Genomic DNA, 48599 nt, shown 5'->3' on the forward strand with positions numbered 1-48599 from the left:
CTACGGAGAACGGATTCGGCTCTGACTCGTCGGTAAATCACACTTCAGCGCCGGTTAGCTGAGACTGATTTGTGAGGTACTGATTCTGGAGTAAGATCACGTCTACGAGTCATTGGGGCATCCTCGCCGTCGATACGTTTGCTACACGCTTCTCGAGGACACGCAGTGGACGCTGACCGATCTGTCGACGAAAATCGCTGCATGGGAGAACGACATCCCCGAACACGCGGTTACGAGCGACCAACGGGAACGGGTGTACGTCTCACTTTATCATGCTCATGTTCCCAAGTTAATTGATGAGGGCATTGTCGCCTTCGACGACGTAACTGAGATGATTACGCCCGTCGAAAACGCCGACCAAGTCTTGGCAGCACTCAACGGTATGGGGGCTAGTCTCGACAGTGCTCAAGAAACGCACGCACGAGGTGACATGAATGACGGCAAGCGATAACGGCGGAACCGGGAGTGGCGATGACCCAACGCTCGACCACGACACTCGCTGGCGGCAAGTTGCACAGCGGCACTACGAACCCGAGCGAGACGGCGGCCTCACGACACCAATCGTGTTCGCTCTCGCCGAAGCCGAGGACGTCTCTCCGAGCGAGATGAAATCCCCGCCATTGTACGAGTCTGTTGACGTGGCCGGGATTGAACAGACGTTTTTCGGCTTGAATGATGACGTGAAACCTCGGCAGGGAATCGGAAGCGTTGAATTTCGCTACACCGAGTATCTCGTAAAAGTCAGAAGCGACGGCTGGATCCAGGTCTACGAATCGTCTGAACCCGAGCGGGTGTGAACTGCGATCTGCTGATCGTGGTGTCACCCCATCTACAGTCACTGACACCCAGGACTACGCTGGAATGCACTGAACTTCTGTTCGATTATCACCTGCTGTTTCGTTCATATGTCGTCGATGGTAGAGTTCGCTATCCACCCGTGCATTGACGAGTAGCGGGGATACGATCGCCCGCCGCGGCGCGCTCAGGAGACAGTCAGCACGGGAACGGTCGATCGGCGAACGATGCGAGCCGTCGTGCTCCCCAGCAGGGGGCCGGAGCCGACCGTTTGTCCGCGCGTACCCATGGCAACGAGGCTGGCATCGATCGTCGACGCGTACTCGAGCAGTTCCTCGGCGGGCGGTCCGCGTCGCACGTCAGTCCGTACGTCGAGGCCGCGGTCGTGGGCCATCTCCGCGATCGCCTCCGTCGCGTTCCGGCCGCCCTCCTTCAGTAACCCGACGATACTCCGGGGTGCGTCCTCGAGATCGTACGTGGTCGAATCGACGACGTAGACCGCGCAAACCTCGGCGTCGTACGTCTCGGCGACATCGAGGGCGGTCTCGGCGGCGCGTTCTGCGTGATCGCTCCCGTCGGTCGGGACGACGATCCGATCGTACGAGACGGCCGCCGCGGGGGTCGGCTCACCGTCCTCGGGGAGACGCACTGACAGCACCGGCACGTCGGCCCGCGTGAGCACGCGCTCGGTGGTGCTCCCGAGACGGACTCGATCGGCCCCGGTCCGGCCGTGGGTCCCCATCACGACGAGGTCGACGTCGTGGTTAGCGGTGTACGAGAGGACCTCGCGATAGGGGACGCCTTCGCGCACTTCGCGCGCGGCGTCGAGGCCGCGTTCTTCGGCCCGGTCTGTGACGCGGATAGTGGCCTCGCGTCCTCTGGCTTCCGAACGATCGCGGACCGTCGTTCGCTCGTCGTCGGGGAGTTCGGTCGGAGCGCTCCCGGCTTCGACGACGTAGAGGGCGTGGACGGCCGAGCCGTAGGTTTCTCCCAGTTCGATCGCGTGGCCGATCGTCGCGTCGGCTCCAGCACTGTCGTCCGTCGGAACGAGGATCGTATCGAACATACCGCTCCGTTCGATGCGGAACCTCATCAAGTGGTGTGTCCATTCTTGGCCATTGAACCCGCCATCATAATGACCGTGTAAACAGTACGTACAACCCGACGATATGAACGAGCGAATTCTCGTTTCCTACGACGGGAGCGATCACGCGGAAGCCGCACTTCGATTCGCGTTCGAGACGTACCCTGATGCGACGATCGTGGTGTTCCACGTCGTCGAACCGTTCGCCGAGCACACCGACGCCGGGGTCGAGAACGTCCGCCGGTGGCAGGGTCGCGCTCGCGAGTACGCGGAAGCGATCTTCGAAGATGCAGAGGCCGTGGCCGAGGCGTACGATCGATCGGTCGAGACGGATTGGGAGTACGGTCGGCCACGACACGTGATCGTACGGTACGTCGACGATCACGACATCGATCAGGTCGTGATGGGGAGTCGCGGGCGGGACGGGATTGATCGACTCCTGCTCGGCAGCATCGCGGAGACCGTTGTTCGACGAGCGCCGGTTCCCGTCACGGTTGTCGGGGACGCGAAACTGGACGAGTAGCCGGTGCGAGCGAGCACCGTCTCACCGTTCCCGACCATCGGCTGATCGACACCGGTAGTACTACTCTTCGGTGCCGAGCAGCGGTTCGTAGGACGACTCGCCCTCGCCCGTCTCGTCCTGATCGACGAAGACAACCTTGTAGGTGGGCACGTCGTCTCCGTCGTCTTCTTCCTACGAGGCCAGAACACCGAAGACTACCTGAACGACTCCTCGTCAGTGCCGACGAAGGACCCAGCCGTTTCGCTGTGTCGCGGAAAGACATCAGTAACAGAACCTTGGGGACTATCCCCGATCCGGTAATATACTGTTTCCGCCGTTTTCAATTACAGACATACGTCTGTAATGGTTCACATAGGAAGACGACGCATGTGGGAAATACAGATCTAAATTAGGTGAAACGGACGAAACAATTGATTATGCTACTCATACGTAGAATCTGCCGTGACTATGCTGTGACTCGACTGATACGTCGACGGAAACAGGAATCGAACCCCAGCGGGGCTACGAGTCAGCCTCGAGCGCACCTCTCGCACGCTGTGCAGTGTCACGTAACAGCGCCACGTCGTCGGTGAAAACCTCGACCGCGACGGTTCCGTCGAACCCCGCGAGATGATCCGTGACGATGTCGTAGTCGATCTCGCCGGCCCCGATCGGAAGATGGGTGTCACCCCGGCTACGTGCGTCGTGGACGTGGAGGTGCGAGACGAGGTCGCCGTCGCTTGAGAGGAAGCGATCGATCGCGTCGTTGCCGTCTTCCATGTAGGCGTGACCGACGTCGAAACAGACGCTCGTCCCGGTCTCGCGGGCGAGGTCGCCGAGCACTGACAGCGGGAGCCCCTGTTTCTGGTGGCCGACGTTCTCAACGACGAGTTCCACGCCGGCATCGGCGGCTGTTGTCCCGATCGCTTCGAGTTGATCGGCGAAGAGCGGCCGGAGGTCCGTGTCGTGTGGGTTCCGTGCCGTCCCGTGGAGAACGGCCTTTTGCGCGCCAGCTGAGCCGGCCCACTCGAGCAGCCGCGTTAGGTAGTCGACGATCGCATCGTTAATCTCGGCGACCGGTGTGACGACGACCTGTTTAAACGGGAGGTGAACGCAGAGGTCGGCGTCCGCGTCGTCGAGGAGTCGGTCGAGACGGTTCGAGTCAATCGAGCCCGGGTCTTGTCCTTCGACGATTGATAGCTCGGCTAGATCGAAGCCGTCGATCGTCTCGTTCATTCGCTCGAGCGAGTCGCCGACGGTGAGGCCGATGTCCATACGCTAGTGTCTCGCGCCGGGAAGATAACCTCACTGGGAAACGCCTCCTGATCGGCACCACCCGCGGTATCACTCTATTTCGAGCTGTCGAGCACGACGAGTAGCAACCGAGCGATCGCACCAGTGACAGCGTCTCTCGCGTCCGATGAGGTGACGGGCATTACTGGCGCGATCGTTCGGGCCAACGGTGGCCGCAAACAGGTTCTGTTCGACCGGTTTCCCGACATGGAGGGCATGAGTGGTGGGATTCGAGTTCTCGTGAGTACACGGGGTCCCTGACCGGGCGGGTCAGCAGGATCACCGGCGGCATGGAGCGGTCGCTGGGACCGTTAAACCGCCCCCGGTTCTCCTCGAATCAGCGTCACCGTTTGCGGCGAGTCCCGCGTGACTCGTTCCGCGACGGAGCCAGTCACCAGTCTGGCGGCAAGCGACCGGCCATGGCTCCCCATGATAATCTGGTCGTACCCTTCGCCGTCAGCGTAGTCGACGATTTCGGCGGCCGGCGTCCCGTAAACGGTCGCCGTCTCGACATCGCCGCCGCGCTCTGCGGCGACCGCAGCGGCCGACTCGAGAATCTCCTCGGCGCTCGACTCGTGGGCTGTGCGGATTTTGTCGAGGTACGTTCCCTCGACGTCCGCGCGATCGTGATCCAACGGGAGATCGATGACGTTCAGCAGGGTGTGGGACGCGTCCGGAAACGCTTCGACGGCGTACGCGACTGCGGCTTCGGCCTGCTCGGAGCCGTCGACCGCGACGAGGATGCGGCCCGGAAGGTCGCGGTCGCGGATTGCCGGGGGCGTTTCGGGAACGATCGTCGTCGAAACGGGGGATCGGCGTACCACGGCTTCGCTGACGCGACCGAGGAACGGGCTGCGGATCGGCGACCGGCCGTGGCTCCCCAGGACGAGGTGATCGATGTCGTCCTCCGACGCCACCGACAGGATCTCGCTGTGCGGTCGGCCGGTTCGAAGCTCCGTCTTGATCTCGTGTCCGTGGTCGTCGGCCAGATCGATCGCCCGTTCGAGGAACTGCTCGCCGCGCGCCTCGGCGCGTTTCTCGGGCGTATCGGAGTCGCCGACGCTCGCGTAGTTGTCGTGGGACGGATCGACGACGTGTAACGCGGTGAGCGTCGCATTCGGAAACGACGCGAAACAGTACTCGAGGCCGGCGTAAGATTGCTCGGCCCCGTCGATCGGAACGAGGACGTGTCGTGACATGGTAGTTGAGAAATCCCTGTCCAATCGTAGGTCGGCGGAGACCTTAAAAACCGTTGCTGATGGTTGTCCGATAGGTTCAACAGCCGTCGGCGGCCGTCCGGCGTCCTCACCGGACGACCGTCACCGGCATCGCCGCCCGCCGAACCACCGTTTCGGCGACGCTTCCGAGTAGCACCCGCGAGACGCCGGACCGTCCGTGGCTTCCGATCACGACCAGGTCGACATCGTGGTCGTCGCCGTACCGGACGATCGTCCGAGCGGGACGACCGCGTTCGACGGCTGTCTCGAGAACGGTCGACGAATCGGTTCCCGCCTCCTCGAGTCGTTCACGGGCCCGATCACAGAGTTCTTCGCCGCGCTCGAGTGCGCGATCGAACGCGGCTCCGTCGTAGTATCCTCCCTCGACGCCGGTGTAGACGGCGTTGGAGGGATCGGCGACGTGTAACACGGTGATCCGTTCGCCTTCGTATTGATCGAGTGCGTGTTCGAACGCTGCCCACGACGGCTCCGATCCATCGAGGGGGACGAGTATGTGCTTGGTCATAGTGTACTGTACAACGTACAAACCTAAAATATTCTCCGTATTTTCCGCCGGGACGATCAATCGCACCATTCGCTCGACAACGGCGGGTATTCCGGTGGATGATGGCCCGCAACGGTGACGGATTGCTTCGACACCAACGACGGCCGGGTGTTTTGCCCGCCGTGAGAGGATTTTTTGCCGCCCACGTGGTTGACGGTCACATGGACGGACTTCGATGGGTTCAACTACCCGAAGACGACCGAGACGAATTCCTCGGAACCGGCGGCACCGGCGTGCTCTCGTTCGCGACGGACGACGACGAACCGCCGGCGTCACTGCCGGTGTCGTACGGCTACGTTCCCGATGTGGAACACTTTTACTTCCGACTCTCGTTTCCGCCGGGAAGCGACAAAGATGCAGTTGTCGACAATCCAGTGTCGTTCGTCGTCCACGACGAAACGGACGACGGCTGGCGAAGCGTCGTTTCGACGGGACAACTCGAAGAATTGACCGAAATGCCGGTAGAATCCGCCGCGGTTCAGCGGATGTGGGCGGTTACCATTCCAACGGTGGAGATATTTGATCGCCCGCGATCGGAGATTCCGTTCCACGACTTTCGGCTCGTACCGGAGTCGATAACGGGACGGATGGAGGCAGAGTGATATCCTGCCATCGGAATCTATCAAACGCCTACTAGTCATCTATCAGATATCGCAGATCCATTCCATGGTATGTCGGCAATGGAGTACTCGATCACCGTTTGCGGTCCAGTTAGTCGGTGATCACGTCAAGCAATACCTGGAGTTGACTGGCAACGGGGGGCTCACGAAGAACTCGCCGATCGTCGCCCTCGATCCGTAGCGGGATATGGCCAACGTCCGGCCCGACGACGGCGGAGGCCGCTATTCCTCAAGGAGCCAGCCAAAGCGTTTCTCCCAGAACTCCTCGCCTGGCGGTTTTTTCGTGCGACCGCGGGTCTTTTCGTCGCGGATCTGTCGCTCGAGCACGTCTCGGGCTTCGTTGATCGCGTGTCTCGCGCCGTACCCCTCTCCGGACGCGATGAACAGTCCACTGTCGGTGTAGAGGCGAACGCGGGCGAGCAGGAGCGATCGACCGCGCCGCGTTTCGTCGTGCTCTTGCAAATGGATCTTCGCGTCGAGGACGTTCATCCCGTGATCCCGGTCGTCGAACTTCTCGACCATCGCGACGATGTCGTCGTAGGAGAGGTCGTCGATCAGGTTGGCGCCGTAGAGTTGCACGCCGCGGTTGCCGCCGGCTTCCCACGTGAGCGAGTCGAGGACGTCGGTCTTCGTCACGATGCCGAGGGGCGATCCATTGTCGGTCACCACCAGGGAGGAGCCGTCGATCTCGAACATCGCTTCGACGGCCGTCTCGAGCGTTTCGGACGGCGATACGGTCCGAACCGGCGATGCCATAACGTCTCGGATCGGCAGATCGAGTACGCGCTCGAGTTCGCCCTCTCGTGCGCCGAATCCGCCGCGGCGTGCGCGGGCCGTACTCGAGGAAATCTCGCCGCCGAAGGGGTCCACGCCGCCGGCGTCGCCGCCCTGGCTCTGAACCTCGGCCCGGACCGTCAGGTCGGTGACGTCGTAGAGGCTCAGGATGCCGACCGCCGCCCCGTCTTCGACGACGGGCAGATGCGTGATACGGTGCTCCCGGAAGGTGTTCAGTGCCTCACCGAGTTGCGACTCCGGCGCGAGCGAGATGAGGTCCGTCGAGGCGGCTTCGGAAACGGTCGCCGCATCGAGATACGGCTGTACCGCCTCGAGGATGCCGTCGACGGTGACGACGCCGCGCAACTCGCCGTCCTCGAAGACGGGCAACAGCTGGGAGTCACTGTCGATCATCAACTGTGCGACTTTGCGGACGTCCTCGTCGGGGGCCAGCCGAGGGACGTGCCAGACCAGCGAGCCGAGTTTTTCGTTCGGCTGGCGGTGCGACGTGGCCAGTTGTCTGCGGGTGACGACGCCCTCGAACTCGTCGCCGTGAACGACGACGCCTCTGACGTCGGCGTCCGCGAACGTGCCGACGAGTTTCGAGACGGTGGTGTCCGGAGCGAACTCGATGTACTCTTCCGAAATGAGTGGTTCGATATTCATGATTTGTGTTGGTATTGTTTGGTCGTTCGGGTGGTACGGCTACCGCAACTCGGTCGTACTCGATCGTTCGTCGGATGGTACGAAATACTCGGCGGGTATTCCCGAGTTCTGGTACGACCCGTTCGGCCACGGCGAACTGCAGACACCGGGCCCCGGTCGCATTGTAAGTCCCATTACGACTCGAGATACGCCATTGCATCTTCGTCGGATACTTGCCCAAAGTCTGCATAGAACTGCCCGACACCGCTGAATCCTGGTGGCGTCTCGAGACAAACGACCGCGTCGACCTGCGCCTCGAGATCGGCAATCGTGTCCGGCGGACCGACCGGCACCGCGAGGACAATCCGGGTTGCATCGGACTGTTGGAGTTGGGAGAGGCAGGCTCTAACGGTCGACCCCGTCGCGACGCCGTCATCGACGACGACCACCGTCTTGTCGGTTAATTCGGGCGCCGATCGACCGCCACGGTAGCGTGCCGCTTTCTGCCGGGCGTTCTCGGCTTCGGTCTCACGCCGTTCCTGAAAGTACCCCTCGTCGGTCCGCGTTCCGCTAATCGCCCGTTCGTTTCGCCAGACGCTGCCGTCGCTCGCCACGGCGCCGACGGCGTACTCCGGATTCCCCGGTGCGCCGATCTTCTTCGCGACGACGACGTCCAGTGGCGCCTCGAGCGCGTCCGCGACTGCACGGCCGAGCGGGAGGCCGCCGCGTGGAATCGCGAGAACGAGCTCGGCGTGGATCCCCCGCTCGAGCAGGGCCTCGCCGAGCCGTTCCCCGGCGTCGGTTCTATCGGCAAACTGTCGTGTGCTAGCCATCGTCCTAGACGAATCCACGAGACGAGAGACCATATAACGGACCGTCGAGCGCAACGCTCCCCACCATCACGGTCGTCGACGGAGTCGTACTAGTATGGGCCACGATATCAACACTGAGAGCATCGTCTCTATCCCGGTCGACGACGGCGATATCGAACTCGAGGGAGCGCTCGAGATGCCGACGGATGCACCGGGGATCGTCGTCTTCGCCCACGGCAGCGGCTCGAGTCGGAAGAGCCCGCGGAACAACTACGTCGCAAGCGTGATCCGCGACCGTGGACTCGGGACGTTGCTGTTCGATCTTCTGACTGAGGCTGAAGACCAGCGACGCGAGAACCGGTTCGACATCCCGTTGCTCACGGATCGGCTCGTCGCGGTGACCGAGTGGGTGTGGACTCGCGAGACGACACCGGCTGCCAGCGTTGGCTACTTCGGCTCGAGTACGGGTGCTGCGGCCGCACTCCGGGCAGCCGCACGCCTCGGGAGCGATGTCGATGCCGTCGTCTCTCGCGGCGGACGCGTCGACATGGCCGAGGACGTGCTCGGCGAGGTTCGGGCATTGACGTTGTTCATCGTCGGCGGCGAAGACACACAGGTACTCGAGTATAACCGTGAGGCGCGCGCACAACTCGACTGCGAGAACGACCTCCACGTCGTCGAGGGCGCGGGCCACCTGTTCGAGGACGAGGGCGAACTCGAGGAGGTCGCCGACGTGGCGGCTGACTGGTTCGCCGACACGGTAGCGTGATATCGTCGGCTAACGAAACGGTTCAGTGCCCGAGGCGGTACTCGAGCGCACGCTGGACCCCCTAGATTGACACCCCTGCTCGAGGAGTGAACGAGTGCAATGAACTTCGACGAGTTCACCGGCGACATACAGCACCGACTCGAGTTCCCCGACACCGGCCGAACGGTACGGACGATTCGGGCGACGCTCATGACACTTGGCGAGCGGATTCCCGAAGGCGCGGCCGAAGACCTCGCGGCGTCGCTGCCCATAGAAATCAAGTGGTATCTGACCGGAGCAGTTCAGGAACACGGCCAGCGGTTCGACTGGCAGGAGTTCATCTCGCGGGTCAGCGACCGCGAAGGCGACCGAACCGACTTCTCGGAGGCCGCCTACCACTCCCGGATCGTCGTCGATTTCGTGGAATCACAGGTGCCGCCGTCGGACTTCCAGCAGCTTCGGGATCAGCTGCCCGAAAGCGCGGACGACGAGAACTGGGGCAAGCTGTTCGAGGTGGTCGACAGCGGCGGCTGGGGCGACGCGCAAGAGGCCCAGACCGGCGGCGGTCCGCAGCCTGAGACTGAGGAGTGAGTCGCTCGAGGACGGGTATCACGTTCAATCCAAGACGAGAGACACGATGTACGACACCATCCTCGTTCCGACCGACGGCAGCCCCGGCGCCGAGCCGGCGATCGAGAACGCGCTCGACCTCGCACGACGGTACGATGCGTCCGTCCACGCGCTCAGCGTGATCGACGTCGCCGAACTCATGGAACTGGACTATCTCGGCGATCGGACTGACTTCGAGCGGACGATCGAACCCCTCGAGGACGCGGCCAAAGACGCGGTCCAAACGGTCGTGGCGCAAGCTCGAGAGAGGGACGCCGATCTCGAGGTCGTCACCGTCGTCCGTCAGGGAATACCCTTCGAGGTGATTCTCGAGTACGCCGATCGCATCGATGCGGACCTGATCGTGATGGGAACCCACGGTCGCCGCGGGCTGTCACGATTCCTCCTCGGGAGCACGACCGAGCGAATCGTGCGGGCTTCGCCTGTCCCTGTGCTAACCGTCCGGTTTCCCGAGGATTCCGAGGGGTCCGAGTGACTGTCGGCGTTCGGTTGCCCTGAAACCTGCCTACTCCCACTGCACAGCGGTCCGTGCCAGACCACTCATCGATCGTCACGTCACCACTCCCGTCATTCCCCGCCGCGTCCGCCCGCCGAGAGACGGTGGCCGATCGCGTCCGCACCGACGAGCGCGTCGCGCACGTCCGCAGGTACCACCGGGAATGGTTCGTTGTGGATCGTCTCCTCCTCGGCACAGGCGGCTTCCGCCACGACCTCAAGGTCCTCGATCGAGGGATCCTCGAGCCCGATTTCGGCGAGCGTCGTCGGTAGCCCGACAGAAACTGCGAAGCCGGCAACGTCCTCGACGAATGCGTCGTCGCGTCCCTCGAGGACGAGCTGTGCGATCGTCCCGATAGTCACCTTCTCGCCGTGGGTTGCATCGTGGGTCGCCTCGAGCTGCGTGAGGCCGTTGTGGATCGCGTGCGCGGCGGCGAGTCCGCCGCTTTCGAAGCCAAGACCGCTGAGCAGGGTGTTGGCCTCGACGACGGCTTCGACGCTGTCGGTGACGGCGTCACGCTCGACGGCGTCGACCGCCGATCGGCCGTGTTCTCGCAACGTCGTGTACGCGAGTCTGGCGATCTGCTGGGCCGTTCGCGTCGAGCGCGTCCCGAAGATCGTCGTCGCCCCCGATCGGTGGGCCGCCTCGGCCTCGAACCAGGTCGCCAGCGCGTCGCCGATCCCACCGCGGAACAGCCGCGTCGGCGCCTCGGCGACGATTTCGGTGTCGACGAGGACGAGTTCGGGATGCCGCTCGTAGACGTGAAACTCGACGAACTCGCCGTCTTCGGTGTAGATGACGGCGACGGAACTCGTCGGCGCATCGGTCGAGGCGATCGTCGGCAGCGAAACGAGCGCCCCGCCGGTGTGCTCGCGGGCGGCCCGTGCGGTGTCGATAGCCTTGCCGCCGCCCATACCGACGATCACGTCGGCGCCGTACTCCTCGTGGACGCCGGCAATGCGCTCGATTTCGGCCTCGGAGCACTCGCCGTTGAACTCCTCGAGCGTGACGTCGAATCCACCCGCCTTGAGTCCGTCCCGGACGCGATCGCCGACGAGATCGAGGACGAATTCGTCCCCGAGAACGACGGCGCTGTCTCCGAGATCAGCGGCGTGGTCGCCGAGTTCGTCGGTAGTGTTTCGACCCTGTACGTATCCTGCTGGAGATCTAAATACCTGTGTCACGCGTTCTCCTCGAGACTGGCGTCTCGAATCCGCTCGGAGCGCTACCACAGGTACGACTAAATAAGCAGGCGGTTTGTCAGATTTCGAATGGAAGGGCGATTCGATCCAGGAACGAAGCCCCGTCGGAGACGTTGCTACTGATCGCGAACGGGGACTCTCAGGGCCGACCAAACGGACAGACTCCGCTCGCAAATCGACACCTCGAGGTCGGTCGCCGAGAGGGGTCGATTTGCGAGCGACTCGCCGTCGCGCCTCCTCTCGAGGACTGACGACCCCAATCATCTTCGTCCGTCCGGGTCACCGCCCACCGCGCTGGTGCTATCGTCTCACTTCCGGAACTGGTCTGGGCTTCCATCCGCCCCCGGCGGGTAACTCATCAGTGGCTTTCCCCTCGTCGATGTCGACGGCCACCCGTCTGCCGACCTTCAACACCGGAGACGGAAGCAGCCGAGCTAACGGCTATCAGCGGCAATAGTACAGAAACGGTGTTACGGAGATTGAGCTGTAGAAACGTTAGAACTCTTTACTCGGATACTTCTATCGCGTGTAACGGACCATCCCGACGCGATATTTGTCGAGGAATTACAAGCTACCCTGTGAAATGTGGAGGGAAAGAGGTCGACACAACGGCTAGTAGCTGCAATAGCGTATAATATAGCCTCACACGGACCGAACTAGCCGATCGGTACGACGTTCGGCGACGAACGATCCACAACTGATCAATCGACTCGATATCGGCAAGCCGCTTGAGCATGCTGTCACTGATACTCAGTGATCTAGTAGAAAGGAGAAAACCTCGGAAAAAGATGAAAAAGCTCGAGCAAAAGTACGATGTCGAATACTCAGTCCTGTGTTGTCGGCGGTTGCTCAAAGAACAGAGATTGAGTTACCAGAAACCACGCCGAACAGTCGCTGAACCTGAAGCTGAGGGACAAGATCTGTTCCGCGAGGTACTAAAAAACGGCGGGGAATGAACGCCACAGTAGTCTGTATCGATTATACCAAAACCCGTTCACGTGGCCATTTATCGAATAATCAGGCAAGGGCGACTGGAGGTATCTGTTAGGCGCGATCGCCAGAGGCAGCAATTGCTTTTTTGCCGATTTGAAGAGTATGTTACCGTCGTCCACGCAATTGATATCACTTTCACGACATATAAAAGAGGCCGATGTGAATTGATTATTGTGCCGAGTTACCTCCCGTATTTTGATGTCTGTCATCACGGAACAAGCGGCTCGTGACGGCCTCGTCTTCGTAACATCGCCAGGGTATTTGCCGGCGCTAAACCCTGTTGAAGAGTGTTGGAGCTAACTTCAGGCGCGCTCACCAATCGCTTCTTGACTCATACAACGACCCACACCAACAACTGATACCGCTCTTGCTCAGCTTCCCGCCCCAATATATGAGCAATTATTTCTAATGCTATCGTCATACGGCCCTGTTCAATAGAGCCAACTATAGCCCCCACTGAAGGCTCAGACACAATCAGTTCCACGCCAACTATGGGATTGGTGTGGACCATTTCAGTCGTGACTATAGCGGCTCAATTGTAAATCGTCTGTTGGAACCATCGATAGATATGCAACTGACGCATCCGGATGATTCCTCATTTAATACGTTGGAATATACTCTCACCAACAGATAACAATAGTACGACTGTAAATCAGGCCGTCCTATCTGGCTCGGAATTCAGCTCTGTTGAAAACAGATCCCATTCTATGGGTACGGAACGCAAGGAAGCTCTCTCAGAATACAATTTGTAGGATCGAAAGCCACATCGATGGGTGAATCCGTGTTCTACCGTACCGAACACTCCGTGTCAGGAGTATCTGACGTCGATGCTGATGGCGTTGGCCGTGTTGACGATGGTTTTCGGCAGTTCATTACCGAACAGCTGATCATCGATTCGGCTTGTTGGTCCTGAAACGCTCACGGCTGCATATTCGTCCTCGGAAAGCTTGATCGGTGCTGCAATGCACCGGAGGCCCGCAAGCCGTTCTTCGTCATCCAGTGCATATCCCCGGGATCGAATCTCTTCCAGTTCGGTAAACAGCTCCTCACGGTCTGTAATCGTGTTCTCAGTCAATGCTGGAAGCCCGTGCTGGTCAAGAATCTCTTCGACTCGCTCTCGAGGCAGGTTTGCGAGGATCGCCTTTCCGAGCGCGGTGCAGTGGAGGTATTCCCGGTCCAAGGTGTACGGATCGAGATAGAGCGAGTTGTCGCCGCGAGAGACGATCACGAATACTCCTCGTCCATTTTCTTCGACCAGTAGCTTCGCAAATTCGCCCGTCTCTTGGGCGAGTTCGTGCACGTTTGCTCGAGCGCTGTCGTAAATTTCCAGTCGGTGTTTGGCGTGCTCACCGATGTGGATGAATCGCAGGGCAACCCGGTACTCGTTCCCGTCTTTGATAACGTATCCGAGCTTACAGAGGGTGTGTAGATGATTGTGGATCGTACTTGCTGGTAACTCGAGTTTGTTCGCGAGTTCCGTTACGCCTGCGGTTTCGAGCCGCTTGAGCTCCTCTATGATCCTGAACGAGGTTTCAACAGCCTGGATCGGCGTATCTGAGTCACGCGTTGTCACAGTAGTTGTAGAAGGAGCGTACAGTCGTATAAGTGTTTTTTCAAACCTGTGATGGGATTCACCAGAGTTGAATTTCGAATCAGCTACTGTGATTTCCCGAGAGGTGATGGTACCTCGGTACACGAAGTAAGCCACCCAAACTCGTAAATAAAGGGGTATACCTTCTAAAAACAAAATTACGGGGCGCGTTACCGGCTTTACGAGGCGTCGTTCGTACTCGCTCGAATGGCGTCTTCGATGATCTCGAGGCCGATTTCGGCCTGTTCGTGCGTGAGGACGAGGGGCGGAAGCAGTCGCAGGATATTGCCGTGACGGCCTGCCGTCCAGACGAGGACGCCGTGTTCGTAACAGTACTGCTGAATAGCATCGACGGCGTTGCCATCAGGCGCGCCGCTCCTGTCGACAAATTCGGCACCGATGAAAAGCCCTTTTCCTCGAACCGATGCGAGAGCGGGATTGGTCTCGCCGATTTCAGTAAGCCGTGAGCGAATGACGTCGCCCAACTCACGAGCGTGAGCTAACAGGTCATGGGATTCGATGTATTCGATTGCCCGAGCACCGGCGCGCATCCCGACGACGTGACCGCGGTAGGTCCCGGCGTGACCACCTGGTTCCCACGTATCGAGGTCCTCGTGATAGATGGTGGCCGACAGGGGGAATCCGATGCCTCCAAGCGCTTTCGCCGAGGTAATTGCGTCCGGTGTGACATCGTACCACTCGCTGGCCCACCATTTCCCGGTTCGGCCGAAACCACTCTGGATCTCGTCGAAGATAAGCGGAAGTTCGTTCTCGTCTGCGATTGTCCGAAGCCCTTCGAGGAAGCCCTTCGGTGGAACGATGACGCCGCCTTCGCCTTGAATCGGTTCGACGAAGATACCGGCAGGGTTGGCAAGTCCACCGTAGGGGTCTTCGACTATCGACCGCACTTCGGTCAGAGCGTCTCTGACAGCTGTTTCCGGATCCTTGTCCTGGCGGAACGGATACGGATACGGGGCATGAACGACGTCGGGAAGCAGCGGCGTATAATCGCTCTTGAAGCTCTTATTCGACGTGAGGCTCATTGCTCCGCTCGTCGCACCGTGGTAGCCGCCGCGGAACGCGATGAGTCCGTCGCCACCGGTGTTGTGCTTTGCGAGTTTGATTGCTGCTTCGTTCGCATCGCTTCCGGTGGGGCCGCCGAAGACGACGCGGCTGTTTCCAGCGAGGTTTCCCGGCGCAATCGTCTCAAGTTTGTCGATCAGTTCCAGCCGCGCATCGGTCGGGAAATCGATCGTATGGACCAGTTTGTCGGTCTGTTCGTGTACAGCCTCCAAAACATACGGGTTCGAGTGGCCGACGTTCAAAACGCCGATCCCCGCGAAGAAGTCGAGGTACGTGTTTCCGTCGACGTCTCGGATGGTCGCACCTTTTCCTTCTTCAAACGCGAGCGGGATGTCGTTCGGATAGGCAACTGCGCTACTGTCGATCTCGTCTTGCCGTGCGATCAAACGTTTGGATTTCGGGCCGGGAACGGTATCAACATCAGGTGCATCGAACTGGAATTCGTCAATCGGTGGTCCTACAACCATAACCTCTCGTTCCCAGTTGGAGGATAAATAGGTTTGGCTGTTGCTACGGAATCTCGTTCGGACTCCGGACGGTTCGATGAGACTTTTACCGAGATATCTATCTCCAGTGAGTGGTCCGGCGCTTTCGAGCCAGTTATCGTGGTTGCTGTGACCCGGTCAGCCGGTTGCCAGCACCGACTTGCAAGCGGTTTGTGGCCGATATAGTTTGATATTCGACGAAACGCTTAAGATGGTGGAGTTTACACTCCTATTTGGTATGCCGTCACAAGACAGAGTAGATCGTAGAACGTTCACCAAACTAGCGGGTGCTGGTGCACTCGCCGGGATGGCGGGTTGTCTCGGAGGCGACGACGAACCGTCGGTCCGGCCGATGGAAGTTGAATCGATTCCGACGGACGAATACGAAGATTCGCTTCACATCTGGAACTGGTATGTGCAGTGGGTCGAGTGGGGTGCTGAGCGGTTCGAAGAGGAATACCCTGACGTGAGCACCACCGTTGACGCGTACTCACAACCGTCTCAATGGTATTCGCAGCTTCAAGCAGGCAATCACGAAATCGATAGCGTTGGCACGACCGCAGAGTGGGTCGATCGGGCGATGGGCAACGACTTCCTCGAACCGCTTCCAGTCGACCGAATGCCGAACTGGGATAACATCGACGATCAGTTCAAGGAACCAGTGTTGGAGCACTTTTCGGACGACGATGGCGGTGTTTACGCGCTGCCACACTCGATGAGCGTCTTCCCAACGCTCGTGTACAACGAGAACAATTTCGACAGTCCACCGACGTCGTGGGATATCCTCTGGGATGACGAGTACGAGGACCGAATGGCGTTAATGGCCCACTATTCGGCGGCTGTGTGTCAGGTCGGGGCACTGTACACTGGTCAAGACCCCAACGACCCCGACGACTTCGAAGATATCAAGGAAGCATTGATTCAGCAAAAGCCCCTGAACCTGACCTACGGTGACGAACACGAGACGCACATGCAGATGTTCATCAACGAGGACATCGACGTCGGGACCCATACCAGTGGCCGAATCAATATGGCCAACTATCTGCACGACGGTGACCACGTTTCGTGGACGATTCCCGAGGAGGGCGCCGTCTACACAACCGACTTGCTTGCGGTGCCTGCGGACGCACCGAACCCGCGTACCAATCTGAACTTCCTCAACTTCATGCTCAGTGACGAGGCGCTCGAGGAGTTCGTACGTATCTTTACGTACAAAACGCCACTGAAAGACCTCGAAGAGAAGGTGCGGGGTAAAGAGGGCATCCCGGACGAACTGGTCGACGACATTCTGTGGGATGACGAAATGATGGAAAACCTTCACTGGGCTCGTCCGCTTGATCAAGACGTTCAGGAGAGATACGACGAAATCTGGACCGAAGTACAAGCAGCATAACTACTCAGAGGGAACGGAGCCTTTCCGAGGGGACCACGATCAATTTCCGGATTGTGTTTCGACAGCCGTCGCTCGTTTAGTAGTAATCGTCAGGGCGTTTTCCATACCAGTCGAAGAGTGAAACGCGAATCAAGTGGAACGAAGATGAAGAACGAATCACCGATCAGCAACCGAGTGGACGAGCGGTGACAGGGACAACGACCACCCAGTCACAGCTCTACAGCGTATGGATAGACCTACGGAAACGCCGGTGGATCCTCTGGATCCTCCTTGCACTGGTGTTCTTGCTGGTGAACGTGTATCGGCTCTCGTCGGCGGTTCTGGCTGATCGGCTTATGGCTGGATTCGACGTAAGCGGGGCCCAGCTCGGAACGTTACATGCGTCGTTTTTCTACGTTTACGCACTGTTACAACTCCCGGCAGGGGTTCTCGTCGACCGCATCGGCCCCCGGAGAACGGTAACTGCAGGCTGTCTGTTGTTGAGCCTCGGTGCGATCGGATTTGCAGCGAGTACCGGATTTTACACCGGATTTCTCACTCGAGCCCTGATCGGCGTAGGCGGGAGTGTCGTGTTCGTGTCGATCATGCGATTTTGCGTGAGCTGGTATCGCGCCGACGAGTATGCAACGATGAGTGGACTTACCGTCGCAATTGTTGGGTTAGGAGGTATTCTGGCGGCGACACCGCTCGCGGTGGCGACCGATGCAATCGGATGGCGCCCCGTGATCTTCGGTCTCGGTCTTTCCGGGCTCTGTCTCAGCGCAGGTGTCTACCTATTCGTGCGCGACGATCCGCCAGAACCGCTCTATGAGGACGAAAACGAGAAATCGGTCCCGTCGACAGCCAAACGTCAGATCACGTACAGAAAACGCGTCGCTCGAGTCCTCGCCCACCCGCGGACGTGGCTTGTCGGGACTATCCTGTTCTGTACAACCGGGACGGTCACGACGCTGCTCGGTCTCTGGGGCGTTCCGTTCGTCGTTCAGACGTACGACGTTTCGGTGACGACAGCCTCGCAGTATACGCTGCTCGGGAGTGTCGGACTGTTAGTGGGTCCGCCGGCAATCGGCTGGCTCTCTGACCGACTCGGTCGCCGAACGGAACTGCTCGTCGCGGGATCGGGTGCGTACATCCTTGCGTTTCTCGTGTTGGCCAGCCCTGGTCGCCAACCCCTCGCCCTCGTCGCCGTCGCGTATTTTTCTATCGGATTGCTCACGGGTGCTTTCACACTCGGCTATCCGGTCATCAAGGAGCAGTTCTCGGTTCAGACGAGCGGACTCTCGACGGCGACCGTCAACTGTGCGGGATTTACGGGTGCAGCGGCGTTTCCGACGCTTATGGGCGCTGCGCTCGACGCGTACTGGACGGGTGAGACTGTCGGTGGTACTCGCGTCTACACCGACGTCGGGTACCAAATTGCGTTCGCTATCGCCGCGGTTGCTGCGCTGGTCGCCCTTCTGTGTAGCGTAATTCTCCATCGCACCAGCGACGGTGGGAATCCAGAACCGACGCGTTCGTCTCCCGCGGGGTCGGAATCCGAGTAATCGACGTATCCTTGCTCAATCGAATTAGGCACAACGAGTGGAATCGATGGTATTGCAGCCTGCCGGCCCGACACAGTCGTGTTCGATTTACTCCGAGAACGGTGCTGATACTGTAGTTCGAGCCAAGTTGAATACCACAGCACGTCGGGTGACCGCTCCCGATCGCCTTAGCTGTCGACAGTACCGCAGTAATCAACGATCGTTCGGGCGATCGTCCGCGAAGTCGTGAGCAACGAATCGAGCGTAACGTACTCGTCGACACCGTGAAGGTTTGCACCCGTTGGGCCCGCGGTAACGACCGGGACATCGTAGTACCGCTGGTAAAACCGCTCGTCGAGCGATGCGTTGCCGCCGACGAACTCGCCCGGTTCACCGGTTATCTCCTCCGCGTGAGCTTTCGCCAACTGGACGATCTCCGCATCGGTCGAGACTTCGTGTGGCGCCGCGTTCCAGCCGAACCAATCCACAGTCGGCGGGTGTTCACGCAGCCACTCGTCTTGCTCTGTCGCAGCGACAACGGCGGCTTCGATCTGCTCTCGGATCTCGCTTCGACTTTCTCCCGGCGGCCAGCCGACGCGTCCCTGGAACACCGTCTCGTTGGGAACCGTCGACGGCCAGTCACCCGCCTCGACCATCCCAATATTGATGTTCGTCTCGTTCCCTTCGAGGGCCGGATCGGCCGCGTAGGCCGGTTCGAAGTCGATCTCGCGTTGTCGTCGGTCGTTGAGCGCCACGAGTTCGTCGGCGACGAGTCGAGACTTGAGGAACGAGCTCACGCCTTCGTGTCCCCAGGCGGCGTGGGCACTCTCTCCCGGCACCGAGACTTCGAAGTACATTACGCCGGCGCTTGCGATCCCGACGTTGGGCAGATCGAACGGCTCCGGGATGAGTGCGGCATCCGGAACGTACCCCCGCTCGAGCGCCGAGAGAAGACCGCCCGTTCCGCCGGCCTCCTCCTCGATCGTGCTCTGTAAGATGAGGTCGCCGTCAAGTTCGACACCAAGCGCCTGAAGGGCTTTCACCGCGATGACCGCTGCGGCGAGTCCGCCTTTCATGTCCGCGCTTCCGCGACCGTAGAGCCGGTTCCCCTCGCGTCGAAGCTCCCAGGGACTGGTCGTCCACTCGGATTCGGGGGTTGCCGGAACGACGTCCATGTGACTGTTGATAGAGAGGGTCGGACCATCGCCGCTCCCGTGTAGCGTTGCAGCCACGTTCGGTCGGTCTTCGAAGCCGACCTCGTCGTACGCCGACGTTCGGAAGAACCCTTCGTGGTCCTCGAGAGCGTCGAGATCGGGAACCCATACGTCCGTTTCGAGTCCCATCTCTTCGAATACCTCCAGAATGAGATCCTGCCCGGGCTTTTCGTGACCGGTGATGGTCTGTTTCGAGACCAGCTCCGATAGGAGTGTTACGAGGTCGTCCTCGAGCGAATCGATTTCATTGTCTATGCGTACCCCTACCTCTTGGGAAGACATAGCATGGACATCGAAGGGGCGATATTTAGTTGTTCCGAAACGCTGGATTCGCTGCCGGAGAAGTATTGATCCGACCGCAAAGAGCCGGTAATCGTGTGCGCAGCCGAACAGGTTACCCGTCTTCTGTCGACTGGTTGTCCGATCCGAGGGATTTCTTGAAGGTATAGGTGTATTTTTCGTAGTCCATTCGATCTTCGTAGAATCGATGCGCATCTGACCGCCAGAGCCCCGATTCCAGCACGATCGTTTCACACCCCTGCTCTCGGGCCCAGGATTCGACGTGAGCGAGCAACTCGGCACCGATCCCTTCCGACTGTCTGGATTCGGTCGTGACGAGGTCGTACAGGAACGCGTGCCGGTCGTAGTAGAAGTTCGTATGGACGATCACGCCAGCGACAGCCACGAGTTCATCCTCTTCGACCGTGGCAAACAATCGATACCCGTCGGATCGCATCGAGTCGAGACGGTCGAGAAACGATTCTTCGGTCAGGTGCGATCGGAGTTCTCGAAGCACCGGAAACGCCGCTTGCCACTCGCTCGGTTCAGTGAGTTCTGTAATTTGCCTGGACATTGTTGATTATCCACTACCCACTCCACCCTTTCTGACGAGTGATACTAAACCTAGGCCTCAGAAGACGTAATCGGGAATCGAGACAATGGGTGCAACTGCTTGAATAGTACCGACTTAGAGTCTGGGGCCAAGAGCAGTCCGACGACACCACGTAGCGACGGACCGCAATCAACTCATTTTGGTGTTCAAAACATTTATTACACCTACCGATAAACGGGGTGTATAGGTTTGATGAGAGTTGTCAAGGCACAATGTAGTGTCGAAATCGATTCGAAAGAACAGGAACAGTACAGTTCTAAATCAATAAATTAAATGACACGCATGCACACAATAGAAGTTGAAAACGTCACAAAGGAATTTGGATCCCTCGTCGCGGTCGAGGATGCAAACTTTCAGATCAAAGACGGCGAGTTCGTCTCGATTCTGGGACCGAGCGGTTCAGGTAAATCAACAATCCTTCGAATGGTCGCCGGTTTCGAAACCCCGACGACGGGATCGATCGCGATCGAAGGGAACGAAGTCGTCGGTGTTCCACCGTTCGAACGTAACAGCAACATGGTGTTTCAGAACTTGGCGCTGTTCCCCCACCTCACCGTTGCGGAGAACATCGAGTATGGTCTCAAACAGGCCAATGTCGATAAAGAAACGCGTCAGAAGCGAGTTTCGGAAATGCTCGAGACCGTTCGGCTCGAAGGATACGGAGACCGCCAACCCGACGAGCTAAGCGGCGGTGAGCAACAGCGTGTTGCACTGGCTCGGGCGATCGTCAACGAACCTGCGGTCGTCCTGTTCGACGAACCGCTGGCATCGCTCGATCGGAAACTCCGACAGCACATGCAGTTCGAACTCCAGCGGATCCAAGCGGAAACTGGGATTACGTTCCTGTACGTGACACACGATCAGGACATCGCACTTTCGATATCGGACCGGATGATCGTGCTGAACGAGGGCGCTATCCAGCAGATCGGAACCGTCGAAGAGTTGTACAACGCGCCGATGTCGCAGTTCGTCGCTGACTTTCTGGGCGACCTCAATGCGATACCATCGACGATCACCGATCTGTCGGAGGAGTACGTTACGCTCGATACGAGCGAGGGGACGATCGATATCGAGTTAGATGCAGGGGGACGAAATGAAAACCTGATCCACAGTGACGGTTTGGCCGAGGGCGAACCGGTCAACCTCTGTCTCCGGCCACACGAGATTTCACTTCAGACGGAACCCCCGGGCGACGGTCAGCCCTCGGTTACGGGAACCGTAAAAAGCCGGATGTTCCGGGGCAACGAAATTGCCTACATTATCGAAACCAGGTGGGACGAGTTCCTGGTCATCGAAGATGCAGGGAACGAACAGCTCACGAACGGTACACCCGTTCATCTCACCTGGTCGCGAGCCGGGACGTATCTGTTCACTCCAGCGAACGGGACGAAACCCAATCCAAAACCCGCGTAATTAAATGGCAAGCTCTACCTCCTCCCGTCGACTTCCCGTCAAAGATCATCTGTACCGTCTGTATATGTCGGTTCGAGATCGATACTGGCTCCGCCTTCTCTTGTTAGTCGGGATACCGGTCGGTGTCCTTCTGCTATTCTTTGTCTTGCCGCTCGTGATTATGCTGTGGCTCTCGTTTCACGACGGGATGCCGCCAGCGCCGTATACGCTCGAGAACTACGTGCGGCTGTTCGACGGCCTTTACCTGAACGTCCTCTGGCGGACGCTGACGATGACCGTTCAGGTTACGGTACTTGTGACGATCGTTGGATACACCCTCGCGTACAGCGTCGTCCAATTTAGCCGCCGGACGACCCTGCTGTTGCTATTGGTTATCCTTCCGTTCTGGACGAACTACATCGTTCGGATGTATGCGCTTATCAATATCTTCCAGACCGGCGGTGCCATGAGTTGGGCACTCAACGCTGTCGGCGTTCTCAACGAAGATTACGGGATGTTGTTCACCCACGAAGCCGTACTGATCGGTCTGGCATACGTCTGGCTTCCGCTTGCAACCCTCCCGTTCTATGCCTCGTTGAGCAACCTGGATACGGACCTCATCGATGCCTCGAAAGATCTCGGTGCCGGTCCGATCAAAACGTTCTACTCGGTGACGCTCCCGCTCACCTACAACGGGCTGATCGCAGGAATCATCCTGGTTGCCATTCCCACATTCGGTGCGTTCGTCACGCCCGCTCTCCTCGGAGGGACTGATCAAATCATGATCGGAAACGTAATCGACCAACAGTTCAATCAGGCGTTCAACTGGCCCTTCGGTGCTGCGATCGGGATTTTCGTCTCCCTGATCGTCCTCGTCGTGTTAGGGCTCAGTACCAAAATCGGTGGGAATATCGTCGGCGTAGGAGGTGACCAACAGTGAGCGCCCTGGGCTCAGCGTTCGGCTGGCTCGAGCGGTTCTGTCACAACTACGGCCCAAAAATCGGGCGGTCGACGATCGTCATCGTTTTGCTCGCGCTGTGGCTACCGATCGTCCTGGTTGTCGTCATGTCGTTCGCCGCTGATGGTGTCCTCTCGTTTCCGCCAGACAATCTCACGCTCGAGTGGTACTTCGTCTTCCTCGAGAACGACGCGGCAATTAGCTCCGTGTTTACGACGATGAAAGTCAGCCTCGTGGCGACGCCGATTACGGTCGCTCTGGCTACGATGCTGTCCTACGGCGTCTCGCGGTACGATTTCCGCGGAAAGAGCGCGATCCAAGGGCTTGTGACGCTCCCTATCATCGTTCCGCTGATCGTCGTCGGTGTCGCACTGGCACTGTTCTTCGGCATGATCAACGTCGGCGGTGGATTCTGGTCCGTAGTCGCCGCACACGTCGTTCGGACGATTCCGTTCGCTGCATTGATCATTCTCCCGACGTTCATGACGTTCGATAGAAGTCTCGAAGAGGCCTCGAAGGATCTCGGCGCAAACGAACTCGAAACGTTCTGGAACGTGACACTTCCGAACATCATGCCGGCAATCGTCGCGGGTGGGATTCTGGCGTTTACGGTCTCGTTCAACGAATTCATCTACACTTATTTCGTCCGCGGAACCGGCATGGAGACGATGCCGATCTACTTGTGGAGCCGTATCCAGCACAACGTGACGCCCGAGGTGAACGTCCTCAGTGTCGTGTTCCTTGTTGTTGCGATTCTCCTGGTCCTGGTCGCTGTGCTGTTGACCAACATTAGTCGACTCACTATGCGGTCCTAACTACATCCGGGTCTTTTTCACCATATTCCGCCACTGTAGCCCGGCTGAAAACGGATACTGCTGAACGCTGGTGAACTTGTTGTACCCGCGATTGCTGCTATTGTCGGTAATTTTGGAGCGGCTATTGTTTTTCATTATTTGAGCAATCAGGGCCGTTTGAGGAGTCACAACGAAATACCGAACATTAGAACTATTTACTCGACTGCTTGCACCAGTATAGTGGCGCATCTCGGCGCGATCTTTGTCGCGAAATTATACGAGGTCCTCGACAATATAGAAGAAAAGCAGCCGTAATAACGGCTAGCAACTGCAATAGCCTACAACCAGGGCCTCACACAGACTGAACGGACCGGTTGGTACGACGTTCAGCGACGGACAATCTACAATTGGCTCAATCGACTCGAGATCGCCGAGCCGCTTGAGCATACTGTTGCTAATGTCTATAATCTGGTAAAAATTGTAGTATCTCAGATATACTGGAAACGGGGAAACGGATAATGTCGGATATTCAATCCCGATATGGTAACGGTTACTGAAAGAAGGGGGCTGGGCTATCAAAAACTTGCCGTACAGCCGCTGAAAATGTAGCTGAGGGCCAAGTGGTGTGCGAGAAAAAACCAAATAAGCGGCGGGAACGGACATCACAGTAGTCTGCATCGCTCTTACCAAGAAATCCGTGTACGCGCTAGCTGTCGAACTATTTGCCCGACACGACTGTACGTATCTGCTGGGCGCGAGCACCGAAGACGGTGACTGCTTTTCTCTCGGTTCGAGAGTACGTTACTGCTGAATACGCAAAAATACCATACTAGTATTATAATAAGAATTCGAAGATGATTTGATCAATTCACCAGATGGATTGCCGTACTTTCGGGCGTCGATCATCACGGACGTAGCGGCCCGAAACGGCCCTGCATCCGTACGATTACCAGCAAATGCACCCGACCGAAATTCGGTTGAGGAGTGCTGGAGACAACTTCAAGCGGTACTCAGTAACCAATCTATGATACACTTCCTGAACTCATAACGACGATCGATACCGTTCTTGCTCAGATTCACTCTCAAGAATGTGCAATTACTTCCAATGACTCCTGTCGTCAACCGCCTCGAGGGCAAGTCGTTCGAGAATCTTCGGTTCTCGTGATCATAGGAATCGACGATTTCCGGACGGCCCAAGCATTCGCCTCGATCGCTGTAAAATCATCCGTAGACTATAGGTCATCAAAATTTAGTTTTATATTCTAGCAATCACTGGTAATAACCGTATACAATGTCTTCGCACAAGCATCCGCTCGGAACCGTCGCTGAACTCGGCGAGCAGCGGCTTCAGGAGTTCGACGACGATATTCGCGGCGACCTTATTCTCCCCGATAGCGAGGAGTACGACGACACGCGTGATGTCTGGAACGGCCTCATCAACACGTATCCTGCCGTCGTGGTACGCGTCGCCGATGCGACCGACGTCGCCCGAACCGTTCGATTCGCTCGCGACGTCGGCCTCGAGCTCGCCGTTCGTGGCGGCGCCCACCACCAGACTGGCAGCGCCGTCGTCGACAACGGACTCGTCATCGATCTCGAGGATCTCGACGATATTCAGGTCGATCCCGAGACCCAACTCGCCCGCGTCGAACCCGGCACTCGGGCCGAAGACGTGCTCGCGGCGACGCAGGAACACGGCCTCGCTACGCCGACCGGGAGCGCCGGCAGCGTCGGCATCCCCGGGTCCACGCTCGGCGGGGGCATCGGTTGGATCCGCCGCAAGCACGGCCTCGGAATCGACGCGCTTCGCAGCGTCGAAATCGTCACACCTGACGGCGAACTCCGCACGGCCAGTCCGGACGAGAACGAAGAGCTGTTCTGGGCCATCCGCGGCGGCGGCGGTAACTTCGGCATCGTCACGAGTTTCGAGTTCGAACTGTACGAAGTCGGGCCGATGGTACAGGGACTCGGCGTCTTCTACCCCGCTACTGCGGCCGAATCGGTCGTGGAAACGTATCGGCAGGTGATGGACGACGCGCCCGAAGAACTGACCACGATGCTTATCAGTGGTCACGTCCCCGGTCTCCCGCCGATCCCGGACGAGATTGCCGGCGAGAACGCAGTCGGTATTCTCGGCTGCTACGCGGGCGATCCCGAATCGGGCGCCGAGATCATCGAACCGCTTCGCAACATCGCGGAGCCGCTCATCGACATGAGCGACGTGATGCCCTACGAGGCGCTTCACGACCTCGGGACGCAGATGTATCCGTGGGGTCGCAAGTACACCCATCGCTCGGTCTTCGTCGACGAACTCACCGACGAGATTCTGGAGGTCGTCCTCGACCGAACCGAAGCGGCACCCACGCCGATGGCCGCGATCGGTGTCTGGGCGCTCGGCGGCAACATCGGCGACGGGCCAGACGCCGCCTACGCGTGGGAGGATAAGCAGTACATGATCACGATCGAGGGTAACTGGGAAGACTTCGAGAATCAGCCGACCCTCAACTGGGCTGCCCAGACCGAACGCGACCTCCGCCGAAGAGGCGCGGAAGGGGCGTACAGCGGCTTTACCGGCGTCGAAGAGCGAAACTGGGAGGACTGGACGAAACAGGTCTACGACGACAACTACGGCCGTCTCGCCGAGGTCAAAGCCGAGTACGATCCCGACAACGTCCTGAGCCAGAACGTCAACATCGATCCCGACGAGGCCTGATCGAGCGAACGGAACGCACCATCGATTTTCTCGGATTTCGGGACCATCGGCCGGCTCGAGTTCGTAGACGGACTGCCGTCAGTCATTGCCCGGGCGGCCGCAAGACCCCTCAGTCGCTCCGGGAAACAGGTACAGCAGCCTGTTCAGTCGTCGCCGGTTTCGGCGGGTGGGGTCTGTATCTGACTCGCTTCCCTCAACTCGATCGAACCAACGTGGCGGGCCCAGACGTACAGCAGGCTTGGCAGCACGATCACGCTGGTGACGAACGCACCGAGCAGCGCCAGCACGACCAGCCACGCGAAATGCGTAAAGTCCGGCTGCGGATGGATCAACATCCCGGCGAAGGCTGCGACCGAGGTGAGCATACTCCCGAACAGCGCCCCGCCCGTGCCGGTGACCGCGGTGGACAGCGCGCTAATCGAGTCGTTGCCGCGCTCGAGTTCCTGTGCGAACCGATCGCTGATGTGAATGTTGTAGTCGACGCCGATCCCGATGACCAGGCTGATCAGCAGCGCGGTCAGGAACGTAAGCGGAATGTCGAGCAGGGCCATTCCGCCGACGACGAATCCGAGCACCAGCGCGATCGGTCCGGCCGTGACCGCGCCGAGGGTCGCGCTGTCGTGGACTCGTCTGTAGATCAACGACAGGGCGACGAACACGGCGGCGACGCCGACGACCATCACCTGCAGGATGCCGTCGGTGATCGTCTCGAGGGTTTGTTGTTGTTCCGTCACGCCGGCAACAGGGGTCGCGGTCAGGTCGTCATCGGTCTCGGCTTCCATCTCGTCGGCCACCGCGAACAGCTCGTCGGCCTCGTCGTCGCCGGGGGCGATACCGCTCGTTCCTTCCGGCGGCCCGATCACGCGGAGCGATTCGTACTCACCGTCGGTCCGTTCTATCACCTGAGTCGCCGCTTCGGGGGCGACCTCGAAGAGGTGATCGTAGACCGATTCGAGGTTCGAATCCGGGATCCCGTCACCGCTGGTGTCCGCCGCCGCGACGGTTTCGGCGAACTCGTCGTCTTCCGCTGCAACGGTCTGAATCACCGTCACCGGCGACTGTATCATGTCGGCGCGCTGCTCGGCGAACGCGCCCGTTTCGAAGCCGGATTCGATACCGTCGTCCACTGCGGTCAACGCCCCGTCGCTGGCGATGTCGCCCTCGACGAGGAACTGAACCCGATCGCCCTCGCTATCGGATGCGGTCCGGAACTCGTCGCTGACGTACTCCTGATTCTGGATGACTTCGTTCTCTTCCCAGCCGACCGGTCCGGGGAGGTCCTGTTTCCACTCGGCGACGTCACCGTCGGGTCCCTGGCCGGCCTCCTCGTCTAGTGCCGTCCACGCCACCCCGCCCGCGGCGGCGGTTATCAGTGCGATCGCGATCACGGCCGGCGCGGCCCGCCGTGCGAGCGCGACCGTCCCGTTCAGCAGGGGCTCGATATAGGCGCCGTGACCGAGCGGCTCCTTCCGGCGATCGATCCCGACCCGCTCAAGCAGCCGATCGACGGAGAGCTTCAGCGCCGGCACCAGCGTCACGAAGACGATGAACGCCGCGACGACGCCGAGCGTGATGCCGACGGCGAGCTCTCTGAGCTCGGGGACCGGGTTGAACACGTTCGAGAGGAACCCGATGCTGGCGGTGATCGTCACGAGTCCGAGCGCGAGGGCGAGCGATCGGACGCCGCGTCGCATCGGCGGGACGATCGGCTCGTCGGGACCCCGCTGTTCGCGATAGCGCATGAACACGTGGAAGCCGTAGTCGATCGAGAGCCCGGCGATGAGCACGGGCCCGATAACGGCCGAGGCGCCGACGGGAATGCCGGCCCACCCCAGCAGTCCGAACATCCAGATGATGGAGACGAACACGCCGGTGACACCGACGAGCACGTCGACCGGGTCGCGGTATGTAAGCGCCGCGACGACGAAGATCAGTCCGAGCACGATCGGCACGATCAGGAAGAGCGTGTTCTCGACGTTCGTGCTCGCGAGGTCCTCGCCCGCGTGCTCGCCGAGCGTGAAGATCTCCGGGTCGTCGTGGTCCGCAGCAGCGTCGTACAGCGCCTGCTGTGCGTCGCTTGGGGGCTCCGGATCGTCGCTCTCGAAGACAACGATCAGCTGGTGGCTCTCGGCTGAGGCCGTTCCCGGCTCGTAGCTGTCCGGCACCAAGAGTCCAGCACGTTGGTCCTCGGAAATCGTCTCCTCGACGAGCGCCGCGACCTCGTCGTCGTCCAGTTCCTCGAGCGCTGCACGCTGTTCATCCAGCGTGGCGTCCGGATCCTCAGCGGCGCGCTCGCCGACCAGACCGGCGACGCTGAGGACGCCTTCGTCGGCGAGTGACTCGTCGACCCGTTCGTCGTCGGTGATCGCTTCCTGGTACTCAAGCGTCGTCAGCAACGCGTCCTTCGAGAGCGCGTTGCCGTCTTCGGCGTACACGTACGCGGGTGCTCGAGCGAGTGACTCATCGTCCGCCTGCTGTTGGCCGTACTGTTCCTGGATGTACTGTTCTCGCTGTTCGACTGGCGTTTCGATCGAGCCGCCGATTCCCTCCTCGTCGCCGATTTCCGCGTTGGTAATTCCGACGATCATCCCCGCGGTGACCAACAACATGACCACCACGACGATGTGGTGATGTGCGGTGACCGTTTCGACGCATCGATCGATCGTGTTCCGAATCATCGTATCTGAATGGGACGGCAGCCCGCTCTCTGGAACCCGCTGCTAGCTACTACGAAACCCGTCGCTGCGTCGTCTAGTAGTGAAGAGGCCGTCGAGAAAATCCGGGCAGCATCCGCTCAGCGGAGGTGGATATGTGTCGCCGAGTTCCGCCAAACCGTCCTGATCGGTGATCTCGTCGCCGTGATCGGTTTGGGATTTAATACCGATCGTCTCGATAGGACGACACGTTGGTGCGGACGAGAGCGGCCCGATCGCCGATCGGATTCGAGGGATTCACCGCGGCCGTCTCGAGAACGGAACGAACCGACGTCACAGGATGAAAACGTCCGCGAACACGGGGTGACACAACACGCGCGAACGATGACCACGACTTCGGCGACGACCGCGCTGCAGTACGGTGCCGGGCTCGGAGCGGTGGTGCTGTCGGGATATTTCGCCGCCGCGATGTTAGAGCGACGCGGAAAGCCGACGGTCCGCCCGCTGCTCCTGCTCGCGGTCGTGGTTGCCGTCGGTTCCGTTGTGTCTCTCGCGACGAGCTATCCCCCCGTCGAGCGCGCGCTGACGCCTGCCGTCTGGCCCGACGGGGCCGGTTCGTTCTGGGTCGTCTTGCTGACCGTACTGGTGATCGTTACGTCCGGGCTCTGGTTTCTGTTCGCGCTCCGGTACAGCGGACGGGGCGGGCCGTTGATTCGCCCGGCAGCGGCGACGGTCGGCGTCTTCTGGGCGCTCATTTTCGGACTGGCCGTCTTCGGTGACGTCTCTCCGCCTCCGGAAGCGGGACAGACCCACGTCGAATTCGCGCTCGGGCTCGGGGCGTTTTTCATGACGATACTGCTGGCTATCGGCGTTCTGCTCGTTCTGACGACCTCGTTGCAGCAGAACGCGATCGGATTCAGGGAGGGACTCGCGTTGTCCGGTGGAGCGGTCGCGCTGGCGTTCGGCCCGATCATCGCCAACAGTACCTATCATCCGGCATCGGTCCCGATAACGCTCCTGGCCGCGAGCGGGCTGTTCTCCCTTGCGGTCCGTCGCTATCCCGTCTTTGAGGCCCCTCCTATCGTCCGGATCGCCGGCCGAGATCGCCTCATCGAGGAGATGGACGACGCGGTCATCGTCACCGACCTCGAGGATCGGATTCGCGATCTGAACCCTGCAGCCGAGGGTCATTTCGACACCGATCGGAGCGAGGCGTTAGGCGAGCCAGTAGAGTCGCTGCTCCCCGGTGGACCTGAGCCGAGCGATCTCGAGCGGACCGAGGAGCCGGTCGAACTCCGGACGGCCGCGGAGACCACGCTGGCGGTCACCGCGAACCGGATCACCGACGCCCGAGACCGAACGTTCGGACACCTCCTGGTCTGTCGAAACGTGACCGAGCGGCGGCGTCGCGAGCGCCGACTGGGCGTCCTCAACCAGCTGCTGACCGGCGCGGTCATCGATCGGATGAGCGACGTCGCGGAGAGCGCCGCACCGATAGCCTCGTCGGGACGGGACGGGGGGTCCGACTCTCGCACGGCGGACGATCCGGCCCCCTCGAGCGTCGGGGCCGAGATACGAGCGCAGACGAGCGAACTCGTCCGACTCGTGACGCGAACCCGCGAGATCGAACGCGCGCTGGCGGACGAAAGCGCCGCCGAGGCGGACGCCCTCTCGGCGATTCGGAACGTCGCCGACGCGGTCTCCGAGGACGCCGGTATGGATATCGATTTCGAGGTGGAAGCAGCCGACGCCGTCCCACCGGCGGCGATCGACGCCGCGGTCCTGGAGACGATCCTCGAGACGCTGCTCGCGGACGCGATCGATCGCGAGCGAAAACGGGTTTCCCTCGAGATCACCGATGCCGGTCGGCAACTGGAGATACACGTCGTCGAGGCCGGACCGACGCCTTCGGAGTCGCCAGGGATGACGAACGTCGACGCAGATCGCACTGCGAAGGGCGACGAGGAAGACCGAGAGCGGTGGCTCCGAGAGCTCTCGATCGAGATGGCCCGGCTGGCGGCGACCCACGTCGGCGGCGACGTCTCGACGCGGTCCGACCGAGACGTTCGACGAGTCGTGCTCGAGGTGCCGACGACCGAGGAGCGTTCCGCGACCGGAACCGAACCGGTTCTCGTCGACGAGAGTGCCGACGACGGACCGACCGGCGAACGGAGGGAGTCGAGATGACGGCGCCGACGACGATCGGTCTCGGCGTCGGTATCGCGTCGACGCTCGTAATCGTCGCGGCACTGGCCCGCCGGTATCGCGAGCAACCCGGTGCGCGTCCGTTCGTCGTCCTGGCCGTTCTTCTTGCCGCCATGGCGGTCGGCACCACGCTGGCGCGGGTCGGGATCGTTTCGGGCCACGCCATCGAAGTCACCGTCTTCTTTCCGCTCGTGTTCGCGCTGCTCGCGTGGCTCGTCCTCGCCTTCGAGTACACGGGACGAGGGCCGGTAATGACGGAACGCCGGATCGCCGGACTCGTCGGCTTCGGTATCGCCGTCATCTTCGTTTCGGTGGGCGGAATCGTTGTTCCCGACTCGCTCATGCCGCTCTACATACCGATCGTCAACGTCGTTCAGCTCGCCCTCATCGCGGCGGCCGGCTACGGGGCGGTGCTCGTCGCGCGGTCGGCGATCAGTTACGACGACCTCCCGCTCAGTGGCAGCCTCCTCCTGACGACCGTCGGGGGCGGACTCACCGCGATCACGATCGTCGTGGCGCTCGTTCCCGTGGTGTTTCCCTTCGAAGCCGGGGCCGACGCGGTGCAGTTCCTGCTCGGTGCCATCGCCGGTCTCCTGTTGCTCACGCAGGTCAGGTATCGCGTCTTCGAGACCGGACCCAGCGCCGGGCATCTGGCGCGAGAGACTGTCCTCGACGAGATGTCCGCGGCGGTCGCCATCACTGATCGGAGTGACCGGGTCCTCGACGTCAACCGAACCGCCGAACGCGCGTTCGGTATCGATCGATCCGAGACGCTCGTCGAACCGATCGACGACGCGTTCGGGATCGGGCCGGACGCGGCCGACGGCGGTCCCGTTGCGATCGAGACGACGGAGGGCCACCGACAGTTCGACGTGGATCGATTGACGCTTACGGACAGGGATACCCGGCCGATCGGTCGGGCCGTCTTGCTCCGAGACGTGACCGAACGACGGACCCACGAACAGCGTCTCGACGTTCTCAACAGGGTGTTGCGGCACAACCTCAGGAACGATCTGGACGCCGTCCGCGGATTCGCCGAGGCGCTCGAGCGAGAGGAGACCGACGATCCCGGGGCGCTCGCCGAACGGATCCACGCCTCAGCGACCGATCTGGTGGCGCTCGGATCAGCGCTCGAACGGGCCGAGCGACTGCTCGCTCGAGAGACGCGCGAACGCGACTGCGTCGACGTGCCGGCGATCCTCCGGCGGGTCGCGGAGACGGTGGACGACGCGGCGTCCGACGTCTCGATCACAGTTTCGGCGTCCGACGCGCCGATCGAACTCCGGACCGACGTCCAGATACTCGAGACCGTCCTGGAGGAGGCCGTCGAGAACGCGATCGAGCACACCGACGCCGACGCGCCGCGCGTCGAACTCTCGGTCCGCCGGGAGCGATCGGAGGTGGTGATTGATATCGCGGACAACGGGCCGGGAATCCCGGCACAGGAGCGGGCGGTGTTACTCGAGGGCGAGGAGACGCCGCTTCGCCACGGGAGCGGCCTCGGCCTGTGGTTGATCTACTGGGGCGTGACCCGACTCGGCGGCGACCTCGAGTTCGACGAGAATGAGCCCCGCGGAAGCCTCGTCTCGCTTCGAATTCCCATAACGTAGGCTCGAGAAGCGGCGGAATCGCAAGACGGATCAGAGCCGTTCTCAGTACTCGTTACCGGGAGGCGATGCGGACGGACTTCCGCCGGCTGGATTCCGAAACTGCACACGACGAGGGTTCGACGTCGACGCTGAATTCGCCGCCGTCGAATCGGAGGACCGCTTCCTCGAACGCCGCGCTGTACCGTTTGTAGTGGTGCCCGTTCGGGTCGAGAACAAACTGACTCGTCACGAGCCCCGCGTTCTCGAGTCGGTGGAGGTGGCGATACGCGGTCGGTTCCGAGACTGATGCTACCTCGGCCGCTTCGCCCGCGGTCCGTGACCGATCGGCGACCGCTCGGAGGATTTCTCGGGCGTACTCGTCGCCCAGGAGTTCGAGCACGCTCGAGGCGGTCTCCGCCGAGTCACGGTCGGATCGCTCTCCACCGTCGTGAGGGGGATCGAAATCGATGCCGTCACCGTTGGCGTTTCGAACGCGTGTTCTCGTCATTGCTTACCAGCAACCATGACCGGCACGACCCTGTGAGTCGTCGCTAGGAGTTCAAACCCGTCTTCTCGACTCGATCTAGTAATCTAGATCGCGGCGCCCGGTGCGACGGTGAGGGGTTCTGTTCACGCTGTCGACGACGCGTGATGATTGGGATACATTTTACGGCTCCGCGGTGTAACGTCGACCGAGAGTCACGTTCATATGCCGGACCAGACCGAGGAAGATAACCTGCCGAGGGCGCTCGTCGTCGACGACGAGCGGGAGGTCGCGGACGCCTACGCGCTTCGACTGCGCGGCCTCTGTGACGTCCGTACCACCTATGCCGGCGATACCGCACTCGAGATCCTCGGCGACGAGGAAATCGATATCGTCCTGCTCGACCGACACATGCCCGGCCTGTCGGGCGACGAGGTGCTCGCCGAACTCGACGAACGGGAGTACTACGGCCGGATCGTCATGGTGACGGCCATCGACCCCGGATTCGACGTGCTCGATATGCCGTTCGACGACTACCTCTGCAAACCGGTCGAACGCGAAGACGTGCGGGCCGCCGTCGAACAGCAGTGTGCCGTCCTCGGCTACGAGACCCTTGGTGCGTACTTCCAGATTGAGGCGAAACGCAGCGTCCTCGAAGCCGAACTTCCCGCAACCGAACTGGCCGATCGCAACGACTACCGCGAACTGGCCGATCGCGCGGAACAACTCCGGCGGCGCGCGAACCGACTGCTCGACGATCCGAGCGAGCTGCTCGACACGTTCGACGCCGTCGGTCGAGAGGGGCGGTGATCTCAGTTCCCCTCGCGCACCTCCTCGCTCTCCTCGAGTTCGACGCCGGTCTTGTCGCTCTCGGGATCGAAAAACGAGGCCAATAGCTTTCGCTGTCCCGCCCGAAGGTGATAGAGTAACGTCGGCCCCGTGATACCGAGGGCGTCGGCGACGTCTTCGGCGCTGCTCTCGCGGGGTGACTCGAAGTAGTCCGCGAAAAACGCCGTTCTGAGCGCGTTCGCCTGATGATCGGTCAGCCGATCGCGCAGTTCGTCGCGGAACTCCCGCGCCGTCGTCGTCGAGCGCTCGCGTTGCTGTTTGGCGATCACGGCGGCGTCGAACGTTCGGGTCACCGCGTCGGCGATTCGACGGACGTCCTCTTCCGGCGGGAGTTCGATCACGATTCGTCCGGACCCGGCCTCGTACTTGGCCGATCGAACCGTCGCGCCTCGAGTCGACAGTCTCCCGAGCGGCGTCCCCTCCCCGAGGGTGAGCTCCACCGATCCCTCGTCCCCGTAGTCGGCAACCACGCGCACGCGTTCGACGGCGTCTTCGACCGTCAGCGCGTTGGCGACTCGGTGCGGTTCGTCGTCGACGGAGAGATAACAGAGCGGCCGGCCGTCGCGCTGGGGGACCAGTCCGTCGAGCGAGAGCGTGACGTCGAACTCGGCGGCCACCGCAACCAGCGGCGTTTCGGCGTCGGTGATCTCGAACGTGAGTTCGACGACCGTATCGGACAGCAGGATGTTTCGATGGCGGGTCGCGTTCACCGCGAAGCCGGCCATCTCGCCGACCGTCGCGAAACTCGCCCGTTCGCGCTCCGAGAAGGCGTCCCGATCGGACGCGTAGACGCCGACCGCACCGTACACGTTCGTCCCGTAGGTCAGCGGAATCGCGAGCAGCGATTGGAGGCCGTCGGCGAACGCCGCCCGCCGGACGGACTCGGGAACGGACGGGTCCTCGCCGACCGACTCGATAACCTCCGGCGTCCCCGTTTCGACGGCTCGTTCCTCGGGGACGGTCGTGGGTCCGTCGAGGTGTTCCGTGACTCGCTCGAGCGTTCGGCCCGTCGTCCCAGCCGCTGCTCGCACGGCGATTCGGTCGTCGCCGAGTTCCCGCTCGCCGAACCAGGCGAACTCGTAGATGTCGGACTCGCCCAGCCGTTCACAGATCGTCTCGGCGATTTCTTCGCGGGTCGACGCGTCGATGAGTTCGTTCAGGATCTCCGAGATGAGCCCGTTGAGCACGACGATTCGGTCGAGATCGTCGCGGAGCCGATCGTTCGTTCGTTCCGTTCGGCGTCCAGCCGTCCGATCGCGGAGAAACAGCGTCACGCTCTCGTCGGTCGGAACGAGGGACACCTCGAGCCACCGGTCCAGTTCCGGGTAGTACTCTTCGACCGACTGCTCGTCGGCGATCGTCTCCCCGATCGCGTTCGGGACGGTATCCTCGACCGAGCGGGGAAAGACGTCGTTGATTGTGCGGGCGGCGGCGGCCTCTGGATCGACGTCGAGTAGCTCGCTCCCGGCGTCGTTGATCGCCGTCACCGTTCCGTCCCGGTCGACCTCGAGTACCCCGATCGGTGCGCGTTCGAGTCGTTCGTTCATCGTCTTTTCTCGCCTCAATTAGCGCGTCTCGAGTCCGGTAATCTCGACCCGTGCGCCGCCGCGTTCGGCGTCCGTCACGGCGACCGACCAGCCGTGGGCCGTCGCGATCCGCTCGACGATCGCCAACCCGAGCCCGGTCCCGGTGTCGCCAGCGGTGAATCCGGGCTCGAAGACCGCCTCGCGGTGATCGGGATCGATCCCCGGCCCGTCGTCCGCGACGTAGAACCCGTCCGATCCGACGACGCCGACGGTAATCTGTGGGTGGGTTCCGCCGTGTTCGATCGCGTTTCGAAACAGGTTCTCGAAGAGTCGATCCACGCGATCCCGATCGGCGGTGACCGTCGGCAACGAGTCGTCGAATCGCAGTTCCGTTTCGTCGGTTTCGACGGTCTCCCAGACCGCCTCGGCGGCGGCCTCGAGATCAACTGCGTCCCCGGGATCGATCACGTCCTCGCTCCGGGCCAGTGTCAGAACGTCTTCGATGATTCGCTCCATCCGATCGTGGGCCCGCGCGACGCGCTCGAGGTGCTCGTCGTCCCCCGTTTCTCGACCGGCTCGAAGGCGGGCCTTCGCGACGTCGAGCGGATTCCGGAGATCGTGGCTGACGACGCTCGCGACGGGGTCCATCGCAAGTCGTGCGGGCTCATCGTCGCCGGACGTCTCGACGAAGAGAACGTAGCCGATGGTCTCCTCGGCGGGCGGGATTGCTCGCGCGAGATATCGCGTCCCCGATGTGGCAGCCGGCTCGACACGGACGGTACACCCGCCATCGTCCAGGAGACAGTCGGGAAACGCGAGCGAGGAATCGCGAACGGTGATCTCCGCGTCGTCGAAAACCGTCGAAAGTGGCGTCTCGGTCGAGACCGTCCCGAACCTGTCCTCGAACGGACCGTTGGCGTCTACGATGACCGGTCGCTCGTCCCCGATCGCGTAACTCAGCGCGGGATCGAGATAGCGCTCGAGTGGTAGCGCTTCGCCGTGGGTCTCGGCCTCGTCGGTGGTCATCTTTGCGTCCTGTTCGGCGGTATCGACCGACATCGCGATTCGCTGACGACCCCGGCCGCTCGTCCCCCGACACAGCGATGTAGCGTCACTCGTTCCATTTACCATCCCATTTCACGTCGGCGACCTTAGAGGTGGAGTCTAGCTATACAGATCGAAGTTACGCGCTCGACGCTCTTGTGACGGAGATTGGTGGTGGGTCATAGCGTAGTTTCAAGGATAGTTTTCAGTGCTTCTCTTCCTGGTTTTCGATAGACTTGACGGCGGAGTTGGAACGGTCTGGGCTTCGACTGCCCCTTCGATCCGGAGACGAGGTACGTCCAGAAACGACCGTCTTGATTGGAGTAGCCGTTTGCCGAGTGGCGCGTTCGCGCCACCCTTGCCCGCTTCGACTTTTATAGTATCAACTGAAACTGTTTTATACCGATCCCACAGCTGTCGTGCGATCGAGTGTGCACCGACTTCAAGTGGCTACTATAGCTACTGCGAGGGGTGAAAATAAGAACGATCACAATCCAAACTCCGAAACTGTATTCTGACCGAGCGTGTGTGGATATACCAAGATCATGGGCGTCAAATCTGACCCGCTTCGCGTGTCACTGGACGTGTGGCACTCCGGGTGTTGGACGATCCAAACCACCGAGACGGTCGACGTCGGTATTCTCGGCCGGGTAGTCGCGCACGATACCGGGTCACGATCCACAGCCCTCGTCACGCTTTATGCCGACAAGCGGCGTGAACTCGATGACGCCATCGAGACTGTCCGTGCTTCCCCGCATGTCCACAGTGCAGAGGAAGTGCCACGAGCAACACCCGACTCGAGATCGGGTCCGGGGAACGCAACGACCGATCTCTTGATCGATCACGAGGCGAGTTCACAGATCAGCGGCGCGTTCCTCTCGTGTGACTTCGTTCATGCCCGCCCCGTAGACACGCGTGACGGTACCGAGCAGTGGGAACTGCTCACCAAGCGACCCCGAGACGACGTCTACAACGCTCTGGACTCGATCATGCGAACCCACGACGCTGACATCACCATCAGGGGCATTTCGCGGACGACAAACGCCACTGATGAGACGCCGTTCTCACTCACATCGCTCTCTTCGCGCCAACGCGAGGTGTTCGAACTCGCCCGCGCCAGAGGCTACTACGAGTGGCCAAAAGAGGTCTCCGGGACCGAACTGGCGTCTGAACTCGGTATTGCGACAGCCACGCTTCACGAGCACCTCCACAAGGCAGAGGCCAAATTGCTCGGAAACGAGCAACCGTAGGTTGAGGGCTGTGGGTCAGACGAACTCGGAGCTATCCGTCGACAGGATCGTCCTTGCCGCCCGCTCCAGAATCTCACGCCCGTCTTTTGCCTCCTCGAGGTCGACATACTCGTCGACAGTGTGTGCTTGGGCTAAACTCCCAGGTCCCCACGTGATTGCTGGAATGTCGGCGTGATTGATGAACTCGCGAACGTCGGTCGAGGCACGGATCCCCCACGGTTCGGTCGACGCGTTCGCGATTGCTCTCGAGTGGTCACGAAAGACTTCCGCTAATGAATGGTCGATCGGGATTTCGGCCGAGGAATAGGTTTCGGCGCGATCCCACGAGGCCTCGATATCATGGTCGCGGTTGAGTTCCGAGACGATTCGTTCAATCTCGTCGTCTACTCCACCGATCGTTTCGTCGGGGAGAATCCGTCGGTCGAGGGTGACGGCCGTCCGATCTGCGAGCACGGCCTTATTCGAGCCGTCACCCGCACTGATCTGGGTGACGGTGGCGTACGCTCGGCCACAGAGAGAATCACGCTGTTCACGGAGGCTGGCGTCGTAGTCGTTTAATCTGGCGAGAACTGGTTGAACGTGGTCGATCGGGTTCACCCCTCGATCAGGGTTGCTCGCGTGTGCGGGCTCTCCGGGCCAACTAATCTCGTACCACGCCATCCCCTTTTCACTGGTTGCGACACGACACTGCGTCGGTTCGAGCACGACGCCGACGTCGCCGTCGAAGCCCGCGTCGAGAAGCGATTTGGTCCCGGGATCGGCAGTCTCCTCGCCCATCGCGGCGTGGACGACAATCGAACCATCCAGGTTCCCGTTCTCGATATCCGCTCGGAGGTTGAGCGCCACGAGCATGGCAATGGCGACGGCCGTCTTCATGTCGACGCTCCCGCGACCGTAGAGTCGCCCGTCCTCGATAACGCCGCCGTAAGGGGGATACGTCCACTCGTCAGGATCGCCCGCGGGGACGACGTCCAGGTGTCCGTTCAACACTAGCGTGGGCCGGCCGGATCCGATTCGTGCGCCTACCTGCTGGCGGTCAGGATCGGGTTCGTCGACGAGCGTCGACTCGATTCCGTGGTGTGTAAACCAGTCGTGGACGTACTCGGCGCACGCACTCTCGTTCCCCGGCGGGTTCTCAGATTCGATGCGAACCAGCGTGGCGGCGAGCGACGGAAGAGCAGTCGGATACCGCTTTGAGCCGCTCGATCCGGGATTCATGGGGAGTGCTCCATTCCGTCTTTCGCCGCTCCGTACTGGTCTGCCACGTCGTCGAGCGTCGGTTCGATACGAGTCACGTCACCGACCGCTCGCTTTGCGCCGGCGGTGTCTTTGAGTCCTATCCCGGTGACGACCGCGACGACGGACTCGTCGGAGCTGATGATCCCCTCCTCGCGGGCTCGGCGGATGCCGGCGATGGGGGCCGCGCCCGCCGGTTCGGCGTAGATTCCTTCCGTCCGTCCGAGCAGTGTTTCAGCTTCGAGGATGTCCTCGTCGGTCACGGTTACTGCGGTCCCGCCGCTCTCCTCGAGCGCGCGACAGGCCTTGAGCGTGTTCCGGGGCCGACCGACGGCGACCGAGTCGGCGAGCGTGTCCGCGACCTCGTCGATCTCGTCGTGGCCGTGAAACGCATCGTGAATCGCGCTCGCCCCTTCGGGCTGGACACCGAGCATTTTGGGCGTGTCCTCGACGTAGTCCAGCTCGGCGAACTCTCGGAATCCCTTCCAGCAGCCGCCGATCGTACACCCGTCGCCCATAGAGAAGACGACCCAGTCGGGGATCGAATCCCGCGTCTGCTCGGCGAGTTCGTGGCCAACGGTTCGCTTCCCCTCGATCTGGAAGGGGTTGATCGCCGCATTTCGGTTGTACCAGCCATACGACTCGGTGACCTCCATACTCAGATCGTACGCCTCGTCGTAGCTCCCGGCGACCGCGAGGACGTCCGCTCCGTAGACGCGGGGCTGGACAAGTTTCCCTTCGGGGGCACTCTCGGGCACGAATATGCGGCAGTCGAGGTCGGCTCGGGCTGCATAGCCTGCGAGCGACGCGGCAGCGTTCCCCGTCGACGCGCAGGTAACGATGTCCCGTCCGGCGTGGCGTGCTTTGGTGACGGCGACGCTGGTCGCCCGGTCTTTGAAGCAGCCCGTCGGGTTCAGACCGTCGTTTTTCACGCGAACGTCGACCCCGAGTTCGGCGCCCAGTCGCGGTGCCTCGAGCAAGTCCGTCCCGCCCTCATCGAGTGTGACAGGCGTCGCTTCCGTGTCTACCGGAAGGAATGCGCGGTATTTCCACTGGGTCTGGATGTTTCCGTCAAGCGGCGCGTCGAACCGGTCGTGGATGATGTCGTAGTCGTACACGACCTCGAGGATACCGGCAACGCCGTCGTGTTCTGGACAGGTGTAACTGACCTGTTCGGGGTCGTACGTCGCTCCACAGAGCGTACATTCGAGGGTTTCGACGTGATCGAGCGTCATACGATACCTCGCGTCCGCGTTACCATTATATCACCACCAACCATTGTCGGGGGTCGAACGAGTACCACTTCGTGGACCTGCTACCGTTGTTCGACACGAAAACGCGTCAGGGTCGTGGCAGGGGCCTTTCCGTCGACTCGAGTCCGTAAATCGCTTCGGGTCAAGTGGTTCGAGAATCAGAGATTCTCGTCATCACGAGAGAGCTTGAGTGGTCTGGACCACTTCTGAATCGTGCCTACGTCGGTACGCTATTCCAACCCGGGACTCGAGCGAACGCTATGACCAAGACACGATCGACATCAGCGCCATCGAAAGCAAAAACGAGTGGACGCAGAAGATTACCCACCGGGACGCACTCTCGTTGTCAGCCGGTGATCTCACTCACCACTATATACGAGCAGCAACCACCGGCAGCGGGAAAACCGTCGCCACCATCCACGATATGCTCACCGCCCACCGAGACCTCGAAGGCCCACTCATCCTGGTCGACCCCAAGGACGGTGACATGTGTGAGAATTACCTGCGATGTCACCGGACCATCTTCGGAGACCTCGAGGACGTCGAGTACATCCAAATTCCTCCGAAAAATGGAAAGATCCCAGGGATGCCTTTCTTCGACCTCCGCTCGCTCACACGTGGCGCAGGCCGCGAACGTGAAGCGGCTATACAGGACATCACGGATCATTGCTTCCAGGTATTGCGTTTCGTCCTTGGGAGGGACACCGTCGACCAAGCGTTCGTCGCAAACGAGATTTTGAAAAGTCTCATCAAAGCCAAATTCGACCGCAACTACGGGACCGACTACTTCTCCATTGGTGAGTTGATGGAAGCCGCTCAACGCTTCCAGCAATATGGAAAAGAAGTAGAAGACATCACGGAGGACGCAGACAACGCACAAAAGGCAATTCCCCGCACATCCGACACCCAGGTCAAAAGCATCCTCGAGTCCCACCTCACCAAGGATCAGACCCAGTTCATGAACACGACAGACGCGGTTCTGAACCTGGCATAGATCTCGTGTTCCTTCCGTCAGGATCACCGCATCTCAACCCGATCGGGTAGGTCTGGAAATACCTCAAGTGGACGATGGCACCGATCATCGTTGAGGACGAAGACGAGTTCCACGAACTCGTCAAGGACGTGTTCGATCAAGTGACACAGCGAATCAGTTTTGCAAAAGACTGGTGTGAGAAGTTCCTCGACTTTCAAAAGTTTTCTTGATCATTAAACGGTGGGATTCTCTTGCTGATTAAAGATAGTAAATGTGCAGATAGCCAATTCTCAATTAGACTATTTAGAAATAGGCTATCCGGAAGTATTATTCTTCACTGGGGCAGAGTACACCTATGAACCACTTCGTAGACCGAGAGGACGAACTCTCTCGATTACGTGGGTGCTACGAGTCCGATGATGGCGAGATGGTCGTCATCTTCGGTCGGCGACGTCTCGGGAAGACCCAACTTGTCCAGCACTCGCTCTCAGATCGGGATGACGCCGTCGTCTATCAGGCCACAGAAACCACCTCCCAGATACAACTCGACGAGTTCGTGGATGTTGCGTCTGAGACCTTCCCTGGCATCACGCAAATTAAACAGAACTGGGAAGCGCTGCTCGGATATATCGGAGATCAAGACGGAGTCGTCGTTCTTGACGAATTCCCCTACCTCATCGACGCCGACGAGAGCCTTCCATCGGTCATCCAGCGATTGTGGGACCAGCGATTCCAGCACACCTCGGGAACACTCGTTCTGGTCGGCTCGTCGATTAGTATGATGGAAGAAGCGACCCTTCTGGGCAACAGTCCCCTGTATGGACGATTCACGGAAAAAATCGACCTCCGCCCCCTCAACTTCGCTGCTGCTCAGGAGTTTATTCCAGACGACTATTCTCCTGAGGAGCAGATCTTCACGTGGGGTATCTTCGGCGGTGTCCCGTACTACCTCGACGGCGTCGATCTCGACCAACACCTTGGGACAGTCCTCGCTGACGAAGTACTCTCCCAAAAGGGGTATCTTCACAACGAACCAGAGTATGTGCTCCGGACCGAACTCACTAATCCAAACCGGTACTTTGCGATCCTCACCGCGATTGCGGCAGGGAAGACGACGGCAAACGAAATCGCCCAAACAGTGGGTATCGATGGAAAGCAGATCTCGACGTATACCCAAAAGTTAGAACGGCTACGGCTTATCGAACGAGAGGTCCCAATCACTGAAGAGAAGGCAAAGTCACGTCGTGGACGCTATCGTCTCTTAGATCCGCTATTCCGTTTCTGGTTTCGCTTCGTCTACGGGAAAGAAGACCGGTACGAACGCTTAGGTGAAGATGCATACGAGGCGATTATCGAACCAGAGCTTCCGAATTTCGTTAGTCCAGAGTTCGAGACACTGTGTCAGGATGCCCTCCCAAACCTCTACCCAGAGAAAACGTTTCTCGATATCGGCCGCTGGTGGTACAAAGAGCATGAAGTTGATGTCGTCGGATTCACAACAGATGGGACGATGGTCGTGGGGGAGTGCAAGTTCACTAATGCGCCGCTTGACTACGGAGCCCTTGCCTCACTCGAAAATCATGCTACTGAAATCCGCTGGACTCCGGATACTGGTGAGGAAGAGAAAAAATACGCATTATTCACACGAAGGGGTGCAACGCAGTCTGTCCAGGAGGCAGTCTCAGAGCGTGATGACGTCCGTTTGTTCGATTTGGATGCCATTGTGCGGCATGCCTAGACTCAGTTCTTCTTGATATAGTCGGCATCCGTCCCGAGGAGATCGCGGACGCTGATGTTGTCCGAGAGTGCCTCCGGGGACTCGCCGACGTCCGGGTTGAGGGCGAACGCCGTGTTCGTCATCTCGGCCAACCGGACTTCGACAGTTGCTGCAGTCGGAGCATGGGCGCGGGCGTATCGCTCGAGGACGCGGCGTCGCTCCTCGCTCTGGCGGAGGGTGGACGGCTTGACTGACGTATCGAAGTTGTCAGGGTCGAAGCCAGCATTACTGCCGATCGTGATGAGTTTGAGTTTCGGGGAGATCCGCGAGGACTGAGTCTGGTCAGCACGGATTCTGTTAGTCGCGCACCCATCTCGAACAATAAATACCGTGGCTGGTCTGTCCCTGTTCTATTTGCTGTATGAGATGTCTTCGTCGTCCTTTGCGTTCTCGAGTGTACGCAGCATGAGCACGAGTAGGCAGAGTGCATAGTAAATTCCCCCGTTTCGACCAAATTCGCCCCATCCAATTGGTGCTGCATGGGCTGTCTCTATAAGAAGAAATACTCCTGCCAAACAACCGATTGAAAGCCAAAAGGCGCTCCTGTCCTCGTCAGTTATTACAGTGGCAGAATAGGAACTTGCCCCCCAAACTACTGCGATTGATGCAATACTAAGCAGTAAGCCAGTGGTGAAGGAACTCATGACTGTAAACGACCCAATTAATCCCGGAAGGAGTGCAGCGGTTGCGACAAGTATACCAACGAGTCGACTTCCACCCATTCCTGCAACTATCAATAGAACGATACCGATTCCTATGGCGAGAACATCTCCTGCAATGCCATGGTCCAAACTCCCTCCGACACCTATAATCGTGAAACCCCCAGCCCAGAATAGAAGGAAACAGGCTCCAAAAAGCTCTTCAGCGAGGCCATGTTCTGCGGAGCCGCCGCCGTTAAATAGAGAATTGTCTTTCTCTTCTTTGTAATACGTCGCATCGTCGGTTTCTGCTATTTTGTCCATATATAGTCACACCTGAATTGATTATAATATTATATATAAGCCCTTCCATCACTGGACGCCAGTGCGGTTTGGCCGTCTCGGGGGTTCTGACGGTCGGCGATCGCTATTCTGCTTGGGAGGCCGCGCTGTTCGCTGCACGGTGCCTGTTGATCTTGAGTGTTAGTCCTTGACCGGATTGCCGTCTTCGTCGACCCGATAGGCGTTCCGGACTCGGAACTTAATCTCCCAGCTTACGTCTCGTTCGGGGATCTCGTGGGAGATGATTGCTTTTTCATCGCCGCAGAACCGGATCTCTGTGTAGTAGCCGTCGAGGTCGACTGAGGGTCGGCAGGGGCCGTTCGATTCGCCGAGGTAGAACTCCCATCCGTCTTTCCTGACTCGAGTGTGTTCAACACGTTGCCGACATCTTTCAGCGGCGCTTCAGCCGTCCATGAGACGTCAGTTACATCCTCAAGGAGCGTCGCGACCTCTTCGAGGTCGGTGGCGAATTGCTTTTTGTCTCCTTCCCATTCGGTTTGCTCCGCGCGATAGCACCGACCGTTGTACTGTCTGGCAGGATAAATTATTTCTGTTACTAATATCTCTTTCAATTTAGAATGAGCCAGAGGTGGGGGGACGTCGTTTTAATATTGGGGATCGCGATGCTAGGGGCGTTCGTGGTCGCATCGGGGAGCGCCCACGCCGCAACGGACGTCGAGATTGTCGACGCCGATCCGAATCAGTGTACCGAGCTGGAACCGGGAACAACCCAAGAGTTCGAACTCACAGTCGATTACGATATCGGCGGTGAAACGCCAGGCCATATCTCAGTTACTGTCAGCGAGGAGGGATACGGATCTACGACTGACGAGGTAGACTTATCGGGGTACGAGTCAGATGACCGCGTCACGTTCGTGACAGACGGCGAGGTCGGAAACTTTTGGGAGGAGGCCACGGTCAAGGTCAGTGTCTACGCCGAAGATAGTATCGCGTCGTCGGCCATCGATGAGGCGTACTACAACATCGCGGGATCCGGACAGACGTGCGATGCGAATCCGGAGACGATCGTCGGACAGGTCTACGACAAGAGCGGTAATCTGGATTCCTCGGGGATTCTGACGGTCGAGCGAAAAAGCGACGGCGAACGGGAACTCGTCGAGTACGGCGAGCGAAACGACGGTTTCTTCGAGTTTACTGATCAAGCGCTGCTGGAGCCAGGAGCGTATCGACTTGCAATCTATCCAGAGGAGGGTGGCTATCCTCCCTACTGGGGCCATCGCGATATCACGCTCAGTGAGGGAGAGTATCAATCAGTTCCGATGGAACGCGGTGGCGTCTACATTACAGATCAGCATGTGGTTGATGCAACTGGATCAACGGATCAGCTACTGTTCGAACCCGGATCCGACATCGAGTTCGAACTCGACGTGAACCGACCGCGAAACGGGGATTCCGTCACTGTGGAGACGTACATCTACCCCGTTGGAGACGAACCCAGCAACAGACCCGATGCGGTCTACGACCACGGAGCGATCGGGATGGGGCCATCGACGCTCGAGTTCACGGCACCCACACCGCAGTCCGAGGGCGAGTACGAGGTCAAGTTCGTCGTAGAGACCGAGTTCTCGGACCTGGATAGCCAACTGACGACTGACGTCGCGTCAGGACCAGACCTCGAGGTCGCGCCGTTGGAGCAGCCTCAAGTCGAGTCGAAGACGCCGAAACACGCAACACAGACGCTCGTTGGGTACAACGAGCTTCCGTTTTCCGTATCGGTAATAAGCGCTGGAAATGGGGACGCGACCGTCGAGTGGTTCGTTGACGATGAACGGGTCGCGACCGGCAAGTCGATGACCATTGACGGATCCGACTACGAACTAGGTGAGTACGAGGTCCGGGCCTCGATCTCGGACGGGATCGACACAACAGACGACATTACGCAGACGTGGACCGTAACGCTCACCGAATCCGAGCCGCCGGAACTCAGTCGCATTGAACCGGCCGAGGAGGTCATCGAGTTGCGCTCCGGAGATACGAAAACGTTCGCTCTCGACGCGGAAACAGACGGCGGTGGAGACCTAAGCTACGAGTGGTCTCGAGACGGAACCGCTATCGGGACCGGAGACAGCGTCACACAAACCTTCGACCGGGCGGGCAGGTATACGATTACGGCCACCGTCACTGACGAGTGGAACGCGACGCACACCAAGGCATGGACCGCCGACGTCGGATCGTTCAGAGATGACCCGAGGGTGACTTCGACCGCTTCGACAACCGAGATTGGGGTGCGCGAGGGAGTCGAGTTCCTGTCGCTGTCCGTCCAGAACCCGTCGGTCAACGAGCGAGCGGCCGAAGTCGAATTGATCACCGAACTGCCGCCGGGCGTGGAAGTGACGGGAAACCACGACGTTACCTACGGTGACGGGACGACCCATATACAGGTTGGCACGGTCGCACCCGGAGAGGGAACGTCGATGCGAATCAACCTTCGTGTTTCAGACGGCTCTCTACGGGGCGAAACGTTTTCGCTCCCCTATGCAGTCCAATATTATCCTGCTGAGAAACCGGATGACTACCACACTGTCAATGAGACGACGGAAATAATCGTCGAGGAGAGCAGTGACGATGGTGGACCGCCCAGCGGTACCGATGATGGTACGCCCGGCTTTACCGCCCTGCTCGGTATTATCAGCGTTGTCTCTTTGATCCTCTACCGAACTAGTGAAGTAGAGCTTGAGGGCTAGTGCCTGCGGTTGCTTGGCAACAGCAGTCCGGTCGACGACCCTGAATTTCGTCCCAGTACTGCATTCCCATCACGCGATCCTGATCTATCACCAGTATTGTCGAAAATATTTATTATAATCTAACGATATTGTTTTCAGTAGAGACACAATGGCGAATAGACAGTACACGCTCGTAGTCCCTCTCGCAGCGGGGAGTTCCAGCTGGGACCGCTGTTGGAGGGACATACAGGAGGGTGGAGCCCAACGCATTGGTCGCCGCCGGCGAATTCGAGCGCTATCACGAGAGACGCGGGGTGGGCTACGCCGAATCGACCGGGGTTGCGGTCCGGTACTAGAACGAGCAGTTCGCGGAGGACCTCTCGTTGGGTGATGCGTTCGAGATCACGGACGACGCCAGGATGCCCGCACACGTCGAAGGACGCGGTCAAAACGCTCATTGATGAGACCTGAAATGCAACAAGCAACGGAACGGACCGACAGAAACAGACAATGACAGAACACACTACGACGACCGACCGTACGATCACGACGAACGCGACCGCCTCCTGTGAGACAGCCCCCGAACTGGCGAGGATTGCAGGAACAGTAACCGGCGACGGTGACACAGCGACAGTTGCACGGTCGACGGCCCGAGATCGGGTATCAACAATTCGAGACTCACTGACGGATATCTCGGCCGTTCGAATTCAAATTGTGAATCGCCGCATTGAACATACGTCGGAGATGTTCGAACCCGAGACCGACGCGCAGTATCAGGCGACGGAACGGCTTCAGATTGAGTGCGCCCCTGAAACCGCAGCGGACGTCGTCGTCGAGGTGACGGATGCCGGCAGCACTATCCAATCTGTCGAGTTCGGACTCCAGGAAAAGAGCCGTCGAGAACTCCGAAACGACGCACTTGCCGAAGCGATGAACCGGGCCCGTAAGCGGGCCGAGTCAATCGCGGCCGCCGAAGGAGTCGCTGTAGGCTCCATTCGGGACGTAACAACGGATACCATCCGTGTTCGGTTAAGGAGCGAAATCGACAGACGCCAGCGTTTTGATGAGGTTATCTTCAGAAACCGCGTAGAGAGAGGTTGTGCTACCTGAACTCTCTCCAACACTCATACGCCGCCGGTTGACTTCCCTCTTTCCCGTAGACGTCATCGAAGGCATCGCGCGCGAGCGCGATGCCGTCCAACGTCAGCGGACGATCGACATCACGATGCTCGTCTGGTCGCTCATCATGGGCTTCGCCGTAGACGGCGAAACCCGCTCTATCGCCTCGTTTCAGCGGGTCTACCAGACTGCGACCAACCAGACCGTCGTTCGCTCCAGCTTCTACGACCGATTTACGCCGGAACTCCGTGACCTCCTGAGCGACCTCTTCACGCATGCGCTCGAGGAGGTCGCAGTTCCCCACACTATCGCACCCCAACTCACCCAGTTCTGCGACACGATGATCGCCGATGCAACTGTGTTCAGGTTGCATCGGCTTTTGACGGCGTTTCCAGCGACTCACGAAGATCAATCCGGAGCACAGCTGTACCTCGTCTACAACGTGACCAAGCAGACGCTCGCACAGTTCAAGCTCACCGACGAACGAACCCATGAAAGCAGCCAGTTCCGCACAGGGAACTGGCTGCGTGGGCGGCTGTTTCTGTTCGATCTCGGCTTCTAC

Annotated in this window: 41 protein-coding genes and 2 pseudogenes; 25 read left to right on the forward strand and 18 right to left on the reverse strand. The window is 59.9% G+C overall.

Annotated features, from left to right (window positions below; all coding sequences use genetic code 11):
• Positions 1-112 precede the first annotated feature (112 nt).
• Positions 113-451 (forward strand): DUF7344 domain-containing protein, encoded by a 339-nt coding sequence (locus GS429_RS22725; RefSeq protein ID WP_425438212.1) that lies wholly within the window; start codon positions 113-115, stop codon positions 449-451.
• A complete protein-coding gene (locus GS429_RS17960) occupies positions 435-797 on the forward strand; it encodes a HalOD1 output domain-containing protein (RefSeq protein WP_160066748.1) in 363 nt (120 codons plus the stop codon). The genes GS429_RS22725 and GS429_RS17960 overlap by 17 nt, the downstream gene beginning before the upstream one ends.
• Positions 798-982: 185 nt before the next feature.
• On the opposite strand, the gene GS429_RS17965 is transcribed toward GS429_RS17960, so the two are convergent.
• Positions 983-1861 carry a universal stress protein gene (locus GS429_RS17965; RefSeq protein WP_235920856.1) on the reverse strand — a complete coding sequence of 293 codons (879 nt, stop codon included), beginning with the start codon at positions 1859-1861 and terminating at the stop codon, positions 983-985.
• 103 nt (positions 1862-1964) lie between these two features.
• On the opposite strand from GS429_RS17965, the gene GS429_RS17970 reads away from it, so the two are divergent.
• Entirely contained in the window at positions 1965-2402 is a 438-nt protein-coding gene (locus GS429_RS17970) for a universal stress protein (protein WP_160066752.1), read from the forward strand.
• Positions 2403-2903: 501 nt separating this feature from the next.
• On the opposite strand, the gene GS429_RS17975 is transcribed toward GS429_RS17970, so the two are convergent.
• The 3 genes from GS429_RS17975 to GS429_RS17985 form a co-directional block, all read right to left on the reverse strand.
• Positions 2904-3656, reverse strand: coding sequence for a sugar phosphate isomerase/epimerase family protein (locus GS429_RS17975; RefSeq protein WP_160066754.1), 753 nt, complete (start codon positions 3654-3656; stop codon positions 2904-2906).
• A gap of 329 nt (positions 3657-3985) precedes the next feature.
• Positions 3986-4873 (reverse strand): universal stress protein, encoded by an 888-nt coding sequence (locus tag GS429_RS17980; RefSeq protein ID WP_160066756.1) that lies wholly within the window; start codon positions 4871-4873, stop codon positions 3986-3988.
• A 106-nt stretch (positions 4874-4979) separates the two neighbouring features.
• Positions 4980-5417 (reverse strand): universal stress protein, encoded by a 438-nt coding sequence (locus GS429_RS17985; protein ID WP_160066758.1) that lies wholly within the window; start codon positions 5415-5417, stop codon positions 4980-4982.
• A 200-nt stretch (positions 5418-5617) separates the two neighbouring features.
• Between GS429_RS17985 and GS429_RS17990 the strand changes: the two genes are divergently transcribed.
• On the forward strand, positions 5618-6058 hold the full coding sequence (locus GS429_RS17990; protein ID WP_160066760.1) for a pyridoxamine 5'-phosphate oxidase family protein: 441 nt from the start codon (positions 5618-5620) through the stop codon (positions 6056-6058).
• Between the two features lie 240 nt (positions 6059-6298).
• Here the strand turns inward: GS429_RS17990 and GS429_RS17995 are convergent, their stop codons facing one another.
• Both GS429_RS17995 and GS429_RS18000 read right to left on the reverse strand, forming a co-directional pair.
• Positions 6299-7516, reverse strand: coding sequence for a CBS domain-containing protein (locus GS429_RS17995; RefSeq protein ID WP_160066762.1), 1218 nt, complete (start codon positions 7514-7516; stop codon positions 6299-6301).
• Between the two features lie 173 nt (positions 7517-7689).
• The gene (locus GS429_RS18000; protein WP_201294048.1) at positions 7690-8328 is read right to left on the reverse strand and encodes a phosphoribosyltransferase; all 639 of its coding nucleotides are present in this window, start codon (positions 8326-8328) and stop codon (positions 7690-7692) included.
• Between the two features lie 94 nt (positions 8329-8422).
• Here GS429_RS18000 and GS429_RS18005 point away from each other — a divergent pair, with 94 nt between their 5' ends.
• The 3 genes from GS429_RS18005 to GS429_RS18015 all read left to right on the forward strand — a co-directional run bounded on the left by GS429_RS18005 (position 8423) and on the right by GS429_RS18015 (position 10160).
• Complete coding sequence (locus GS429_RS18005; protein ID WP_160066766.1) at positions 8423-9076, forward strand: dienelactone hydrolase family protein; 654 nt, start codon at positions 8423-8425, stop codon at positions 9074-9076.
• Positions 9077-9175: 99 nt separating this feature from the next.
• Complete coding sequence (locus GS429_RS18010) at positions 9176-9646, forward strand: DUF2267 domain-containing protein (RefSeq protein WP_160066768.1); 471 nt, start codon at positions 9176-9178, stop codon at positions 9644-9646.
• Positions 9647-9692: 46 nt separating this feature from the next.
• Positions 9693-10160: a universal stress protein gene (locus GS429_RS18015; protein ID WP_160066770.1), complete on the forward strand. Its 468-nt coding sequence runs from the start codon at positions 9693-9695 to the stop codon at positions 10158-10160.
• 92 nt (positions 10161-10252) lie between these two features.
• Here the strand turns inward: GS429_RS18015 and GS429_RS18020 are convergent, their stop codons facing one another.
• On the reverse strand, positions 10253-11365 hold the full coding sequence (locus GS429_RS18020; protein ID WP_328821469.1) for a glycolaldehyde reductase: 1113 nt from the start codon (positions 11363-11365) through the stop codon (positions 10253-10255).
• 603 nt (positions 11366-11968) lie between these two features.
• Between GS429_RS18020 and GS429_RS22730 the strand changes: the two are divergent.
• Positions 11969-12814: pseudogene (locus GS429_RS22730) on the forward strand (transposase).
• 370 nt (positions 12815-13184) lie between these two features.
• Here GS429_RS22730 and GS429_RS18030 read toward each other — a convergent pair.
• Positions 13185-13949: an IclR family transcriptional regulator gene (locus GS429_RS18030; RefSeq protein ID WP_425438214.1), complete on the reverse strand. Its 765-nt coding sequence runs from the start codon at positions 13947-13949 to the stop codon at positions 13185-13187.
• 197 nt (positions 13950-14146) lie between these two features.
• Positions 14147-15517 (reverse strand): aspartate aminotransferase family protein, encoded by a 1371-nt coding sequence (locus tag GS429_RS18035; RefSeq protein ID WP_160066774.1) that lies wholly within the window; start codon positions 15515-15517, stop codon positions 14147-14149.
• A gap of 370 nt (positions 15518-15887) precedes the next feature.
• Here GS429_RS18035 and GS429_RS18040 point away from each other — a divergent pair, with 370 nt between their 5' ends.
• Together GS429_RS18040 and GS429_RS18045 are read left to right on the forward strand one after the other, a co-directional pair.
• Entirely contained in the window at positions 15888-16928 is a 1041-nt protein-coding gene (locus GS429_RS18040; protein WP_160066776.1) for an ABC transporter substrate-binding protein, read from the forward strand.
• A 278-nt stretch (positions 16929-17206) separates the two neighbouring features.
• On the forward strand, positions 17207-18472 hold the full coding sequence (locus GS429_RS18045) for an MFS transporter (protein ID WP_328821472.1): 1266 nt from the start codon (positions 17207-17209) through the stop codon (positions 18470-18472).
• Between the two features lie 167 nt (positions 18473-18639).
• Here the strand turns inward: GS429_RS18045 and GS429_RS18050 are convergent, their stop codons facing one another.
• Both GS429_RS18050 and GS429_RS18055 read right to left on the reverse strand, forming a co-directional pair.
• On the reverse strand, positions 18640-19947 hold the full coding sequence (locus tag GS429_RS18050; protein ID WP_160066778.1) for an ArgE/DapE family deacylase: 1308 nt from the start codon (positions 19945-19947) through the stop codon (positions 18640-18642).
• Positions 19948-20059: 112 nt separating this feature from the next.
• On the reverse strand, positions 20060-20518 hold the full coding sequence (locus GS429_RS18055; protein WP_160066780.1) for a GNAT family N-acetyltransferase: 459 nt from the start codon (positions 20516-20518) through the stop codon (positions 20060-20062).
• A 321-nt stretch (positions 20519-20839) separates the two neighbouring features.
• Here GS429_RS18055 and GS429_RS18060 point away from each other — a divergent pair, with 321 nt between their 5' ends.
• The 4 genes from GS429_RS18060 to GS429_RS18075 all read left to right on the forward strand — a co-directional run bounded on the left by GS429_RS18060 (position 20840) and on the right by GS429_RS18075 (position 26414).
• Positions 20840-21970 carry an ABC transporter ATP-binding protein gene (locus GS429_RS18060; RefSeq protein ID WP_160066782.1) on the forward strand — a complete coding sequence of 377 codons (1131 nt, stop codon included), beginning with the start codon at positions 20840-20842 and terminating at the stop codon, positions 21968-21970.
• A gap of 187 nt (positions 21971-22157) precedes the next feature.
• Entirely contained in the window at positions 22158-22889 is a 732-nt protein-coding gene (locus GS429_RS18065) for an ABC transporter permease (protein WP_235920857.1), read from the forward strand.
• On the forward strand, positions 22886-23722 hold the full coding sequence (locus tag GS429_RS18070; protein WP_328821471.1) for an ABC transporter permease: 837 nt from the start codon (positions 22886-22888) through the stop codon (positions 23720-23722). Before GS429_RS18065 ends, GS429_RS18070 begins: the two co-directional genes overlap by 4 nt.
• A gap of 1270 nt (positions 23723-24992) precedes the next feature.
• On the forward strand, positions 24993-26414 hold the full coding sequence (locus GS429_RS18075; protein ID WP_160066784.1) for an FAD-binding oxidoreductase: 1422 nt from the start codon (positions 24993-24995) through the stop codon (positions 26412-26414).
• A 143-nt stretch (positions 26415-26557) separates the two neighbouring features.
• Here GS429_RS18075 and GS429_RS18080 read toward each other — a convergent pair whose 3' ends face one another.
• Complete coding sequence (locus tag GS429_RS18080) at positions 26558-29092, reverse strand: efflux RND transporter permease subunit (protein ID WP_160066786.1); 2535 nt, start codon at positions 29090-29092, stop codon at positions 26558-26560.
• 360 nt (positions 29093-29452) lie between these two features.
• Here GS429_RS18080 and GS429_RS18085 point away from each other — a divergent pair, with 360 nt between their 5' ends.
• Both GS429_RS18085 and GS429_RS18090 read left to right on the forward strand, forming a co-directional pair.
• Entirely contained in the window at positions 29453-31255 is a 1803-nt protein-coding gene (locus GS429_RS18085; protein WP_160066788.1) for a histidine kinase N-terminal 7TM domain-containing protein, read from the forward strand.
• Positions 31252-32883, forward strand: coding sequence for a sensor histidine kinase (locus tag GS429_RS18090; protein WP_160066790.1), 1632 nt, complete (start codon positions 31252-31254; stop codon positions 32881-32883). The genes GS429_RS18085 and GS429_RS18090 overlap by 4 nt, the downstream gene beginning before the upstream one ends.
• A 52-nt stretch (positions 32884-32935) precedes the next feature.
• On the opposite strand, the gene GS429_RS18095 is transcribed toward GS429_RS18090, so the two are convergent.
• Positions 32936-33370 carry an ArsR/SmtB family transcription factor gene (locus GS429_RS18095; protein WP_160066792.1) on the reverse strand — a complete coding sequence of 145 codons (435 nt, stop codon included), beginning with the start codon at positions 33368-33370 and terminating at the stop codon, positions 32936-32938.
• Positions 33371-33571: 201 nt separating this feature from the next.
• Here GS429_RS18095 and GS429_RS18100 point away from each other — a divergent pair, with 201 nt between their 5' ends.
• Positions 33572-34156: a response regulator gene (locus GS429_RS18100; protein ID WP_160066794.1), complete on the forward strand. Its 585-nt coding sequence runs from the start codon at positions 33572-33574 to the stop codon at positions 34154-34156.
• 2 nt (positions 34157-34158) lie between these two features.
• On the opposite strand, the gene GS429_RS18105 is transcribed toward GS429_RS18100, so the two are convergent.
• On the reverse strand, positions 34159-35742 hold the full coding sequence (locus GS429_RS18105) for a bacterio-opsin activator domain-containing protein (protein WP_160066796.1): 1584 nt from the start codon (positions 35740-35742) through the stop codon (positions 34159-34161).
• A gap of 18 nt (positions 35743-35760) precedes the next feature.
• Positions 35761-36780: a sensor histidine kinase gene (locus tag GS429_RS18110; RefSeq protein WP_201294050.1), complete on the reverse strand. Its 1020-nt coding sequence runs from the start codon at positions 36778-36780 to the stop codon at positions 35761-35763.
• 761 nt (positions 36781-37541) lie between these two features.
• Between GS429_RS18110 and GS429_RS22520 the strand changes: the two genes are divergently transcribed.
• Complete coding sequence (locus tag GS429_RS22520; protein ID WP_160066800.1) at positions 37542-38015, forward strand: helix-turn-helix domain-containing protein; 474 nt, start codon at positions 37542-37544, stop codon at positions 38013-38015.
• Positions 38016-38030: 15 nt separating this feature from the next.
• On the opposite strand, the gene GS429_RS18125 is transcribed toward GS429_RS22520, so the two are convergent.
• The gene (locus GS429_RS18125; RefSeq protein WP_160066802.1) at positions 38031-39233 is read right to left on the reverse strand and encodes a M20 family metallopeptidase; all 1203 of its coding nucleotides are present in this window, start codon (positions 39231-39233) and stop codon (positions 38031-38033) included.
• Complete coding sequence (gene thrC / locus GS429_RS18130) at positions 39230-40486, reverse strand: threonine synthase (protein ID WP_160066804.1); 1257 nt, start codon at positions 40484-40486, stop codon at positions 39230-39232. The genes GS429_RS18125 and thrC overlap by 4 nt, the downstream gene beginning before the upstream one ends.
• A 208-nt stretch (positions 40487-40694) precedes the next feature.
• On the opposite strand from thrC, the gene GS429_RS18135 reads away from it, so the two are divergent.
• From GS429_RS18135 to GS429_RS18145, 3 genes and pseudogenes are all read left to right on the forward strand, one after another.
• A complete protein-coding gene (locus GS429_RS18135) occupies positions 40695-41498 on the forward strand; it encodes a hypothetical protein (protein ID WP_160066806.1) in 804 nt (267 codons plus the stop codon).
• Positions 41405-41707, forward strand: a pseudogene (locus tag GS429_RS18140) (IS630 family transposase); the annotation flags it as partial. The gene GS429_RS18135 and the pseudogene GS429_RS18140, both read left to right, overlap by 94 nt.
• Before the next feature lie 125 nt (positions 41708-41832).
• Positions 41833-43215 (forward strand): ATP-binding protein, encoded by a 1383-nt coding sequence (locus tag GS429_RS18145; RefSeq protein ID WP_160066808.1) that lies wholly within the window; start codon positions 41833-41835, stop codon positions 43213-43215.
• A 389-nt stretch (positions 43216-43604) separates the two neighbouring features.
• Here GS429_RS18145 and GS429_RS18150 read toward each other — a convergent pair whose 3' ends face one another.
• Entirely contained in the window at positions 43605-44216 is a 612-nt protein-coding gene (locus GS429_RS18150; protein ID WP_160066809.1) for a hypothetical protein, read from the reverse strand.
• A 156-nt stretch (positions 44217-44372) separates the two neighbouring features.
• Between GS429_RS18150 and GS429_RS18155 the strand changes: the two genes are divergently transcribed.
• The 4 genes from GS429_RS18155 to GS429_RS18170 all read left to right on the forward strand — a co-directional run.
• A complete protein-coding gene (locus GS429_RS18155; RefSeq protein WP_160066811.1) occupies positions 44373-44537 on the forward strand; it encodes a hypothetical protein in 165 nt (54 codons plus the stop codon).
• Positions 44538-44812: 275 nt separating this feature from the next.
• Positions 44813-46939, forward strand: coding sequence for a PKD domain-containing protein (locus GS429_RS18160; RefSeq protein WP_160066813.1), 2127 nt, complete (start codon positions 44813-44815; stop codon positions 46937-46939).
• Between the two features lie 489 nt (positions 46940-47428).
• A complete protein-coding gene (locus GS429_RS18165; protein ID WP_160066815.1) occupies positions 47429-48028 on the forward strand; it encodes an SIMPL domain-containing protein in 600 nt (199 codons plus the stop codon).
• Positions 48018-48599 (forward strand): transposase (locus GS429_RS18170; RefSeq protein ID WP_483870094.1); only part of this gene is annotated, 582 nt, incomplete at its 3' end. The genes GS429_RS18165 and GS429_RS18170, both read left to right, overlap by 11 nt.

This window comes from Natronorubrum halalkaliphilum (genome assembly GCF_009834785.1).
GTDB lineage: Archaea > Halobacteriota > Halobacteria > Halobacteriales > Natrialbaceae > Natronorubrum > Natronorubrum halalkaliphilum.

Excerpts from the sequence above, each read along its gene's own strand:
- GS429_RS17960 (WP_160066748.1), top strand. The coding sequence starts at position 435 with ATGACGGCAAGCGATAACGGCGGAACCGGGAGTGGCGATGACCCAACG.
- GS429_RS17965 (WP_235920856.1), bottom strand. The coding sequence starts at position 1,861 with ATGTTCGATACGATCCTCGTTCCGACGGACGACAGTGCTGGAGCCGAC.
- GS429_RS17970 (WP_160066752.1), top strand. The coding sequence starts at position 1,965 with ATGAACGAGCGAATTCTCGTTTCCTACGACGGGAGCGATCACGCGGAA.
- GS429_RS17975 (WP_160066754.1), bottom strand. The coding sequence starts at position 3,656 with ATGGACATCGGCCTCACCGTCGGCGACTCGCTCGAGCGAATGAACGAG.
- GS429_RS17980 (WP_160066756.1), bottom strand. The coding sequence starts at position 4,873 with ATGTCACGACACGTCCTCGTTCCGATCGACGGGGCCGAGCAATCTTAC.
- GS429_RS17985 (WP_160066758.1), bottom strand. The coding sequence starts at position 5,417 with ATGACCAAGCACATACTCGTCCCCCTCGATGGATCGGAGCCGTCGTGG.
- GS429_RS17990 (WP_160066760.1), top strand. The coding sequence starts at position 5,618 with ATGGACGGACTTCGATGGGTTCAACTACCCGAAGACGACCGAGACGAA.
- GS429_RS17995 (WP_160066762.1), bottom strand. The coding sequence starts at position 7,516 with ATGAATATCGAACCACTCATTTCGGAAGAGTACATCGAGTTCGCTCCG.
- GS429_RS18000 (WP_201294048.1), bottom strand. The coding sequence starts at position 8,328 with ATGGCTAGCACACGACAGTTTGCCGATAGAACCGACGCCGGGGAACGG.
- GS429_RS18005 (WP_160066766.1), top strand. The coding sequence starts at position 8,423 with ATGGGCCACGATATCAACACTGAGAGCATCGTCTCTATCCCGGTCGAC.
- GS429_RS18010 (WP_160066768.1), top strand. The coding sequence starts at position 9,176 with ATGAACTTCGACGAGTTCACCGGCGACATACAGCACCGACTCGAGTTC.
- GS429_RS18015 (WP_160066770.1), top strand. The coding sequence starts at position 9,693 with ATGTACGACACCATCCTCGTTCCGACCGACGGCAGCCCCGGCGCCGAG.
- GS429_RS18035 (WP_160066774.1), bottom strand. The coding sequence starts at position 15,517 with ATGGTTGTAGGACCACCGATTGACGAATTCCAGTTCGATGCACCTGAT.
- GS429_RS18040 (WP_160066776.1), top strand. The coding sequence starts at position 15,888 with ATGGAAGTTGAATCGATTCCGACGGACGAATACGAAGATTCGCTTCAC.
- GS429_RS18050 (WP_160066778.1), bottom strand. The coding sequence starts at position 19,947 with ATGTCTTCCCAAGAGGTAGGGGTACGCATAGACAATGAAATCGATTCG.
- GS429_RS18055 (WP_160066780.1), bottom strand. The coding sequence starts at position 20,518 with ATGTCCAGGCAAATTACAGAACTCACTGAACCGAGCGAGTGGCAAGCG.
- GS429_RS18060 (WP_160066782.1), top strand. The coding sequence starts at position 20,840 with ATGCACACAATAGAAGTTGAAAACGTCACAAAGGAATTTGGATCCCTC.
- GS429_RS18065 (WP_235920857.1), top strand. The coding sequence starts at position 22,158 with ATGCCGCCAGCGCCGTATACGCTCGAGAACTACGTGCGGCTGTTCGAC.
- GS429_RS18075 (WP_160066784.1), top strand. The coding sequence starts at position 24,993 with ATGTCTTCGCACAAGCATCCGCTCGGAACCGTCGCTGAACTCGGCGAG.
- GS429_RS18080 (WP_160066786.1), bottom strand. The coding sequence starts at position 29,092 with ATGATTCGGAACACGATCGATCGATGCGTCGAAACGGTCACCGCACAT.
- GS429_RS18085 (WP_160066788.1), top strand. The coding sequence starts at position 29,453 with ATGACCACGACTTCGGCGACGACCGCGCTGCAGTACGGTGCCGGGCTC.
- GS429_RS18090 (WP_160066790.1), top strand. The coding sequence starts at position 31,252 with ATGACGGCGCCGACGACGATCGGTCTCGGCGTCGGTATCGCGTCGACG.
- GS429_RS18095 (WP_160066792.1), bottom strand. The coding sequence starts at position 33,370 with ATGACGAGAACACGCGTTCGAAACGCCAACGGTGACGGCATCGATTTC.
- GS429_RS18100 (WP_160066794.1), top strand. The coding sequence starts at position 33,572 with ATGCCGGACCAGACCGAGGAAGATAACCTGCCGAGGGCGCTCGTCGTC.
- GS429_RS18105 (WP_160066796.1), bottom strand. The coding sequence starts at position 35,742 with ATGAACGAACGACTCGAACGCGCACCGATCGGGGTACTCGAGGTCGAC.
- GS429_RS18110 (WP_201294050.1), bottom strand. The coding sequence starts at position 36,780 with ATGTCGGTCGATACCGCCGAACAGGACGCAAAGATGACCACCGACGAG.
- GS429_RS18125 (WP_160066802.1), bottom strand. The coding sequence starts at position 39,233 with ATGAATCCCGGATCGAGCGGCTCAAAGCGGTATCCGACTGCTCTTCCG.
- thrC (WP_160066804.1), bottom strand. The coding sequence starts at position 40,486 with ATGACGCTCGATCACGTCGAAACCCTCGAATGTACGCTCTGTGGAGCG.
- GS429_RS18145 (WP_160066808.1), top strand. The coding sequence starts at position 41,833 with ATGAACCACTTCGTAGACCGAGAGGACGAACTCTCTCGATTACGTGGG.
- GS429_RS18150 (WP_160066809.1), bottom strand. The coding sequence starts at position 44,216 with ATGGACAAAATAGCAGAAACCGACGATGCGACGTATTACAAAGAAGAG.
- GS429_RS18160 (WP_160066813.1), top strand. The coding sequence starts at position 44,813 with ATGAGCCAGAGGTGGGGGGACGTCGTTTTAATATTGGGGATCGCGATG.
- GS429_RS18165 (WP_160066815.1), top strand. The coding sequence starts at position 47,429 with ATGACAGAACACACTACGACGACCGACCGTACGATCACGACGAACGCG.